The organism is uncultured Methanobrevibacter sp. (genome assembly GCF_900314695.1).
Lineage (GTDB): Archaea > Methanobacteriota > Methanobacteria > Methanobacteriales > Methanobacteriaceae > Methanocatella.
In genome coordinates this window covers 1-57,671 of sequence record NZ_OMWD01000007.1, presented here as the reverse complement: position 1 = coordinate 57,671, position 57,671 = coordinate 1, and the positions used below count along the sequence as shown (strand labels likewise).

57 protein-coding genes (1 of these 57 running past the window's edge) are annotated in these 57,671 nt (G+C 32.4%); 17 read left to right on the top strand and 40 right to left on the bottom strand.

Features of this window, described 5'->3' with window-relative positions; translation table 11 throughout:
* Positions 1–208 carry the 5' portion of a hydrogenase maturation nickel metallochaperone HypA gene (hypA, locus tag QZN45_RS03145; RefSeq protein ID WP_292607137.1) on the bottom strand. Its footprint begins 170 nt before the window's first position, so 208 of the gene's 378 nt are visible here — the first part of the coding sequence; it begins with the start codon at positions 206–208; its stop codon lies off the left edge, out of view.
* 181 nt (positions 209–389) lie between these two features.
* Here hypA and QZN45_RS03140 point away from each other — a divergent pair, with 181 nt between their 5' ends.
* Both QZN45_RS03140 and QZN45_RS03135 read left to right on the top strand, forming a co-directional pair.
* Positions 390–1,529: an aldo/keto reductase gene (locus QZN45_RS03140; protein ID WP_292880151.1), complete on the top strand. Its 1,140-nt coding sequence runs from the start codon at positions 390–392 to the stop codon at positions 1,527–1,529.
* Between the two features lie 74 nt (positions 1,530–1,603).
* A complete protein-coding gene (locus QZN45_RS03135) occupies positions 1,604–2,089 on the top strand; it encodes a DUF308 domain-containing protein (protein ID WP_342764024.1) in 486 nt (161 codons plus the stop codon).
* A gap of 31 nt (positions 2,090–2,120) precedes the next feature.
* Here the strand turns inward: QZN45_RS03135 and QZN45_RS03130 are convergent, their stop codons facing one another.
* Positions 2,121–5,009, bottom strand: coding sequence for a DEAD/DEAH box helicase (locus QZN45_RS03130; RefSeq protein ID WP_296811065.1), 2,889 nt, complete (start codon positions 5,007–5,009; stop codon positions 2,121–2,123).
* A 387-nt stretch (positions 5,010–5,396) separates the two neighbouring features.
* On the opposite strand from QZN45_RS03130, the gene QZN45_RS03125 reads away from it, so the two are divergent.
* From QZN45_RS03125 to QZN45_RS03115, 3 genes are read left to right on the top strand one after another with little or no spacing between them, the layout of a single operon-like run.
* Entirely contained in the window at positions 5,397–7,859 is a 2,463-nt protein-coding gene (locus QZN45_RS03125; RefSeq protein WP_296811062.1) for a DEAD/DEAH box helicase, read from the top strand.
* A gap of 10 nt (positions 7,860–7,869) precedes the next feature.
* Positions 7,870–9,096 carry a PD-(D/E)XK nuclease family protein gene (locus tag QZN45_RS03120; RefSeq protein ID WP_292880144.1) on the top strand — a complete coding sequence of 409 codons (1,227 nt, stop codon included), beginning with the start codon at positions 7,870–7,872 and terminating at the stop codon, positions 9,094–9,096.
* Positions 9,097–9,123: 27 nt separating this feature from the next.
* Positions 9,124–9,798 (top strand): DUF169 domain-containing protein, encoded by a 675-nt coding sequence (locus tag QZN45_RS03115; protein WP_296811058.1) that lies wholly within the window; start codon positions 9,124–9,126, stop codon positions 9,796–9,798.
* On the opposite strand, the gene QZN45_RS03110 is transcribed toward QZN45_RS03115, so the two are convergent.
* From QZN45_RS03110 to QZN45_RS03100, 3 genes are all read right to left on the bottom strand, one after another.
* Positions 9,790–10,443 carry an NTP transferase domain-containing protein gene (locus tag QZN45_RS03110; RefSeq protein WP_296811055.1) on the bottom strand — a complete coding sequence of 218 codons (654 nt, stop codon included), beginning with the start codon at positions 10,441–10,443 and terminating at the stop codon, positions 9,790–9,792. The two genes, QZN45_RS03115 and QZN45_RS03110, sit on opposite strands and share 9 nt — an antisense overlap.
* A gap of 24 nt (positions 10,444–10,467) precedes the next feature.
* The gene (locus QZN45_RS03105) at positions 10,468–11,658 is read right to left on the bottom strand and encodes a hypothetical protein (RefSeq protein WP_296811053.1); all 1,191 of its coding nucleotides are present in this window, start codon (positions 11,656–11,658) and stop codon (positions 10,468–10,470) included.
* 67 nt (positions 11,659–11,725) lie between these two features.
* Entirely contained in the window at positions 11,726–13,009 is a 1,284-nt protein-coding gene (locus QZN45_RS03100; protein WP_296811051.1) for a Mur ligase family protein, read from the bottom strand.
* A gap of 115 nt (positions 13,010–13,124) precedes the next feature.
* On the opposite strand from QZN45_RS03100, the gene QZN45_RS03095 reads away from it, so the two are divergent.
* Complete coding sequence (locus tag QZN45_RS03095; RefSeq protein WP_292607114.1) at positions 13,125–13,520, top strand: nuclease; 396 nt, start codon at positions 13,125–13,127, stop codon at positions 13,518–13,520.
* Positions 13,521–13,546: 26 nt separating this feature from the next.
* On the opposite strand, the gene QZN45_RS03090 is transcribed toward QZN45_RS03095, so the two are convergent.
* From QZN45_RS03090 to QZN45_RS03030, 13 genes are all read right to left on the bottom strand, one after another.
* A complete protein-coding gene (locus QZN45_RS03090) occupies positions 13,547–16,294 on the bottom strand; it encodes an AAA family ATPase (RefSeq protein ID WP_296811047.1) in 2,748 nt (915 codons plus the stop codon).
* A complete protein-coding gene (locus tag QZN45_RS03085; protein WP_292607109.1) occupies positions 16,291–17,526 on the bottom strand; it encodes a DNA repair exonuclease in 1,236 nt (411 codons plus the stop codon). The genes QZN45_RS03090 and QZN45_RS03085 overlap by 4 nt, the downstream gene beginning before the upstream one ends.
* Before the next feature lie 174 nt (positions 17,527–17,700).
* Positions 17,701–18,093: a hypothetical protein gene (locus QZN45_RS03080; protein WP_296811043.1), complete on the bottom strand. Its 393-nt coding sequence runs from the start codon at positions 18,091–18,093 to the stop codon at positions 17,701–17,703.
* Positions 18,094–18,102: 9 nt separating this feature from the next.
* A complete protein-coding gene (locus QZN45_RS03075) occupies positions 18,103–18,498 on the bottom strand; it encodes a hypothetical protein (protein ID WP_296811040.1) in 396 nt (131 codons plus the stop codon).
* A 191-nt stretch (positions 18,499–18,689) separates the two neighbouring features.
* A complete protein-coding gene (locus QZN45_RS03070) occupies positions 18,690–20,189 on the bottom strand; it encodes an ATP-binding protein (RefSeq protein WP_292608198.1) in 1,500 nt (499 codons plus the stop codon).
* A gap of 9 nt (positions 20,190–20,198) precedes the next feature.
* Positions 20,199–21,266, bottom strand: coding sequence for a DNA double-strand break repair nuclease NurA (locus QZN45_RS03065; protein WP_296811036.1), 1,068 nt, complete (start codon positions 21,264–21,266; stop codon positions 20,199–20,201).
* Positions 21,267–21,320: 54 nt separating this feature from the next.
* Positions 21,321–22,073 carry a geranylgeranylglyceryl/heptaprenylglyceryl phosphate synthase gene (locus tag QZN45_RS03060; RefSeq protein ID WP_296811034.1) on the bottom strand — a complete coding sequence of 251 codons (753 nt, stop codon included), beginning with the start codon at positions 22,071–22,073 and terminating at the stop codon, positions 21,321–21,323.
* 89 nt (positions 22,074–22,162) lie between these two features.
* Positions 22,163–22,309, bottom strand: coding sequence for a 50S ribosomal protein L40e (locus QZN45_RS03055; RefSeq protein ID WP_292608188.1), 147 nt, complete (start codon positions 22,307–22,309; stop codon positions 22,163–22,165).
* A gap of 187 nt (positions 22,310–22,496) precedes the next feature.
* Positions 22,497–24,860, bottom strand: coding sequence for a RyR domain-containing protein (locus QZN45_RS03050; RefSeq protein WP_296811031.1), 2,364 nt, complete (start codon positions 24,858–24,860; stop codon positions 22,497–22,499).
* 14 nt (positions 24,861–24,874) lie between these two features.
* A complete protein-coding gene (locus QZN45_RS03045) occupies positions 24,875–27,130 on the bottom strand; it encodes a RyR domain-containing protein (protein ID WP_292608183.1) in 2,256 nt (751 codons plus the stop codon).
* A 303-nt stretch (positions 27,131–27,433) separates the two neighbouring features.
* Positions 27,434–28,213 (bottom strand): hypothetical protein, encoded by a 780-nt coding sequence (locus QZN45_RS03040; RefSeq protein WP_296811029.1) that lies wholly within the window; start codon positions 28,211–28,213, stop codon positions 27,434–27,436.
* Between the two features lie 24 nt (positions 28,214–28,237).
* Entirely contained in the window at positions 28,238–29,113 is an 876-nt protein-coding gene (locus QZN45_RS03035) for a toll/interleukin-1 receptor domain-containing protein (RefSeq protein WP_296800514.1), read from the bottom strand.
* A gap of 11 nt (positions 29,114–29,124) precedes the next feature.
* Entirely contained in the window at positions 29,125–30,030 is a 906-nt protein-coding gene (locus QZN45_RS03030; protein ID WP_296811027.1) for a toll/interleukin-1 receptor domain-containing protein, read from the bottom strand.
* A gap of 148 nt (positions 30,031–30,178) precedes the next feature.
* Between QZN45_RS03030 and QZN45_RS03025 the strand changes: the two genes are divergently transcribed.
* The 3 genes from QZN45_RS03025 (at position 30,179) to QZN45_RS03015 (ending at position 34,357) form a co-directional block, all read left to right on the top strand.
* Complete coding sequence (locus QZN45_RS03025; RefSeq protein ID WP_296811023.1) at positions 30,179–31,861, top strand: hypothetical protein; 1,683 nt, start codon at positions 30,179–30,181, stop codon at positions 31,859–31,861.
* A gap of 12 nt (positions 31,862–31,873) precedes the next feature.
* Positions 31,874–32,446 carry a TIGR00645 family protein gene (locus QZN45_RS03020; protein ID WP_342764023.1) on the top strand — a complete coding sequence of 191 codons (573 nt, stop codon included), beginning with the start codon at positions 31,874–31,876 and terminating at the stop codon, positions 32,444–32,446.
* Between the two features lie 387 nt (positions 32,447–32,833).
* The gene (locus QZN45_RS03015) at positions 32,834–34,357 is read left to right on the top strand and encodes an MFS transporter (RefSeq protein WP_296811021.1); all 1,524 of its coding nucleotides are present in this window, start codon (positions 32,834–32,836) and stop codon (positions 34,355–34,357) included.
* Between the two features lie 105 nt (positions 34,358–34,462).
* On the opposite strand, the gene QZN45_RS03010 is transcribed toward QZN45_RS03015, so the two are convergent.
* The 3 genes from QZN45_RS03010 to QZN45_RS03000 all read right to left on the bottom strand — a co-directional run bounded on the left by QZN45_RS03010 (position 34,463) and on the right by QZN45_RS03000 (position 36,376).
* Positions 34,463–34,990 carry a hypothetical protein gene (locus tag QZN45_RS03010; RefSeq protein WP_292608165.1) on the bottom strand — a complete coding sequence of 176 codons (528 nt, stop codon included), beginning with the start codon at positions 34,988–34,990 and terminating at the stop codon, positions 34,463–34,465.
* 192 nt (positions 34,991–35,182) lie between these two features.
* The gene (locus tag QZN45_RS03005; protein ID WP_292608162.1) at positions 35,183–35,695 is read right to left on the bottom strand and encodes a DUF367 family protein; all 513 of its coding nucleotides are present in this window, start codon (positions 35,693–35,695) and stop codon (positions 35,183–35,185) included.
* Positions 35,696–35,710: 15 nt separating this feature from the next.
* Positions 35,711–36,376 carry a hypothetical protein gene (locus QZN45_RS03000; protein WP_296811018.1) on the bottom strand — a complete coding sequence of 222 codons (666 nt, stop codon included), beginning with the start codon at positions 36,374–36,376 and terminating at the stop codon, positions 35,711–35,713.
* Between the two features lie 123 nt (positions 36,377–36,499).
* On the opposite strand from QZN45_RS03000, the gene QZN45_RS02995 reads away from it, so the two are divergent.
* The 3 genes from QZN45_RS02995 to QZN45_RS02985 are packed head-to-tail and all read left to right on the top strand — an operon-like array spanning position 36,500 to position 38,238.
* The gene (locus QZN45_RS02995) at positions 36,500–37,207 is read left to right on the top strand and encodes a hypothetical protein (protein ID WP_296811014.1); all 708 of its coding nucleotides are present in this window, start codon (positions 36,500–36,502) and stop codon (positions 37,205–37,207) included.
* Positions 37,208–37,218: 11 nt separating this feature from the next.
* Positions 37,219–37,752 (top strand): nicotinamide-nucleotide adenylyltransferase, encoded by a 534-nt coding sequence (locus QZN45_RS02990; protein ID WP_296811011.1) that lies wholly within the window; start codon positions 37,219–37,221, stop codon positions 37,750–37,752.
* A 48-nt stretch (positions 37,753–37,800) separates the two neighbouring features.
* Positions 37,801–38,238: a molybdenum cofactor biosynthesis protein MoaE gene (locus QZN45_RS02985; protein WP_296811008.1), complete on the top strand. Its 438-nt coding sequence runs from the start codon at positions 37,801–37,803 to the stop codon at positions 38,236–38,238.
* Between the two features lie 152 nt (positions 38,239–38,390).
* Here QZN45_RS02985 and QZN45_RS02980 read toward each other — a convergent pair whose 3' ends face one another.
* Together QZN45_RS02980 and QZN45_RS02975 are read right to left on the bottom strand one after the other, a co-directional pair.
* Complete coding sequence (locus tag QZN45_RS02980; protein ID WP_296811005.1) at positions 38,391–38,597, bottom strand: molybdopterin-binding protein; 207 nt, start codon at positions 38,595–38,597, stop codon at positions 38,391–38,393.
* A gap of 27 nt (positions 38,598–38,624) precedes the next feature.
* On the bottom strand, positions 38,625–38,831 hold the full coding sequence (locus tag QZN45_RS02975; protein WP_296811002.1) for a molybdopterin-binding protein: 207 nt from the start codon (positions 38,829–38,831) through the stop codon (positions 38,625–38,627).
* Between the two features lie 334 nt (positions 38,832–39,165).
* Between QZN45_RS02975 and tsaA the strand changes: the two genes are divergently transcribed.
* Positions 39,166–39,651 carry a tRNA (N6-threonylcarbamoyladenosine(37)-N6)-methyltransferase TrmO gene (gene tsaA, locus QZN45_RS02970; RefSeq protein WP_292606488.1) on the top strand — a complete coding sequence of 162 codons (486 nt, stop codon included), beginning with the start codon at positions 39,166–39,168 and terminating at the stop codon, positions 39,649–39,651.
* A 43-nt stretch (positions 39,652–39,694) separates the two neighbouring features.
* Here the strand turns inward: tsaA and QZN45_RS02965 are convergent, their stop codons facing one another.
* On the bottom strand, positions 39,695–40,723 hold the full coding sequence (locus QZN45_RS02965; RefSeq protein ID WP_296810999.1) for a M42 family metallopeptidase: 1,029 nt from the start codon (positions 40,721–40,723) through the stop codon (positions 39,695–39,697).
* A gap of 103 nt (positions 40,724–40,826) precedes the next feature.
* On the opposite strand from QZN45_RS02965, the gene QZN45_RS02960 reads away from it, so the two are divergent.
* A complete protein-coding gene (locus tag QZN45_RS02960; RefSeq protein WP_296810996.1) occupies positions 40,827–41,585 on the top strand; it encodes a ferredoxin in 759 nt (252 codons plus the stop codon).
* Here the strand turns inward: QZN45_RS02960 and QZN45_RS02955 are convergent.
* A complete protein-coding gene (locus tag QZN45_RS02955; RefSeq protein ID WP_296810992.1) occupies positions 41,580–43,085 on the bottom strand; it encodes a HEAT repeat domain-containing protein in 1,506 nt (501 codons plus the stop codon). The two genes, QZN45_RS02960 and QZN45_RS02955, sit on opposite strands and share 6 nt — an antisense overlap.
* Position 43,086: 1 nt before the next feature.
* A complete protein-coding gene (locus tag QZN45_RS02950) occupies positions 43,087–44,130 on the bottom strand; it encodes a ribonuclease H-like domain-containing protein (RefSeq protein WP_296810989.1) in 1,044 nt (347 codons plus the stop codon).
* Positions 44,131–44,457: 327 nt separating this feature from the next.
* Here QZN45_RS02950 and QZN45_RS02945 point away from each other — a divergent pair, with 327 nt between their 5' ends.
* The 3 genes from QZN45_RS02945 to QZN45_RS02935 are packed head-to-tail and all read left to right on the top strand — an operon-like array spanning position 44,458 to position 46,121.
* Positions 44,458–44,841, top strand: a complete 384-nt coding sequence (locus QZN45_RS02945) for a hypothetical protein (protein WP_296810987.1) — start codon at positions 44,458–44,460, stop codon at positions 44,839–44,841.
* On the top strand, positions 44,838–45,575 hold the full coding sequence (locus QZN45_RS02940) for a 4-phosphopantoate--beta-alanine ligase (protein WP_292606499.1): 738 nt from the start codon (positions 44,838–44,840) through the stop codon (positions 45,573–45,575). Before QZN45_RS02945 ends, QZN45_RS02940 begins: the two co-directional genes overlap by 4 nt.
* A gap of 6 nt (positions 45,576–45,581) precedes the next feature.
* Positions 45,582–46,121, top strand: a complete 540-nt coding sequence (locus tag QZN45_RS02935; RefSeq protein ID WP_296810984.1) for a nucleoside monophosphate kinase — start codon at positions 45,582–45,584, stop codon at positions 46,119–46,121.
* Here QZN45_RS02935 and QZN45_RS02930 read toward each other — a convergent pair whose 3' ends face one another.
* The 14 genes from QZN45_RS02930 to gatC all read right to left on the bottom strand — a co-directional run bounded on the left by QZN45_RS02930 (position 46,122) and on the right by gatC (position 57,505).
* Positions 46,122–46,802, bottom strand: coding sequence for a TIGR00289 family protein (locus QZN45_RS02930; protein ID WP_296810981.1), 681 nt, complete (start codon positions 46,800–46,802; stop codon positions 46,122–46,124).
* A gap of 4 nt (positions 46,803–46,806) precedes the next feature.
* Positions 46,807–47,613 carry a hypothetical protein gene (locus QZN45_RS02925; RefSeq protein ID WP_296810978.1) on the bottom strand — a complete coding sequence of 269 codons (807 nt, stop codon included), beginning with the start codon at positions 47,611–47,613 and terminating at the stop codon, positions 46,807–46,809.
* A 78-nt stretch (positions 47,614–47,691) separates the two neighbouring features.
* Positions 47,692–48,117 (bottom strand): class III signal peptide-containing protein, encoded by a 426-nt coding sequence (locus tag QZN45_RS02920; protein ID WP_292606507.1) that lies wholly within the window; start codon positions 48,115–48,117, stop codon positions 47,692–47,694.
* A complete protein-coding gene (locus QZN45_RS02915; RefSeq protein WP_292606509.1) occupies positions 48,118–48,987 on the bottom strand; it encodes a prepilin peptidase in 870 nt (289 codons plus the stop codon).
* Between the two features lie 96 nt (positions 48,988–49,083).
* Positions 49,084–50,685 (bottom strand): CTP synthase, encoded by a 1,602-nt coding sequence (locus tag QZN45_RS02910; protein WP_296811111.1) that lies wholly within the window; start codon positions 50,683–50,685, stop codon positions 49,084–49,086.
* Positions 50,686–50,848: 163 nt separating this feature from the next.
* A complete protein-coding gene (locus tag QZN45_RS02905; protein ID WP_296810976.1) occupies positions 50,849–51,352 on the bottom strand; it encodes a hypothetical protein in 504 nt (167 codons plus the stop codon).
* A 20-nt stretch (positions 51,353–51,372) separates the two neighbouring features.
* Entirely contained in the window at positions 51,373–52,149 is a 777-nt protein-coding gene (locus tag QZN45_RS02900; protein ID WP_296810974.1) for an alpha/beta hydrolase family protein, read from the bottom strand.
* Positions 52,150–52,158: 9 nt separating this feature from the next.
* Positions 52,159–52,326 carry a hypothetical protein gene (locus QZN45_RS02895; RefSeq protein WP_292606515.1) on the bottom strand — a complete coding sequence of 56 codons (168 nt, stop codon included), beginning with the start codon at positions 52,324–52,326 and terminating at the stop codon, positions 52,159–52,161.
* Positions 52,327–52,527: 201 nt separating this feature from the next.
* Positions 52,528–53,883, bottom strand: a complete 1,356-nt coding sequence (locus QZN45_RS02890) for an MATE family efflux transporter (protein WP_296810971.1) — start codon at positions 53,881–53,883, stop codon at positions 52,528–52,530.
* A gap of 4 nt (positions 53,884–53,887) precedes the next feature.
* Positions 53,888–54,523: a flavodoxin family protein gene (locus QZN45_RS02885; protein WP_296810968.1), complete on the bottom strand. Its 636-nt coding sequence runs from the start codon at positions 54,521–54,523 to the stop codon at positions 53,888–53,890.
* 1 nt (position 54,524) lies between these two features.
* Entirely contained in the window at positions 54,525–55,736 is a 1,212-nt protein-coding gene (locus tag QZN45_RS02880) for a cofactor-independent phosphoglycerate mutase (protein WP_296810966.1), read from the bottom strand.
* Between the two features lie 28 nt (positions 55,737–55,764).
* The gene (locus QZN45_RS02875; RefSeq protein WP_296810963.1) at positions 55,765–56,784 is read right to left on the bottom strand and encodes a homoserine dehydrogenase; all 1,020 of its coding nucleotides are present in this window, start codon (positions 56,782–56,784) and stop codon (positions 55,765–55,767) included.
* Positions 56,785–56,792: 8 nt separating this feature from the next.
* The gene (locus tag QZN45_RS02870; protein ID WP_292606525.1) at positions 56,793–57,278 is read right to left on the bottom strand and encodes an amino acid-binding protein; all 486 of its coding nucleotides are present in this window, start codon (positions 57,276–57,278) and stop codon (positions 56,793–56,795) included.
* A gap of 11 nt (positions 57,279–57,289) precedes the next feature.
* Positions 57,290–57,505: an Asp-tRNA(Asn) amidotransferase subunit GatC gene (gene gatC / locus QZN45_RS02865; RefSeq protein ID WP_292606527.1), complete on the bottom strand. Its 216-nt coding sequence runs from the start codon at positions 57,503–57,505 to the stop codon at positions 57,290–57,292.
* Positions 57,506–57,671 lie beyond the last annotated feature (166 nt).

The following is a 57,671-nucleotide window of genomic DNA, read 5'->3' as shown; positions in this document are numbered from 1 at the left end:
CAACAGGAATCTCTTCAAAGTGAATTTCTGCATCTTCAACAATAGTATTCTCAATGAGAACTCCCAAAATAAATTTTAACTGTTCCGGATTTACCATAGCTAATCGACCAAGTTCGATAGTGACTTCATTAACCTCAGTTGCATTATTACTTTCAGCAGTATCTATAACTGCATTAATAATACCTTGAGCCATTGATAATTCATGCATTTTGTGTCTCCTATAATATAATATTAATTTATAAGTATAGTTTTGTTTATTAATAAACCTATTTAATATTTGAGTAATATCAAAGTAATAACACATTTCTAAAAAAATTGTTGTATTCAACAACATTTAAATATATTCCTATTTAAATTATTTAACATAGTATTACTTTGGAGATTATATTATGAACTACAAATCAAAATTTGGTTTCGGATGCATGAGATTGCCTCAAACCGATGAAACAGACGCTACAAAAATTGACCAGGAACTCTTCAACGAAATGGTTGACATTTATATGGAAAAAGGATTCAATTACTTTGATACATCTTATGCCTATCACGATGGAGCAAGCGAAATAGCCATTAGAAAGGCATTGGTTGAAAGATATCCTCGTGAATCATTCCAGATTTGTGACAAAATGCCTACATGGGCATTAACATCCCCTGAAGATAATGACAAATTTGTAAACGAAATGCTTGAAAGACTTGGAATAGATTACTTTGATGTGTTTTTCGTCCACAATATCAATGTGCCATGGTTAAAATTAGCTGAAGAAAACAATACCTTTGAATATGTTAAAAAAATGAAGGAATCAGGAATTGCTAAAAAAATTGGATTCAGTTTCCACGAAAAGGCAGATCTTCTTAAAAAAGTCCTTGACAAATACGGAGACTTTTTAGACATTGTTCAATTAGAACTTAACTATTTGGATTGGGAAGATTCATCCATCCAGGCTCATAAATGCTATGATATTTGTGTAGAACATGGTTTGGATGTTTATGTAATGGAACCATTGAAAGGAGGAGTTATTGTAAACACCACTGAAGAGATTGAAAATGATTTTAAGGAATTTAATCCGGATAAGTCAATTGCCAGCATGGCAATAAGATTCTGCGCATCACTTGAACACGTTAAAATGGTTTTATGCGGTATGAGTAAAATGAGTGACCTGGAGGACAACTGTGATACATTTGAAAACTTCAAGCCTATAACTGATGAAGAAAATGAATTTTTAGCAAAAATGGTGGAAAAACTTTATTCATCACTTGCAGTTCCATGCAGTGAATGTGAATACTGCGTAGATGCATGCGAATCTGAAATACCAATTCCAGATTACTTCCACCTATACAATGCAAGCAAAAACCAACCAGAATCAAATATTTACAGACTGTATTACGATAAGTTAGGTGATGAAGAAACCCCTGCTGATGAATGTACATATTGTGGAGATTGCATTGACCACTGTACCCAACTAATTAACATCCCTGAAGAGCTTGAAAAAGTTCGCGAACACTTCGAAAATGGTTTCAGCCCCTATTCATAACCATATAATAAATAAAATTAAATAATAGTTAACAACATAAATATTAATTAGTTTATTTAAATGGAGGTGTTAATATTAATATTTACAGAAGTGCAGGAATACTTTCAGTGATATTGGGTTTGATATTTATTATTTTCCCAATGTTTTCATCAGACCTAATCTCAATAATCGTTGGATTAAGTTTACTCTACTTTGGTATTTGCACAGCATTCATGGGATTCAACATGAAAAGGGATTTTGACAATACAATTCCAAATATTACAATTATTATTGGAATTATAGCAATCATATTTGGGTTCTTATTCCTTTTCTACATTAATGCACTATCATTTATTACAGGCATTCAATTCTATATTGTTGGATTCATAATGATTGTATTTGGAATAACCGGATTGATATCTAAAATGAATCGCATATCCACATTTACTTCAATACTTGTGTTGATAATGGGAATCGTTGCAATAGCTCTTGCAATATTTGCACTTAACCAACCAATATACATTGCAATAATTATAGGTGTCGTTTTAATCATTGAAGGAATTACAATGATTTTAGACTAAAACCTAAAAACCCATCACCAATTTAATTTTTTTAAGAAACTCTCATTTTTAATTCCCTAACCATTTCCCCATTCTTATTTATTTTATAAGCTTTTTTAAAGTATTCAACGGCTTTTGAAAATATTCCTGATTGATAATAAATTAAACCCATCAGTGCCAGTGCTTCCGCATTTTTACTATCAAATTCTATGAGCTTTTCTAAAATTTCACAGGCAGTATCCAAATCTCCCTGATTATACAGGTCATATGCTTCCTCATATAATATTTCTTCATCATCTATAGTATTGATTTCAACATCAATATCCTCATTGACAATAGGCTGTTTATTATTCAACAACACATCAAGCTCATTGGCCATTTCATTGGACTTATCAAGTGCCAACGCTCTTTTTACAAACATTTTTGAAATGTCCCTTTGATCTTGAAGATACAATATTTTGGCCATCAATGCTATTGAATCTACATGATTTTTATTTGAATTTAAAATAGAATTCAGAATATCTTTGGCTTGAGAATAATCATTTTTATTATATAGTTCCAATGCATCCTTATATCTGATGTCATCCTCATTATCTTGCTTTATTGTTATGACTTCCTCATTTACTTCTTCTTTTTTAGCTGAAGTTTCATTAGCTATCAAATTACACATATACTCCAGAATATATTTGGTAGCATTTTTATGAAGGGGCTTATTATCATTGCCGCATTTTGGAGAATATATGCATGCCGGACATCCGCTTTGGCAATTGCAATTATTCAATAAATCCAAAGTGGATTTAAGCAAGTCAACAAACACATCCACAGCCTTTTCACATATTCCAATTCCACCTTCATATCCATCATAGATGAAAATGGTAGCTTCTTGAGTGTCTTCATGATAATTTGTTGAAAGTCCACCAATATCAAACCGATCACACATAGTATGGAGTGGAAACAGTCCAATTAAAGCATGTTCCGCACCATGAAGACCTCCAGCAAAGACTTCCTCTTCGTTTGGAAACATATCTTCCAGAGTATCTTTAACCGATTTTGGAATTGTGAACCATAAACCCTTAGTGTTAAATTTTAAAGGAGGCAAATCCAAAGGATAAGTTCCAACAGACTTGGAAAACTGCATTTTCTTGTATTTGAAGTAATCTTCACTTACAGTCAACTCGCCAAAATGAATTCTAAGGTTGCCGTATTTTGTCTTGGACAATTTCTTTTTGATGTTGATGTCAGTCTGATTTAAAACCATCGTATGATAATCTACAGTTTTTTGACTGACATTAACAAATCCTCTTGACAGACTTACGCTGTCCACAACATAGGTATCCCCCTTGTTAATTAAAATTGCACCTTCATGCGCTTCCCTATACACTTGTGATTTTTCCATTGTTTCAAGCAACTGCCCATTATTCATAATTTTGAATTCCTGACCTGAAATTTGATCCAGTGAATGGTCTAAGGCAGGATTGTCATCATAGGGATACATATAATCGCCACGGGCATTGATATGCAAGTCTTTTTTTGAAAGCAAATCCTCCAAAATTTCATCGCTGATGCCAAAATATTTTTCCACTTCACCATATTTTAAAGGCAATTCCTTAGCTGCACATAATAAATGAGCCTCCTGTAAAATCGGATTGGTCAGGTCAATAATGGCATTTTCGTGGGGTTTGTCAAAGAAAAATGTTGGATTGTTCATGAAATACTGGTCAAGCTGATTTTCGAATGCAATCAATATGGCCAAAGACTTTTGACGGCTTCTGCCTGCACGTCCTGCCTGTTGCCAAGTGGATATCATTGTTCCAGGATAACCTGATATGATAACCGCATCAAGAGATCCTATATCAATGCCCAATTCCAATGCGTTGGTACATGTGACTCCCAAGTATTTCCCGCTTTTTAGGCCATCTTCTATTTCACGCCTTTCTTCAGGTCGATACCCTGCCCGATAAGCAGCAATTCTGTGAGCCAATTTTCCTTTTATTTGAGTCATGTCATTTTTAGCCCACATCGCAATTAATTCAGTTGTCTTTCTTGAAACAGTAAAGCACAATGTTTGAATCTGTTTCAACATCATATACATGAATATGTTTTCAGTTTCCATATGCACAGATGGAGCGTTTTTCATATTGACCTTATTTCTTTTGTAATTCTTAAAAGGATTATATAAGATAAAGTCCTTTTCACCGCTAGGGGATGTATCATTATCCACCAATTGGAATTCTTCTCCGGTCAATCTGTTGGCAAGTTCCAAAGGGTTGGCAAGAGTGGCGGATGACAATATGAACTGAGGATATGCGCCATAAAAATTAGCTATTCTTTTTAACCTTTTGATTAGAAACGCAACATTGGAGCCGAAAACACCCTTGTAGTAATGTGACTCGTCAATTACAATGTACCTTAAATTCCGATAAAATCTTGACCATTGATGATGCCATGACAAAATAAGATGCAGCTGATAAGGGTTTGTCAATACAATGCGTGATTTTTCGCGAATGCCCCTCTTATCTTCCCTTGGAGTGTCTCCGTCATATGTTCTGGGATTGATTTTTATATTCATTTCATCTTCAAGATTTTCGAGCACATGAAGCTGGTCATTTGACAATGCCTTTGCCGGATAAATGTATAATGCTGTTGCTTCCTTATCCTCAATCATTGTCTCCATTATAGGCAAATTAAAAGCCAATGTTTTTCCAGAAGCTGTTGGTGTGGTGATTATTACATGCTCACCTTCCTGAATCGCATTATATGTTTCTGCCTGATGGTTGTATAATTTCATGTCTTTTGATTCCAAATAATCAATTATCTTTTCATTTAAATTATCAACCCTTTTAAAATTGGCTTTTTTAGCGGGAATGGTTTCTATGTGAGCAATATTTTCCCTATATCTCACATCATTTTTAAATGCATCAATATTACTGGAATCAGACATAATTTCACGAATCAATTTAACAAATATAATTTAAATTAACATGATATATAAAATCTATTTTTTCAATACCAAACTCAATTAAATATTTCAAAATACTTATTATAAACAAAAGGCCCTAGAGCATCTGAAAAGTAATCAAAAACAAGAGAAATATCCAAATGAAAGTTAGGATTAAAAACCCTAACTTCATTATGCATATTATGGAATGTATAAACTTCCACATATACTATTTGAATATCATAACATAAAAATTTAATTATTGCAACATCATAATTCTGATTAAACACTACAATTTTATGACTAATGAATACTTTTCAAGCGCTCTCTCACTTATTATATTAATAAGATAATGACATAAATTAATAAATATATAAAGAGAGGGAAAACATGATATCATATGAGGAATTTGAAGACATCACAGCAAAAGTACTTAAAAGAGACATTTCTTCAAATAAACAGCAAAAGAAAGCTATTTTATCCGAGCCCAATAAATCCCTTTTTATAGTTGCAGGACCAGGATCCGGAAAGACAACAGTGATGGTATTGAAGATATTAAAATATATCTTCGTGGATGATATTGATCCATCAAAGATTTTGGCTACAACTTTTACAAAAAAAGCTGCAGATGAACTGTATTCAAGAATATTAGGATGGGGAGATGAAATAAAAAGGCATCTGGAAGACAAATACTGTGATGAGAGTTTTGAATCAATTGCAAAAATAGAAAGCATTGATTTTAACCAAATAATAATAGGGACTACAGACAGCATAGCCGAAGAGCTGCTTAGGGATAACAGAAAGCCCGGTGAAAATCAATCGATTGTAATTGAAGAATTTGTTGCAAACACAGCAATGATTAAGATTTTGATTAAAGATGAAAAATACCGAAACGAAAAGCTCGTTGAATACCTAAAGGAGTTAAGCGGAAAAACAAAACTTGAAGAACCGTCCAAGATGAGCGAAATATTAATGGAAATAAAAAACAGAATTTTTTATGACCAGATAAACTTTGATGAATTATATGAAAAAACACAGGAAAATAGCGGGCCAAGATTAGCGCTTGACTGTATTAAAGAATACGAAAATACACTTAAAAATAGAAATACGATTGATTTTGCAATGCTTGAATCCAATTTCCTTGAAAAGCTCAAGAACAATGAACTGGATTTATTTTTGGATGAAATAAAAATTGTCTTGATTGATGAATATCAGGACACCAATCTAATTCAGGAAGACATCTACTTTACCATTGCCAAATCCGCACTTGAAAACGACGGCAATATTACTGTAGTCGGTGATGATGACCAATCATTATATAGGTTTAGAGGAGCAACCGTAGACTTATTCACAAACTACCAAAAACGCGTAAAAGACAAACTGAGTATTGATGTTGAGGAAATTAACTTGACAACAAATTACAGGTCAACAGAAAATATCATCAACCATTGTAACCAGTTTGCAGAACTTGACAGGGAATATCAAAAGGCAAGAGTTGAAAACAAACCAAAAATTATCGCTCCTGACTTTGACAGAGATAAAATGCCAATTTTGGGAATGTTTAGAAATAATCCTGAAATGCTAGCTCGTGACTTATCACGATTGATAGATAATCTGGTGAATAAAGGCGAAAGCGAAATAAAAGTGCTGCAGGTTCTGGATGAAGAGTACTATAAAAAGGTAAACGGCAACATCAACATTGCAAATTTGCAGAAAATAAAACAGGAATCGATTAAAGCCGGTAAAAATGAAGAAAAAATTAAGATTAAACTAGATAGCGATTATGGATCAGCTTCAGATATAGCTATATTATCATATTCACCAAAAGAAATGCAATATGGAAACCGTTCATTTCTCCATCACTTAAGAAAAAATCTCAAAAGACTTAGAAAACCAATTGAAATGTTTAACCCAAGAGGAATTGACCTTCAGGAAATTGATGTCGTTGCAATATTTTGTGGCCTAATCCTTGAATGCATTGACCCTGAAGGAAGCATTCAAAATTCAGATAAAACAATTCCAAACTTGGCCAGAAGAAATATGATTCGTTGGAGGTTTAAGGCAAAAGATTACATTAAACTTAATCCGGAACCTCATGAACCTATTTCTTTAAATGATTTCGTAACCCGCTGGCAACTTCGAAGGCCATATCCCGAAAGCATTAATGGAATCGAACAGCACTGGCCCAAAAATGCAAGTCTGATGGAACTCGCATACAAATTGACAACATGGATTGAAGAGCTGCAGGATGATGTTGAAGGAATTGTATATCTTGAAGCTATTACCAAATCAATTACACAAACTGGATTTTTTAATGATTATCATTCAAATATTTCATTTAAAACACCAATTGATGAACGAGAATCTGTTCTGGAAGCCATATGGAATATTTTTATACCACTTTCAACTGGTGGAGTAAGTATTGATGAATCCCTTCTCGAAACATTACCTGATGACCGAATAAATGTCTTATCGATTCATCAATCGAAAGGACTGGAATTTCCACTTGTTATAGTGGATGTCGGTTCAAGATTTAAAACAAATGATATCAGAACCCAAAGATTAAGATTCCCTAAGACATTGCCGGATAAGAAAACTATTGAAGATACAATCAGACAACACAGCATACTTGGTGAAAGTGAAAGAAGTGAAAAAGACAGGTCATTTGATGACTTGACAAGACTTTACTTTGTTGCTTTTTCAAGAGCTGAAAGTGTTTTATTGTTGATTGGCCTTAACTCAGCAATTGAAGGTTATAATAAGAAAAATGACCATTTTGATATACCTAATATTGCATTGGGTTGGAGCAGAGATGAGAAATATGTTGGATTTAGAGAAATTTATCTAATTTAGGAGATTAAATATGAAATTGCCTTCAAGATCAAAAGCATATATGATTCCGGAATATAGCCTAACCGGAGATTTACTGTCCTTTTTAACATGCAATCTACAATACCGCTACCAAAATAAAGGTACGCTACCTCCATCAAAACCTGTTCAAAGATGGTTTGGTGAGTTTATTCACGGCGTAATGGAAGAAGCCTTTATTAGATGGAAACAGAACAAAACAGAATTTCCATGGGATTGGCTTGAAGATATTAGACCTATTGAAGAACAAATCGATTTAAGACTGCAAACAAGAGGATTGTATCCTCACGATGAAGATTTATTTTTCAGTTCAACAAATCATGACATTGAAAATCTGAATGAACATGACCATAAGAAATTAGCAAGCGCAAGAGCAGAAAAAGCCATAAATATCTGGGGCAAACACCTGTTCCCCCTGATTGACTCATCTGAACTTCTAATTAAAGGAATTAGAAATATGCCACAATATGATGAAAAAAGAAGCAGATCCAATTATTATGGTATCAATGGTGTGGTTGATGTATTGACATCTATGAAAATTAACAAAACTCTTGAACAAAGTAATTTGGACACTTATGACAACAAAATAATTGAAATACTAAAGAAAAATGAAGATTTCAGAAAAAGAATTGCAGAAAGTGTGGATGAAGAGGATTATGAAATAATTATTGACTATAAAGGAATGAAGAGACCTCCAATTGAAGTGTCCGACCCGAAATCTGAAAACAAATGGGAAAGTCATAAACAGCAGATATTAACATATTCCTGGCTTAGATCCCAACAGGAAGATTCCAAATCCATTTTTGCCGGAATAATATTTTATTTGAATGAACTTGTCCCATCAAAAGAAGATTTGGCCTTGATTAAAGAAGAAATGAAAAACGGTTTAATTGATGAAAGAACACTTGAAAAATACAAAAAGGATTTTGAATTGATTGACAAATGGCAGGATGATGACAAGGCTCCCGAACTAAGTAATGAATTTAAATTGGAAAGGTCTATTCGAATCATCAACATTGATTCAAAAGAAATAGACAAATCCCTTGAAAAATTTGATGAAGTTGTTTACAATATTGAAGAGTCATTGATTAATGAAATGAAAGGATGTAAAATTCAGGATGCCTGGAAAGCTGAAGCTGATGAGAGGACATGCACAGCATGTGATTTTAGGACATTCTGCAAAAACAATAAAAATAAAACAAAAGACTTTAAAATCCCTTAAACATAATATTTAAATGAGGTTATTACTATGACAAATTTAGAGAAAAATCAAAAATACTGTGAAGCAATTGAAAGCAAAATTAAACTAGATGCCAAACCAGTAGCAATGAAATTAATCAAAACAGAGGACGACCTTCCTGACGGTTATGATTTAATTGATGAAAAGGTAAGACACTGTGAAATGGTTAGAAAAGCATCTTTAGGAAATAAATTTTACTCCACTCTTGAGGAACAGATGTGTTTAGGAGGAGCAGGAGCAATAGGCCTTAGAGATATGCCTCCAAAATTGGCAAATGGTGAAAAATACTTCTCATTAGGAAGATTCCAAGATTTAGAAACTGCTAAAAAACTCACCAGTCAACTTTCAATTGTTGAAGACGAACATTGGGGAATTGTTTACGCTCCATTGGACGAAGCTGATTTTGAAGCTGACGTAATTGAAATCATAACAGAACCTGTTGGCGGAATGAAACTTGCCCAAAGTATCGTTTATAAGACTGGAGAAAAAATTACTCCATCATTTGCAGGCATTCAATCATTATGTGGAGATGCATTTGCAAACCCATACATTACAGATGGAATTAACTTTACATTAGGTTGTGACGGTTCTAGAAAAGCAGCAGACATTAAAGATAATGAAATGACTGTTGGAATCAGTGCAGCAAAAATAGATGAAGTTATTTCCGGCTTAGATTCAATCTAAAAGGTTTAAATAATCTTCATAATGATTAATATTTAATAATTCTTTTTCATTTTTTTCTTTTATTCCATAAAACACATAACCGTCAGCAAAAATTTTTCTAAGAATTGGATTTAAGTTATCATCTTCATTTTCCAGATAGCCCATTAAATTTTTTCTGTGAGCTACAAACGGCATTCCTAATCCTTCTGCAGTGCCAAGCAAACCTGTTTTTCTTCTTCTTAAAATAGAAATTGTTTTTTCAGGATTTTCAGAATTTTGAATCGTTTCAATCATCCTATTGAACGTTTCAGTAGAAACAGTTGGCTGGTCTCCAGTTATGCATAGAGCATAATCAGAATTCGAATTAGATAAACCATTAAATAAAGATGTTGATAAACCTACATCAACAGGGTTATTTTTAACAAATTTGACAGAACCATCATAATTATCAGAAATAGCATCCATTATTTCACTAGCATAATGACCAAGTACCACAATACATTCATCAGTATTTGCAGATAATGCATTGTCAATAGTTGTCTCCAAAACCGTTTTATTGTTAAATGGTAAAATAAGTTTATTTTTCAAAACGAGATTTCGAGAAATTTGATCTTTTCGCATCCGAGAATTTTTTCCCGCTGCAGTAATAATAGTTGAAATTGACATAAAATAAAAAAAAAGAAGATATATTTATTTCTCAGGAATATATCTTACAATTTGACAGTAAATACCCATACCGACTCCTTCACCTTCAGTCCACATTAAAATTTTGACTGGATAGTTATGGTTGTTTGTTACAGTAACACCGCTTGCAGGGTTATAACCGAACAGCACAGCACTTTCATCAGAAGTCAAACCTACAGGCATTTCAAATCCTTCAGCCAATGCTGCATCCCTTAATGCTCTTGCAGGAGGACATACACCGTGTGCTGCACTTCCACCAGGAGCTGAAGCATCACTTGCTGATTCGAAATATACATAATCTTTACCACTACTTGTGGAATTTGGTGGGATTACAGTTCCGTTCCATGCTTCTACAAACTGATTCGCATTAATTTCCCTAATTGAATCACCATATTCAGGGTGTGAATCAAATGAAGTTGAACCTTGTCCACCTTGTTGTTCTGTATAGTTACCAGAATATAATAAAATCGGTGAACCTGTTGGGTATTCAGCCGCATAATCTACAACATCCTGTCCGAAAATACGCGGAACATCAGAAGCATTAATGTTATTCCTACCGTCGGAAAATCCTACCATACCTTTATCAATAGTAAAATTGTCTCCTTCCTGAGCATCATAATTATACCAACTTACAATAGTATCATTATTGAAATACTGACTGGAGAAATTTAAATTTTTAATTTCATTAGCAGGAATAGATTTAATAAGTTTTCCATCTTCAACAAGATTAACACCAGAAGATGTCTTTGTTAAAACTTTAGATGGTGCACTATATCCCCATACATAGTTATCTGGTCCTTTAACTGCCAATTTATCTCCTTCAAAAGTCAAATATCCCGGTCCATCTATACCAACTGCATTTCCATAAGAATCAATTCCTTCACTTGACACAGTTGTAAAATCAAAAGGAACCACACCAGTTGAAACCGACATCAAAATCCCATGCAAATCAAAAGCCAAAAGCTGATGACCGATGAAACCAAGATTGGATAATAACGGGAGCTGAATAGTTTCATTCTCACCCACAATTGAATCTCCATTAAATACGGATTGCCCAACAGTTAAATTATAAGTTTCGGCAATGGATTGACCAGTGTAAGGAGTACTATTTACAAATGTGAAAGCAAATAAAAGAATACTAACTGAAAACAATACTAAAAATATTGTGATTGATTTACTTCTCCAACTTTTACTCATTATAATACACCATAAATTAAATAACATAACTATATCTTTTTAACATTATATAAAAAGATTATGTTTTTCATGACAATTTTTCAGAAATTAGTTTAATCCTTTCTTGAATATCAATAATAACATCTTGACCATTACCACCAATCAGTATAGCATCTTCATGAGAATACTCGGCAACAAGTTCAATTATTTCATCAAGAGAATTTACAGTGATGATGTTTCCTTCATATCTCAATGAGTTTAATCTATAAATTGCCAAATCTAAAGTATCATCAAGACCTGGGAACAATACGATAACTTCCGGATTATATTTAACAGCAACATCCAGTATATCAAGCCTATGCTCTTCATTATGTCTTGGAGTACCAATAAATATCGCATAAAAATCTTTTTCAGCCAATATTGAAGCTAAAGCATCAGAATTATCAGTTTTTCCTACATAAACAGATGCATCATTAATTTTATAAACGTCCAATCTTCCTTGAACTGCTTTAAAGTCAAAAAGAGTGTCTCGAATAATATCTTTAGGTATCTTTAATTCTTTTGAAATTGCAGTGGCCAATCCTGCATTAAGTAAGTTGAATTTACCAAAAACCTGCAATTCATCCTGATATTCAAAATAAGGAATGTGTTTACTTGCAGATTCCTTAAAATCACTATTAAAATCTTGATTAAATGCAGTAAATATTGTTTTTCCTTCAAAAAATCTAACTAATGAATTCTTATAGTTTGCAATGGTTTTATGAACATCCATATGATCATTGCCAATATTGGTAAGGCCTACGAAATCAAAATCAAATGAATAATTGCAAAAGTCCAATGTCATGTCGCATACTTCAACAAGCAATATGTCATAATCGCCTTCACTGGCTTCAAGCATCAAGTCATAATAACCTGAAAATCCTCCGCCACCATTTCCACCGACCAAAACTTTCTTTCCGGCATTTTCTAAAATATTTCTCAACATATGAACGGTTGTGGTTTTTCCATTGGTCCCCGTAATGCCTATAGTAAATATATCCTTGTGCTTTTGTAAAACATCACTTAACAAATCGCAATCTTCAAGCAAACGCTGTGCAAATGCTCCGCCAAACATGCTGGGACTAATAGCTATTGCATCACATTGTTCAATAGCATATGAATTTGTAAATCCCAAATCAACAGTTAAATTATCACCAACAATAGAAACTGTCTGTTCACTATCCAACATGTTCATAGATAAACGTGGTAAATTTAAACCGGACAAATCGACATTAATGTTTAAATCAGTAGCATAAACTTCCCATCCATGATTTAAAAGGGAAGTAACTGCTTTTTTTCCTTCTACACCCAATCCAATAACAGCAGCTTTCATAAAAATTTCCTTATATAACTAGTTCTATACAATTATACTACTTTAAAACTAATAAATATTTTGTAAAACAAATTATTTTATACAATAACAGTTAAAATAAAAGCAAGGTGATAAAATGTTTGAAGATGAAAAAGACGATAAAATTTACAACCTCATCATAAGTAACGGCATAGATAGAAACAACGAATATGGGCAATTTACAGAAAAGCTATTTTCAAAAGTGGATTTTTTATGGAAGGAATCCATATCAGGTGATTTTTCCCTCGCAGGTGAAGAATTCTACAAAAAAATTGATAGAATAATTTTATTAGCAGGATTATATAAAGACAATAAGGAACTTTTTGAAAGTCTTTTAAAGGCAAGTGAAAGCTATGACATTCCAATAATATTAGTAAGACCATACGGACTTGAAGAAGTTCCCGAAACACTTGAAGAAAAAGCAGCAACCATTGTCGGATGGAATGCGAATTGTATTGTTGATTCCATCAAAAACGCTTGCGAAACCATGTAAAAAAAAATAAAAAAAAAGTAATGATATTACATCATAACTTTTGAAATACCATTTTCTTTTTCAACTTTAATTATGTTATCAGCTGCATTTTCAAGCTGACTTTCATGAGTTACAATAATCATTTGAGGCAATAAAGACATGTCCTTTAATAAATTAATTAATTCATGTCTTCTGGAACTGTCCAAATGAATTGTAGGCTCATCCAATAATATTGTATCCAAATCTCCTTTGGAAATTGCTTGAGTGATACCAAGTCTTAAAGCTAGGGCAATAGCTATTTTTTCACCACCACTAACCATGCTCATTGAAGATTCACCTTCAGGACCATAGACTGTTACATTATACTCATCATCCAAAGTTAAATCAGAGTAATTGAAGTTAAACTCATTAAAGAATTCTTTGGTGTATTTTTGAATTAACGGTCTGGAAATATTCCTTAAATCTTTTTGAACACCATTTTTACCATATAATTCCCTAATGTTTTTCAACATGGAAATATAACTTTCCAAATTATCATATTCCCTTTTAAACTTGTCAGCCATTATTATTTTCTCATTTAACTCTTTAATGTAAGTTATTGATTCACGGGCTCTGCCTTTAATTTCAGAAAGTTCTGAATTAAATGTATTTTGACGTCTTTCATATAACTCTGAGCGATAAATGATTTGTTCATATTTCTCCTTATCATACAGAGAGGCGGCAATTTTATTTTGAATGATGTCAATCTGATTTTTAGATACGCCAATATCCTCCTTAATAGAATCATGTTGAGACAATAGGGATTTTTTATTTTGAACAAAACCCTTAAGTTGATTAAATTCTTCATTTTTCTGTTTTAAATCAGCTATTCTATCCTGAAGTTCACCAGGACTGATGTCTCCGCTTAGATGAGGGTCCTGATTAATGGCTAATTTAATATTAGTAACGTGATTGTCAATCTCATTTTTAATTTGATTTAATTTATATTGAGATTCAGTTTCACTACCTAAAACATCCAAAGCACCTTTAGCTTGAACATATGCATCATAAGACTCCTTATAACTTTCTTTAGCATCTCTTTCACGAGCAATAACAAGTATAAGTTCTCCTAATTTATTACTGATGTATTCTTTTGACTCAAGATTTTCATCTATTTCATTTAGTTTAACAACATCATCTTCCAAATGAACAAACTTCTGTTTATACTCGACAATATTTTTAGATAACTCCTGAAGTTTGGTTTGTTTATCTTCAAAGCTTTCCTTATTCTGATTAAATAAACGAACATCCTCTTCAGTTTCAGAAATTAATTTCTCATTTTCACTGATTGTTGATTCATAACTTTCGATTAAATCCTTCTTCTGATCTGAACTGATGTCTGATTGACAAACCGGACATTTATTATTAACTTCATTTAACTCTTCTAACGGTTTTTGAGCAGCTTTAATATTTTGCTTAAATTCTACAAGACTTTCCTTTTTAGAAAGGATATCACCGGATAATTTTTCAATGCTTTCTGCAACTTCAACAATATAATCATTAGTGACTTCTTCAATTTGATTAAAATGTTCAACCTCTGCCAAGGTATCTTGTGATAATCCGAAATCAGCCAATTTATCTTTTGTTCTTGAGAAAAAGTCTTCAATATCATTTCTTTCATTCTCAATGTGCAATAGCAATTCTTTTTTATCCTTTTCCATTTTAGCGGCTGTAGCCAATTGCTTTTCAAGATTGAGTTTTTGATTATTCAATTTGTTAATTTCTTCATCGGATGCTAAAAACTTATTATATTCCTCTTTTTTATCATTAACAATAGCTTTCTGATTGGATATTGAATCTAATTTATTATTGATTTCTTCCTCATCTTTTTTCAATCTTTGAATGCTGGTAACTGACTTTTCAAAGTCAAGATACACTTCCAATTTTGAAACATACTTGTCTAATCTGGTAATTTTTTCTTCAGCTTCACTGATTTTATCCAGATTCTCCTGAACAACATGTTTATCATTTTCTAATTTGGCCAAAGTTTTTTGTTCATTTTCAAGATTATTAACCTGAGTATCATAAATTTCTTTTTCTCTTTCCATATTTCTTTTACTTTCAGAAATATCCTTCAGGGAGGCAGTTACATCTTCTATTTGTTCTTCAAGTTCATGACCCCTATCCTTAAGAGATTCCAATTCTGCTTTTTTCTTAGAATATTCATCTTTCAACTCATCAGAATTGAATAGTTTCCCTTTAAGTTCTGCCAACTGATTTTCATATCCGCTGATGAATGGCAATAAATTTTTCCAGGCTTTTTCCAAGGAATCAATTCCAAGCAATTTAGCAATCAGCTCTTTTTTCTCAGCAGATGTTTTATCAACAAGCTCTGCAATTTCACCTTGTCTTATGTAAATTGCATTGAGGAACAAATCAGAATCAATGTCCAATATCTGGAGAATTTCATTTGCAACTTCCTTATCTCCAGTACAGATATGAACAAAACCACCATCATTGGAGGTTTTTTTGTAAATGGAGGATTTTAACATTGATTTTTTATTACGAACTATCTTATATTCACGATTATTGGAATTGAATTCCAATTCAACAGTCATTGAATCTGCATTATTTCTTACCAAATCATCGATTTTTTTAGCAGTATGCTGTTTGAATAAAGCAAAACTAATCGCTTCTAAAATTGTGGATTTTCCAGCACCATTTTCACCCACAATAACACTAATCCCTTTTTCAAAGTCAATAATAGTATTTTCATGGGATTTGAAATTAACCAGTTTTAATTTTGTGAAAATCATTCTAGAACCTCCTTAAATGTAACTTGAATATCCTTTTCATCAGCTGATTCTGCTTCTCCCTCTTCTTCAGTTTCAGTTTCTTCATCTTCGTCTTTATGATAATAATCATCGAAGAAGTGATTTAATATTTCATCAGCTTCATCAATCTTATCCTTTGATAGGAAAGTATAAACGTCAAGTCCCAATCGGGTAACAGATTCATCACCATAAGCATCCAATTGCTCTTTTAGAATTTCCAAAGGACCTAAAGAATCCTTTTGATTGATTATAACATCAATGTCATCTTCACCAAGCATGCTGAATGTAGGTCTTATCATTAAAGACAAATCACCAAGCTCTTCCTTAATCAGTTCATAAACTCTGTTGGTATCTGATTCGACATTGTTAATTTTCAAATCTAAAATCGGTTTTTTATCAAAGCCGACAATTGTTTCTTTTAAACCGGCAATTCCACTTTCAAGTTCATTGTAATCAAGTGACCTTTCAATGAATGTACGGGAAATATCAACTTTAACCCTTTTGACAAGAGGTTTTGGACCATCAAAGTCAACTATAACAAAACCTTTTCCGTTTTCCTTATAGTCCTTTAATTCATTAGTTTTCCATATTTCGCTAGAACCCGGATAGACCAATTTTCCATTTCCAAAATTATCATTGATATAATTGTGAATGTGTCCCAAAGCATAATAATTAAAATTATCAGGCAAATCTCCGATTTCAAGTTCATAATTTTGTCCAAAGTATTTATCAATGCCTTGGTGCAATACAAGAATTGATTTTTCATGTTTTGCAGCCTTTTTAGATAAATCAGCTAATTTAGACTTTAAATTCTTAACTTGAGAAGACGGATAAAATGGTAAGCCCGCTATAAAAATATCACCATGCATATAAGTAGTATTAATAGGACTGATTACTTTTAAACCCAACTTTTTAAAGATTACTTGAGGCGGGATTGAATCATTACGCATTACAATATCATGATTACCTGCTATTGCATACATAGGAATTCCAGCACCTTTTAATTTAAGCAATCCTTTCTGGAAGGTTAAAAGTGCAATAGGGGACGGTCTTGCGGTTTCAAATAGATCACCACTATGGATTACAAAATCCACTTTTTCTTCAATTATTTTATCTATAACCTTTTCAAACACTTCATAAAAGTCTTTTTCACGTTCAATTAAACCAAATTGACGATAACCTAAATGAGTGTCTGCTAAATGTGCAAATTTCATTATATTACCTTTTTTTGTCAATTGTATATAACCAATTTAAACACTTAAATCAAAGTATTTAATTGAATAATATTTTATCATATAGTATATTTAATAGTTTGGAAAGAGAGCAGTTGAAAAGTAAAATGAATTTAAAATTTAAAAAGAAAATGAAAATAAATGACTTAAATTTGATTAGCAATCATATAATGCAGGCCTTAAAGACAAATCAGACATTACACCTAATTTACGTCTTAATGGAATAAAATCAAAAGTAATCTTTTTTATATCTTCCATAACCCCATTATTAAATGTATAATCATCAACTTTAATATATAACAAAATATAAGACCAATCTGAATATTCATAATCAGTATAATGCACTAAATCAAATTTACCAGTAGGAAAATCTTCAGATAACCTAGATTTAAGTTTATTTAATAATACAATAAGGCCCTTATGTTTAACAAAGTAATCATGAATTTTTTCATAATGACGAACATTATAAAATTCTCCCAATTTATCATATTCTCTGTTGAATAACTCCGCATTACTTTCTAATTTTTTAACGAAATCCAAATCATCCACAATAACACCTCAAAAATTATATGGCGGATTATTCATTAACACATTTAATGAATTAAATGCATCATTTGTTGTATCAACAAACTTATCAGAATTATTTTTAAAAAAAGTATTACATTCATTTAATCTATCATAATCAGCACGGTTTCTAACTTCCCTTAAAAATTTTAAACATTCAGCCAAATTTACCTCATTTGGATCATTAGACTTAATTAACTCGTCAGATACTCTTTTATGAATATCTTTTCCGTTACAAAATTGATGTTTATTCATAATATCGATTAAATATTCTCTTGTTGAACCGAAAATAGAATAATAATATCTGCTTGTAGCACATCTTATATATGCTCCCTGCGAATTAGCCATCAATTCATCGCCGACCGTTTTGAAATCTTTCCATTGAAACATGATTGTACCCATTATTGATTTAATATTGAAAAATTGCTATTAATATGTAAAATTGCTTTTAAACAAATAATAAATTCCAATATTTAATTTTAAGTAATTATATAAGCAATTTAATATAAATAAGTTTCTAAATAAGTCCATACAATATTATAAGGAAAAATTAATATTAAAATTAAAAAAAAGAAATAGGATTAATAATTATAACCCATTTCCATGCTTTCTTTTTCCAACTCTTCAATTTCTTCTTGTTCTTTCTGCCTGATATCAGCAAAATAGGAAACAATATCCATGTCATCCCCATGAAGACGACCTTTAAATTCATCAATTTTGACAAGAGTTGGTACTTTGCTCATCAAACCTAAAACAACAGCTTCACCAACATTTAAGGATGGAAGCTGATTAACCAAATCCTGTGATAAACTTTCACTTGCAGACTGAACATGCCTTTGGTCTTCAGGTTCAACAAGCCTCAAAATAATCATATTATTCATTTGGGACAATGCATCATGGTCAACTGTTTTTGGAGACTGACTTACCAAACATAATCCCAATCCGAATTTACGTCCTTCTCTAGCAACCCTTTGAATCCAACGTTTTGAATCTGAATCACGTTTATTAGGAGCCAATATATGTGCCTCCTCCAATATGAAAAATACTGGAAAATCCAATGCTCTTTCATCTTTTCCATGAACTGCATTTTTTCTCATTTGCAAAGCATTTCTCATAATATGACTTACCAATACATTTGCAATTGATTCGTCAGACTGGCTTAAGTCCAAAACATTAACATGACCTATTTTAATGTTTGTCAATATATTTCCAATGTTATTGTCAAAGATATTGGCATACTTATCCATCGAATCGTCAATCTTATTCATTACATCAACAATTTGCTTGTCTGAGCCCTCTTCTTGAGAATCGCTTAATAGAATATCATAAATAATTTGTAAAAAGTTATTTGTATGTGCTGTTCCACTGCGAACCATTTCCTTAGCTGTCTTAAATGCTCTTCTGAAATGTCTTTCCTGAATATAACCATTACTCGGAATGTTAACCAATCTTTTTATCTCATGAAAAGACATGTAAACAGGATTTATTTTAGGTTTAATAACATTAACTTCACCATTTGGGAAATTGGCTCCAACATACTCACCATGCATATCAAATACGAATACCGGAACAAAATAACTTAACATTTCATTTATTAAAACAGATACAGTATTTGATTTTCCAGCTCCAGTCATTGCTAAAATTGCAAGGTGTCTTGACAAAATTGGGTTTGCTTCAACATTAACGTCCACATCACTCTGATTTACAAGACATCCTAATTTAATGGGATTGTTAACCTTGAATATTTCATTTAAAGTATCCCTGTCAGCCAGCTTTATTTCAGTTCCAGGAAGCACAGGGGTTCTCGGCAATTTCAGATTATCATTGACATCTCCAAGAATCTTTACTTTACCTCGAATATAGTTATCCTCAGCACCTATTTGTGAAATCTTTCGAATGGCTTTGAAATCGTTGATATCAACATTTAAAGCATCATTACCTCTAATTAGATTTTCAATCATTCCCAATACTTTTTTTCCATCGTATTCAATAGTCACATATTCTCCAACTTTCGGCATCTTATCTGAAATGAAAGTAACTTCTGAAAGTGATGTTTCGCCAACACAAATTCCAACTACCATCTAAACCACCTATAACATTTCCCTGTTTGTTGTTTCATAAATTTTAGCAAGTTTTAATAATTCTTTAATATTCCTGTCAGTAATGACTACATCATTATGTGCCTTACTCAGCAAATAAGGATAACCTTGAACTGACAATACATTTATCTTCTCTACAACATCTACAACTTCACTTATCGATGCTTTGTAAGGCAATTCAACTTTCAATACATTTTTATTGTCCTGAAGCCTTACATAAAATACCGTAAATTTCAATTGTTTGAAAAAATCATTGAAATACTGGAAAGATGCATTCTTATAGACTCGCCTATACTCAATTCTTGATATTCCCTGCTTTTTATCTGTCAAATTATCTAAAATTGAAATGTCCGGAATGTTCCATCCAAACAAATCATTGTCTGAAGATGTTTTGGATATTGAAATGATTTTTTTCTTGTTTTCCAAAATTTCTTTTAACAATATTATTTTCTCGATTGAAGACAAATGAAGGTCAAAATCTTCCTTTTGCTCAAATTCCTCATTTACACTTACATCAGCCAATATTCTTTCTTTAATTTGAGGAAATACGAATCCAAATGGTGTTATTTCCAATCTTCTCTTAAATTCATTCAAAATGGTTTCATCCAAGTTATCTCTGATTTTGGATGGAAGTTCAGCACCTCTTGGATATGCATTTTCCAAATCTCCTAAAATGGATCCATCGAATAAGTAATAATCTACATCATATTCCTTGATAGCCCTAGACGCACATTTAAGTTCCAATATTGACATATAACTGCTTAAAAGCTCATCCAAAAAAGAGATATGATTTACTTCCAAAATATCAGCATCATCGATTTTTTTTATTTCACCATCGTAAATTATGGATTCGGCACCTACAGCACAGAAGTTGCTTTTTAAAAACTTCTTTTTGTTGAAGCTCCCATCTCCCGCAGCGATGGAAAAATCATCAGAACTCTCACTGAATTCTCTTGAAAACCAGTTTACTTCAAGTTGAGCATCCAAATTATTGTCTGACTCAATATCTTGTATAAATCCTCTTTTAGCGATGGCTTTTTCATATAGTGAATTTAACATAATATATCTTATGTTAATAAATAAATAAAAAAGTATGGTAAGAGCAGCTGAAAACTACTCCATTGAAGCTTTTTTGATAGCCCCAGTTAATTCTTGAATTTTAGCTAAAACATTATCTGTATCTTCTACAACAGTACCTGTTACAATGATGTCTCCGCCAGCTTTAGCTGCAGTATATGCTGCTTTGGCATCACGAATTCCACCACCAACAACCACAATCATGTTTTCAGTGGCTTTTTTAGTGTATGCAACCATTTCAGGAGGAATTGGTTCTGATGCACCTGATCCAGCTTCAATATAAAAGAATTTCATTCCAAACATCTCTGCAGACATTGCATAGACTGCAGGTATTTTTGGCTTATTTCTAGGTACCAATTTTGCATCCCCGACCCATCCAACGGTTCCACCAGGTTCTGCGACCATATATGCCATGGACAATATTTCCATTCCTGATGCTTTAACGGCAGGTGCTGCTAATGCCTGAGCACCATTAATCCAGTAAGGATTGGTTGAGTTTACATAACTCATATAGAATATTGCATCTGCGTATTTACTTACACTACTGGTATTGCCCGGGAAAATAATAATTGGAACTGCAATGTTTTCAGACAATATCTTACAGGTATTGTCGACGTCATCACCATTAACAGTAGACCCTCCAATCATAATTCCATCAGTACCACCTTCTATTGCAGCTGTAGCAATTTCTAAAGCTTCCTCCGGTGTCTGTTCATCAGGATCAATTAAAGTGAAATGTATTTTCCTTGTTTTTAATATATCTCTAATGTAATTTTCAACGTCTTTCATAAGAATACCTAAAATAAGTTTTATAAAAAATAATATATTAAATTAATTGTTTTAAAAAAATAATAAAAAAAAAGTAAAAGAGAATGAATCTATCCTCTCGGTTCTTTAGCTTTGAATCTTAAACCTTTGTAACCACATTTTCTGCAAGTAGTTGCAGCAGCAGGGTTACGAGCATTACATTTTAAGCAGATTTTTACATTAAACATTCTATTTTCTGCTTCTTCAAATCTTGCCATTAATAACTCCTCCTATAATCATGAAAATTCAATAATAATAAAAATGCTATGAAATAAAAAACAATATGTCCGTTTTCATAACTATTAATAAATTATATTAACTTAATAGTATTTAAAGGTTTAGTAATAAAGCATCAAAAGAACAAAAATTTTTCATAATGAAAAATAATTATTATTTCCCAACTAATTACTGCCTTCTGACAATTTTTAAAGCTACATTCGGGTCTTCACATAATTTCGGAAGATTGATGAAAGTATCCTTATTTGCCTTTTTAACATTTATATCAAGGTCTTTCCAGGAAACAAGATTTGGATTATGGGACTCTCGAATACCTTCTTCTATTTTTTGAATATCTGATTCGTCAATCGGAAGATGTGCATAACCTAAATTAAGTTTAAGTTTTAACCACCCTTCATGTTCCCTTTTGGCGAAATATTCAATATCCTCTTCATCAAATCTATGAATTTTATCCCTTGAATCATTTAGAGAAACCAATTCAAATCCTTTTTCCTTTAAAATTTTAACCAGATAATCGGCTTGCTTATAATTGGAATACTGAACATGCTTCGGCAATTCCTTAAATCTTTTTTCACCATCTGACTTATCATCCAAACTGCCTGTTTCATAAAACTGATGCATTTTAAAGGTAAGCAATCTGATTTTATTTCTAACGACTTTCAGACCAATTGAATTTAAAAGATTTGGAATATTTTCAGTTGCTTTTCGATCCATATCCTTTATATCATCAGGAAGCTTTTCCCATGAGACAAGATAAGGTGTTCTGCGCTCTTCAGGATTTTTTACATCACCATAAGACCATCCGGTACCTTTTCTTTCCCTGCACCAGTCAACATGCTCAAATATCGCCAAATCCTCAATCTCCTTTTCATCAAATTTGGTGATTTCGTCCCTTTCATCATCAATGTGTGCAATTTCGCATCCTATCATGCTCAATTTCTTTGGAATTGATTTTGCCTGACGAATATTGGAAATTTTATAATCGGCACTTAAATCTTCAAAATCACATAAATATGAACATTTTTCTTTATATTCTTCAATTTCCTTTTCATCACCTTTTTTAATGGCTTCATCCAGTTTGGCTTTCAATTCCTCATTGTACTCATCATTGATTTGCCTGGCCAATTTTTCAACATTTCTTAGTAAAATATTGGGAGTTTGAATTTCAGCAATGGAAATGTCCCTTATAACATTATCCAATTCAATTTTTGTTCTGATGGATAATTTACCAAGGAAAATATCCTGAATCTCCAAGACATTATCAATCACATCATCCTTCTTTTTGGAAAATCCAAAACCCATAGGCCCATTATTTAAAATATAGATAACCTTCATGTATTCATCATCAATGACAACATCCAAATCGTTTACATGGTTTTCCTTTACATCCAAAACGCCATATGGCTGTCTGTTCCATTCCTGAAGCTCATCGCATAAAATTAACAAATAAGAAATTGGAGACTGTTTAGGCCTTAGCTTGCCAAAATTAAAGGGTGGCTTTTGTAGGGCATTACTGTAATAATTATGAAGCAGGATTGCAGTAGCACTATCTACAATAGGATAGAAAAAGAAATCCTTATCCTTTTTTGCATATTTCTGTATCAGTTTTCCATAGGAATTCAAAACCAAGATAGCTGAGAAAAATCCATGGTCAACAAAATCCCTTTCAGTCATGAATCTGGGAAAACCGTTGAGATGTTTGATTAACTTTTTATATACTTCATTGTCAAATCCAAAGTCCAATTTGAGCTTATGAGCCATAATATCTGTAGGCTTAAATAAGTCTAGAACTTTAGAATCTGAATATCTTTCACGGTATTGGTCTGCATAATCAAACGGATCCAGCTTGGCAATTACATTAAATTCATCGAAATCCCTAAAATCAAGACCCATCTTGACATTGTCATAGCTATGGGAAATGTTTTTTATCCCATCTTCGATTAACTTATCCAGCTGTTTTCCTATTATTTCAAATGGATAGCCTATATCATGAAACAGCGCTGCTACACCCCATCGATATAGGAATTCCTCATGAGAAAAATTGCCATCAATCCGATAATATTTTTTATAATGCTTATTTTTAAGAATATAATTTTGAAATATGGCTCTGTAAGATTGATTTTGAGCATATACTGCTAAACCCAATATGAAAACATTGACTGAGTGGATGAAATGGTCCCTTTGCCAGTTTATCAATTCACCAGTATTTTCCTCATACTTTCTCATTATGTCTACCAAATCAAGAAGATAATTGGGTTCACTAATCAAAACGTCAGGGCTTTTTTCATCGATTTCACTTTTGTCTTCAGGAGTGATTTGATACATCATGAAAAAAGTTTGATAGACCTCATAAGCAGTATAGTTGGATTGATGGTTTAAAAATACATCAATTGCTGCTTTTAGAAGGCCTTTATAGTCATGATTGCTTTTTGTACCGTCCTTAAATACCAGATTATCATCGTATAAAACCAGCATGTCAAAGAACTTATCAACATACTTGCCGATATTAGTAGAACTTCCCCCATTATCCATAATTTCCACCGACACTAATTTTTAACAATTTTCAAGCCAACATTTCCACATAATTGAGGGAGGTTTCTGAATGTGCGTCTGTTCAGCTCCTTGGTTTCATGGTCAAGCTGATCCCATTCCACTAAATTAGGGTTGGTTTTTGCCACATCATCTTTGACTGCATCATATGTCCATCCCAAGTTAACTTTAAGTTTATACCACTCATTATGTTCCCTTTTAGCTAAATATTCAATTGAATCCTCATCAAATGACATTACTGTCTCACCAGCATCTTCAATATCAATTACATCATAACCCAACTCAGACAAGATTCTTAAAAGGAAATCAGTCTGTTTATAGTTGGAATATTTAATATAGCTTGGCAAATCATCGAAATGACCGGCACTCTTGTTATATTCTGAGTAAAAATTATGCATTTCAAATGTTAAAAGCCTCTCTTTAGTTCTTACAACCTTCAACCCTAAAGAATCCATAAGCGGAATAATGTTCTTAATAGGGTCAATATCATACTGTTGAATATCCTCTGTCAACTCATCCCATGGAACAAGATAAGGAGTAACGAGATTCTCAACATCTTTTTCACCCAAAGTCCAACCAGTACCTATTTTTTCATCACACCATTCCTGATGCTCCAGAATAGCCAAATCCAAAATTTCATCTTTAGAGAATCTTAAAATTGCATCTCTTTCATCATCATTAGATGCAATTTCACAGCCGATGATATCCAATTTATTTGGGATTGACCTTGCCTGTCTAATGTTTGCTATTTTAAGCTGTGGAGTTAACTCATCAAATGTAGTCAGGTTATTGTATTTTTCCATGAATTCATCATCAATTTCTTCACCCAGTGCAAGCTTTTCTTCATATTGCTGTTTGGTGGTTTCCACATACTGATTGTGAATTTGAATAGCAATGGTTTCAACATTTCTAAGCAGGATATCCGGCGCTTGAGCTTCTGAGTGAACATTTTCCCTAATAATGTTATCCTGTGAAACATCGGTGATTATTCTCAAACCAAATTTGAAAATGCTTCTTAATGATAAGACTGTTTTAAGGAATTCCTCTTTATCTTCAGAAAAGCCGAGTCCCATTGCACCTTCCCTAACAATATATTCCACATCCATTCCCCTGTCATCAATATTTATAACCAATTCATTTACATGGCTTCTTTGCTTGTCTTTAACACCAAAAGGCTGTCTGTTCCATTCCTGAAGCTCATCACATAAAATCAGCAGGAACGCCAATGGAGATTGAGACGGATGCAAAGTTTTTAAATCAAAAGGCTTTTTTTGCAAAACATTTCTATAATAGTTGTGCAACAGAATAGCTGTAGCACTGTCAACTATCGGATAAAAGAAGAAATCATTGTTTTTAGCATATTTTTGAATCAGATACCCGTAGGAATTTAAAACCAAAATTGATGAAAAGAACCCGTGGTCGATAAAACCGCTGTCCCCCATGATGTCAACAAAGGAGTCAAGGTGTTTGATTACCTGATTAACATCAATTCCCTTAAAATCAGTAGAAATCTTATGGGCCATGATGTCAGTAGGTTTAAATAAGTTTAAAAATTTTGCTTCAGGATAAACGGAAGTGTATTTGTCTGCAAAATTAGGATCCTTTTTAACGATTGTGTTAAATTCATTGAAATCTTTAAAATCAATTGCAGTATCGGCATTGTAGCTACTTGAAATAGATTTAATTCCATCATTGATAAATTTTTTTAATTGTTTTCCAATAATTTCAACAGGATAACCTATGTCATGGAAAAGGGCTGCTACACCCCAACGGTATAAAAATTCCTCATGAGAAAATTCGCCGTCAATCCTATAATATTTTTTATAAGGACTATTAAGAACATACTGTTTGAATTTATCCCTATAACTTTTATTTTGAGAATAAATTGCCAATCCTAATAGAAAAACATTTACAGAGTGAATAAAATGGTCCCTTTGCTTTTCAATCAAATCTCCAGTATTTTCTTCATAATCTTTCATTGTCTTAACCAAATCCAAAAGGATATTTTTCTCTTTAACGATTTTTATTTCGTTAGGAGAATGTTTTTCAGATTTGTTTTCATGTGAGATCTGATAAATCATGAAAAATGTCCTATAAATTTCATAGGCAGTATATGAATTCTCATTATCTAGAAAAACATCAATTCCTGTTTTTAACAGCATTTTATAGTAATGGCCATTGTAATAATCATCATAGAGGATTAATTCATCAAAAAAATCATCAATATATTGTCTTAAATTACTTTCACCCATGCTAACACCTAATCATATCAATTTTCTAGTTACCCATTGATTTAATTTTTATATGTTTAAATATGGAATCAATTAGTATATATAAATATTTTAAATTCTAATGTAAAGCAAATGCTTTAATTAAGAAAAACGATATTCAGTGCCACTTGAAAAGTCAAATATTTGTAAAGAAGTCATTAATTAAAATGAAAAAAAGCACAAAACCATCAGTTTAATTGACCATTACTTACTGAAAAAACATGATGAACCATAAAAAGAAAAATTGTTAAAATACCCATGTACATGAAAATAGAAAAAAAGAGATTAAAGGATAAATCCTAAATCTCTATAGTAACCAAAGTATCCGAAACCAAAGTCACTGTAACCCCCGCCGCTGGATCCACTAGAACTGGAACCTGAACTGGATGAACCAGTGTCAAAACCAAAGTCACTGTAACCTCCACTACCAGAACCTGAATAATCATAAGATGAATCGGATGAGGAACTGGAAGATGATGACTCACTGTAAGAACTAGAAGAAGATTCACTAGCCTGAACAGCACTTTGAGTTTGCTCGATAGCATTAACTACAGAACCAGATCCATTATCGCCTGCAGTACCGTTAAACTTAATTTTATCGGTTGGATCGTGGTATTTAACACTATTCCAACATGCCAATAAAACGTTTTTATCAGATGATTGTATCAATAAGGTATCATTATACTGAGTATTTTTAGCGAATACTGAGTATATACCATCCTTTTCATACACAACCACATCGTTTTCAACCATTTTCTTGGCTCCGGTTGAAACTGAATTCTTAAGTTTCTTCATTTCCTTAACACTTGATGAAGCGGACAAATTGGAACAACTAGTAATGTTTATATTATCATCTTTATCCTTATAATAGAAAATTCCCTTTTTATCAGCATTGGATGTAGCATTTGAATCTTTAGGAACTTCCATATATGCTGATTTACTTAAAACAATTGTAGTTTGTTCGCCGGATACAGTTTGAATATTGTTTCCATTCAATAGGAAATAACCTCCAACCACGGCAATCACTGCAATCAAAAGAATTATTAGAATATATTTTTTATCCATAATAATCATCACCCTTAACAAAAATCATAATTGCGCTTCATCCTGAGCAATAATAATATTCTCCTTATTAACCAATTGGGCATCTGCAAGTTTAATATTGTTCTTATCAGATGTTGCAGATCCTAGTAAAAATCCAGAACTAACCTTTTGAGCATCTTTAAATGGAGTTTCTGTTGTTTCAACCAGTTTACCTGATTCATCATAGAAATCAACGACAATCACGCACCCATCCTGATCACCAGGTGCTGGAGAAATTTTTCCACCCACATAATAAGAGTAGTTCCAGTTAGTTTTTTCCTTTCTGACATCATCCACATGGAAATCTGTGATATTGAGCTTAATATCACCTGCTTTTATTTGAGTGGCATTCGTTGTGCCACTTCCTCCATTATACATCATATATCCTAAAACACCTACAACAAGCAAAATAACTACAATTCCAATAATTACTGGAACTTTATGATTTTTAATAACATTACCAATGTTCCTGTCGATTGCTGACTGTTCTTTTACAAGTTTTGAAGTGTTTTGAACCAAACGGTCAAATCTATCTTCAGGATTTGGATAAGCTTGAATCCTAGGTTTATTCCTCAAGAAGAATTCTAAACTGCCGTCCAATTTTGAATCATCAATTTGAAAGACCAAAATTGATCTTTTTTCTGCGAATGCAATATCCACCTCATTGTTAACAAAATTGGAATCCTTGGAGTTTTGTGAATATAACAAAACCATAACTTTGGATTTTTTGATTGCATTCATGATTTCATCAACCATGTGTTTTGCGCCGGTGTCACGGTTTTTCAACCAGCAATCCAATCCATTGTCCTCTAAAGTGTCACAAACCTTTTTTGCCATTTCCAAGTCCCGTTCATCATAACAGATATATACCTCATCAGCCATAATAAACCCCACTACTGTTCTATAATATTATCACTTTCTACACTATACAATACCTTTTTGTCCTTATTCTGCAATTGTGCTGAAACTTTAACTATATCCTTTTTGTTTACGTCAACAGAACCTAAAATATTACCGTCAACATCACCAATTTTAGTATTGCTGCTTTTGACAACTTTTCCAGAATTGTCATAATAATCAATATGAATCACATCACTAGATGAGTTGCTGAATCCTTCAGCAATATCTCCAAATACAAAATAAGTGTAGGCATCACCATATTTTTCCAAACCAATATACCCTATAGACATTCCAGTTTCATTTGACCCGTTGCCTGATTGACCGTTCATATTACTATAAGCCAAAAACCCTCCAACAGCAATCAAAAGAATAACCGCAATTACAATAGGCCATTTATATTTATCAAAAAATCCTTTTTCCTTGCCAGGTATAACAATGTTTCCAACACCGCCAGAATCTGAAACTGGAGTTTTTCCATCCAATATGCGTTGAACATCACCAACTAATTGGTCATAACAACTGTCAAGTGTTTTGTTTTCTTTTTTAAGTGCAGTAGGAGATGCATCCAACCATTGGGAATTTTTCAAAAAGAATTCCATTTGTTTTTCAGGAAATGAATCATCAACTTTCAATGCAACAATAGGTTGACCGTTTTTCGAAAAAGCAGTATCGATTTCATTGTTGACATATTCAGATTCCTGCGCGTCTTTAGAAAAAATCAAAACAACCAGTTTGGATAATTTCAAACCGTCCATAATCTCTTTGGCATAATTGGTACCAGTTTTAATATTCCTCGGTGCAATCCAACATTCAATACCATTATCTTCTAGTTTTTTACAGACCGCATCTGCATATTCTGTATTTTTTGTTGAATAACTAATAAAAACATCATGCGCCATGACTTCACCAATTAAAACATGTTTTATAATATAGAACTATTTTTATTGAATATTTAATATAAGTCATATAAAGCAAAAGCTTTCATTAAGAACCGTTAAAAAACCATTTATATTTAATAAATAATATATTATTAAACAAGGTGTAGCCATGGGTTTTAAAGACAGAATTACAAAGGTTATTTCTTCCCCAGAAATTGATGAAAATGACATTGAGTCCTTAATCAATAAAGGTTTAAAGGAAATCACTTTAAAAAAGGACATTGATTTAACCAAAACCGTCAATATCAACACAGACAACATCACAATTGACGGGAAAAACTATGCAATCACCTCAAACAGGGAACAAATCTTCAATATCACTGGAGACAACATTACCCTAAAAAACATTACCTTTAAAAATGCACATCCAGATCAGGCCGGAGGCGCCATCTACAACAGGAATGGGAAATTGAGAATTATTGAATGCAATTTCATCAACAACCATTCCGCCCGAGACAATGGTGGAGCTATTTACAATGAAAACGGCTCTGTAATTATTGATAGCTGTGATTTTAGAAGCAATACTGCTCGCTTTGGAGGTGCAATATACAACAAAAAGACCATGACCGTGATGTTTTCCAATTTTTCAAACAACAATTCGTCAAAGGGACCGTCAATATTCAATGCATCGGATTTGACTTTGGAAACCTGCAACTTTAAAATGGGCCGCAAAGCACAGGACATTGAAGTTTATAATGTTGGAATCATTAACATCAAAAGCTTTCAAAAGGATTTCATTAATGGGATAACCCACGGTGGATTCATACACATCAATTCAAATGATGCAAAATCACCAAAATACCTGAATGATTTGATTCAAAGCGGAAAAAGTGAAATCAAACTTGATTGCGATATTGAATTTAAAGGAAAAAATGAGATTGTTATTGACATCGACAATTTAAGGATTGATGGGGCCGGCCACAGGATTGATGCCATGGGAATGTCAAATATCTTCAAAATCACTGCGGACAATGTTTCTTTATCAAACATCAACTTCAGGAATGGCACATCCAAAGAAGGCGGAGCGATAATCAACAAAGGAAAATCTCTGAGCTTATTCAACTGCGATTTCGATTGCAACATTTCATCTTACGGAGGAGCCCTCAAAAACGAAGGCACCCTTGAGGCGAAAAAGTGCAATTTCAACAAGAACATTGCAAATTCCGATAATGGAGGTGCAATAGGCAATTGTGGAAATTTGAAACTGACTGACTGCAATTTTTTATACAATTCAGCCATTGGAAATGGCGGTGCAATCGACAACAAAAAGATTTTAGATTTGAACAATTGTTGTTTTAAATCAAACGTCGCTAAAAATGGAGGAGTCCTCAATAATGAGGGAAATGTTTCACTTGATGAATGCAGGTTTAAAGAAAACAAAGCGTTTAAACAGGGAAGCGTTCTATTCAATGCCTCAATTGTTTGGATGAAAAATTGCAAATCCATTAATAACATTTCAAACAAGTATTCCAACATAATATTTCAAAATGATAATGAAAGCAGCGAATTGATAATTGAAAAATCCAGATTTACAAGAGACAGCTTTAACAACAATTTGATATTCCTTGAAAACGGCAAATCACATATCAAATCATCACAATTCATAATCAAAAGAGAGCATGAAGATTCATTTATCATATATAATGAAAATGCAGTTGTTAAAGTTGAAAATCTAAAATTTGAAAATCTTTCAAACAACTTGATATACAACAACAATATTCTGGAAATTGAAAAGGAACTTAAAGATTATGTAAAATCAGGTAATGAGAGCCTGAATATAAAATACCTATAGGAGGAGGAAACTATTTCACTGAAAGACAACAGACACTGGCTAGAAGACAAAGCTGAAAAACTGCTGTTTGCAAGCAGATGGATTTTATCCCCAATGTATATAATATTAATTTTAGTACTGTTTTTAATATTATGGAAATTCATAGGGGACGTAATCCACTTTATCCAGATAATGAACACATTGACTGATGACGAATGGATTGTTCATGTTTTAGAATTGCTGGACTTGACTCTGGTCGCAAATTTAGTGGTCATTGTAGCATTTTCAGGCTATGAAAATTTCATATCAAAGATAGATGTTGCAGAAAAGCACAGAGACCGCCCTTCATGGATGGGACGTTTGGATTTTTCAGGTCTTAAACTTAAGATTATCGGTTCCGTAGTGGCAATATCCCTAATTGAATTGCTTCAGGACTTTTTAAATGCAACAACAACAGTCGATCCAAATGTTGAATTCTGGAGAATAGCGCTTCATTTGACATTTGTTTTAACCGGTTTGGTATTTGCAGGAATGGAAATATTAGCCGAAAAAAGACATGAAATGAAAAACAAAGACCATCTGGCTGAAATGAAAAACAAGTTTTAATATTGTAGATTCAATCTACAATCATCTATTTTTTTATCAAATACGTGATTTAATATAATCACCTGTAAAAATTCAATAATTGGATAAATGTTTTTATATTCTCTTTCAATTGCCATTTCAAAACTTTTAATTCAGCAATTTAATGATTTAAAGGATTGTTTATGGTAACTTTCTCCATTACCTTAAGGATTTGTATTTGCATATAATTAGCAATTGATTGATTTTTTCGAAAATTCTTGCTTTTTTAAGGATATCTTCATCTAATTTTTTTTATGAAAATTATATAAAACAACAAAAAGAAAAATAACACACAATGAGATATAAATTGATTGAAGGTATCTCTATACATATAATTATATTACAGACAATATATTGGAGGATTAATAAATGAATGAAACTATTAGGGAGCACTCTTGGATTCCATTGATATTAGTGGCCTGTGCTTCATTTATTATAACATTGGATTCTACATTCATGAACGTTAGTATTTCCCAGGTTGTTGCTGATTTGAATACTAATGTGAGTACCATCCAAATGACCATGGCATTTTATACCCTCATAACTGCAGCATTCATGCTGTTAAGTACCAAACTTCAAGATATAGTTGGTAAAAAGAGACTGTTTTTAATCGGTGCTGTACTTTATGGTATCGGTACATTCATTGCAGCAATAAGTCAAAGTGATACAATGTTATTTATCGGATGGGCAGTGATAGAAGGTCTTGCAGGGGCATTAATGACACCTGCAACCGTTTCCATAATAAGTGGAACATATTCCGGAGAAAGACGCACATTTGCTTTGGCAATTGAGAGTGTAATGGCCGCACTTTCAGCCGCTGTCGGCCCACTTTTCGGAGGAATAATGACAACATTTCTCAGTTGGAGATATGGGTTTGCAAGTGAACTACTAATCGTTATCATTATTTTAGCAATGCGAAATAAAATACCTGATTTCGAACCTACAGAATCCAAAAGAGATTTGGATATTACCGGCGCCATAATTTCATTTATAGGCCTTATTTTATTTGTTCTTGGTATTTTGATGTTGAGTGAGGATGCCACCACCAGCATAGTTGTAATTATTTTAGGCGTAATTGCCTTAGCAGTATTTGCATTGTTTGAAATCAAAAGAAAAAGAAAAGGTGAAGTACCATTACTTGATATGGACCTATTTAAAGACAAAAATTTACGCGTTGGCTCAATCATTATATTATTGAGTTATATTGTAATGGGAGGAGGATTATTTGTAGTTTCCCTGTTTATGCAAACTGTATTAAATTTAAATGCATTCAATACCGGTTTGACCACACTTCCTTTGACTGTAGGTTTGCTTATTTTTGCAGCGATAGCTCCAAGTTTAACTGAAAAATTGAATCACAAGTCACTTATGGCAATTGGAAGCATAATAGCAATCATCGGATGTGTGATTTTAAGTTATCAATTTAAAATAAATACAACAATGCTGAATTTAATGCCTGGAATGTTCATATTGGGATCTGGAATTGGTTTCATAATGGCTTTAAGTACTGATATTGCATTAATCAATATTCCGGATGAAAATCAAAATAACGCATCAGGCATTACTACAACCGGTCAGACATTAGGTGAATCAATGGGTACGGCAATTATCGGAGTAATTCTAATTCTCGGAGTAATGGGAGGCATTGCTAATGGAGTCGATACCTACGCACCGGAATATTCAGGAAATGAACAAGTACATCAAGACATCTTTGATTACTTCAAAAAAGTAGGAAATGTAGATGAAATTAAATCAGAGAACAGTACTGTCATTAATATTGCAGATACTGTTATTCAAGATTCAATGGCATTCGTAATGCTGGTAACGGCTGCCCTGATGGCTATTGTTTTTGTCCTGACGTTCAGGTTAAAGGATAAAAAAATTAAAAAATGAGAGTTTATCTCTCATTAACCTTTTTTTAAAAAAATCATTGATGTGAAACAATAGTTATGCTTCATAACATCTTTACAACATCTACACCAAATTTTACAGACTTTTTTAATTGAATTTTTCAAAAACAATACCTGCTCCAGCGTAGGACAAATCAAATAAAATAAAGCAAACAAAGACCCAAATATCAAATACGCCACAAACAGCAAGCAATAATACTACAATCTTCATCAAAAAACGGTATTCAAAAAATAAATTTAAAAACCTGTTTTCAGTCCTTTTTGGAATTATTTCATGACATACTTCATCAGCCAAAATGGTTAAAATACATATCAGCAAAATAACTAAACTCAAATCAGGAATTCCTACAACCAACAGCACTGCTAAAAAAACAATCAAAGTAATAATATGATGGATTCCATCTACTTTTAAAGCTATGAGATTGCCTATTAGGATAGAAATAAAAATATATGCTGCCCCAGTATTGTATACTGTAGCTGCAACAGATGCAATAGCACATAAAATGCCGAAAAATGTTGAAAAAACCAAATCATGTTTCTCATCATATAAGTCATCGGAATATTTCATGAAAAAACCAGATAGAATAAAAAGAACTGCAAGAACAACATAATTCATTTAATCACTATAATTTAGATTTATTAAGTAATACTATTATATCATGACATATAAATATTTTAAGTTTTTTATTTAAAAGAGGCTCAAAATTAATTATTTTTTAAAAAAAATAAGTATTTTGTTTGATTCTTGAGGAATGACTCATTTTGTATAAAAAATATAAAAAAGTATGAAAAAAATAGGTGATATTTATCAGGATTCCGAAAGGAATTCATTTTGAATTTTTACAACTTCAGCACTGCTGTCAACTTCACTATATGCTTCAAGCAAATCATGATTGAGTTCCAAAAATGTATGACCCCATTTAAAACCATCCATCAATTCACGAGCTTCATCCTTAAAGCGAGTAATGTACAGTGTAGCTGAAATAGCTTCAACAGTTGATAAAATGCATGGTTTCCCATAATTAACAGGATTGGTTGCTATCAAAAAAGGTAATGACCGATGATATTTTGAAAGAGAAAAGAATTTTTTAGAGCTTGAAACTTCGTTCCATGAACAGTCAAGCCCCACAATTCCTCTTCTTTGAACATATCTATAGTCTTCATAGGATACAGCTTTTTCAGCATATGGATTCAATACGATGGCTCCGGAAGGTATTTTATTTATGTTATAAACCAACCTGCATTTACCCATTTTCTCCATTTTGATGGATGTGCATTTTTTTCTGTCGCATTCATCTGCATGAAAAACTGTAATTTTCATTTAACCTGACGCCTCTTAAGATTGTTGGTTCAATGCGGAAGTATTTCCAGCCTTATACTGTTTTACAAGTTCCATCTGTTGAGCGAACTCACTAGATGATAGGCCGAATTCTTCGTTAATAGTCGGAACGTTTTTGCTTTCTTTCAAGGTTAAAGATTTGAGTAACGGTTCGACATATCCTTTGTAAACATCTCCGTAAACATTTAGTGAAGATGTATTTACATCTGTTTTAGATCCGACAATCATATAGACCAGATAACCCTGTTTATCTTTTTGACATTGACAGATTACGATTGATAATGTGTTGTTTGAGTTATTTCCTTCAATAGCTTGGGAGAAGTAAATATTCCAATCATTTCCATTGTATGAACGGTGTTCAGGATTCATAACTCCCTGAAGATAATAAATATCCATCAAAGCAGTTGAATTATCAACAGTTGAGATATTGTATGTGATATTGTGTTTTTTATCTTCATATGACTGCATGTATTTTGAAGAGTTATTTGCTAATTTAACGTCTCCTGAAAAAGAACCTTCCATGAATGAATTTTTAAATTGAGTAGATTCCCCAATTATGCTTTTTCCAGATCCACCAGTAAAATTAGTAGAAAATATAGCTGCCGCAACTGCAACTATTGCTATAATAACTACTGCAATTAAAATAATATTTTTCTTTTCCATTATGTAAACTCCATAATTTATATTATTATTTAGTAAATACTGTTTTATAAAGTTTGGTTTACTAAAAAAGTATTTTTATTAAAAAGAATAAAAAGTAATGTAAAAATATTCTTAGGTTAAAATATGAACAAGAAACTTCAATATGAACTATTATTGATAGTTCTAATCACTATTGTTATATTTAATCTTGCTATTGTCTTTACTTCCCATGAGGAAACAAATGTAAACTATTATAATGTTACTGAAGTTGGACATAATGTAAATGGAACGGTATATAAGATTGTTGCAGGCAATGCATCGTCCAATGATACTGTAGGAATTATTCTAGGAGTTCATTCAAGAGAACATGAAATCCATGAAGCAATCAATAAAACCATTCACAATATAACACATAGTGAGGATAAAAATCTTACAAAAAAATTCGTAATCTATTATGTAAAAGTTAATGGTAATTTGACTTCACGTGATGATACACGTCCTGCAGGAGAACTTCTAGCAAATAAATTTGTTGTAAACAATATTGCAAAAGACAATCCTTTCCTAGTTGTTGACGTTCATGAAATCAATCCTGATTACGAGTATTCTAATTTCATATTCTCATTATCCAATAAGACTGATAAGATGAATTCTTATATTTCAAAATTATCAAAAGACGTCAATTTGGTGGATTATGAATTTAGTGAAGGAACAAGCCCTGAAAAGGTAACAAAACCAATTGCCAAAAAAGGCATTCCAACAGCATTAATGGAAACATCAATTACAGATTCACTAACACAAAAACAGCAAACAGCAACAAATTTCATAAACTGTTTAGATTCAATGGAGCCTTAACGGAGGATATCATGGATAATATTCGAGGAATTTTAATTGGAAGAATGCAACCTGTCCATAACGGACATCTTCAAGTTATTGACAAGATTCTGGAAGAAGTGGATGAAATCATTATTGGAATCGGAAGCGCTCAATTAAGCCATGAACTTAAAGATCCCTTTACTGCAGGTGAAAGAATTGTCATGATGAGTCAGGCACTGGCCGAAATGAATATTGATCCGAAAAGATATTATATCATACCTATGGAAGATATCAATTTCAATGCAATCTGGCCATCCCATGTTAAAATGATGACTCCACCATTTTCAATTGTTTATTCTGGAAATCCTTTGGTAAAACAATTGTTTGCTGAAGAAGGATTTGAAGTCAGACAACCCCCACTCTATGACAGATTACACCTTTCAGGAACTGAGGTTAGGCGCAGAATTTTAAAAGATGAAAATTGGCAAGAGTTAGTTCCAAAAGCAACTGCCGATGTACTTTCAGAAATAAACGGCATTGAAAGGTTGAAAAACTTATCTGAAAAGGAAATCAGTGAGATATAACAATAGTTATTTATATTATAAAATCCTATTAACTAATGGAGAGATAAAATGGTTGTACGTGTAATCGAAGCAAAAGAAGACAAAGTAACAACAGCAGATTTAATAGACGAATTGAAAAAAAGTAGCAAAATAGATTATTCCGGTGCAATTTTCACATTTGAAGGAATTGTACGTGGAAAAGAAGAGAACATGAACTTAAAAAAGCTTATTCTAACAACACCTGATAAAGAAAAAACAAAATCAGAAATTGAAAAGATTGTAGATAATGCTAAAATTAAATATAATGTTCACGAAATTTCAGTCGTTCACTACATTGGTGAATTCTATACTGGAGACATGTTATTCCTTGTTGCGGTTTTAGGTGCACACAGGGGAGAAACCCTTGATGCATTAAAAGAAGTTATTGAAACCGTAAAATATGAAGTTGAATTTAAAAAAGAGGAAATTTCCGAAGAAGGAACTAAAACAATCCTCGCAGGAGGTTAAAAATGGTAATGAATATTATTAGAATATTAATACTATTTCTAATAATTTATGCAGTGGTAAAAGGCTTTAAAACATTGTTTAAAGCCGCAATAATTATATTTATTATTTCTATATTATTAGGATTATTAGGAATTTAATCCTAATTCCTAAACTTATTTTCCTATAATAACTTCAGTAGATTTGATGATTGCAGTTACATCATCACCTTCAGATAAACCTAATTTTTCAGCAGACTCTTTAGTAATCACAGCAGTAATAACATTAGGATCAGCAATTTCAATTTTAATATTAGCCATAACAGCTCCTTTTTCAACATTAGTAATTTTTCCTTCTAATTGATTTCTAGCACTTAATTGCATAACTATTCACATCCAAATATAATAATTTTATTTTCCTATAATAACTTCAGTAGATTTGATGATTGCAGTTACATCATCACCTTCAGATAAACCTAATTTCTCAGCAGACTCTTTAGTAATCACAGCAGTAATAACACCAGGTTCACTGATTTCAATTTTAACATTAGACATAACAGCTCCTTTTTCAACATTAGTAATTTTTCCATTTAATTGATTTCTAGCACTTAATTTCATAATTTCACATCAATATGTTTTTGACAATACTAAGTTGTATCGAATTGTATATAAATGTTTCGTTTTTTCTATGAAATAAGACATTTAAAATCGATTACCGAAAATACTTCATATCGATATAAAATTATATTAACTCATTTATAAAACAAATTAAAAAGTTTAATTTATTATAATTAGAATTATTAAAGAATAAAAAATAAAAATAAAAATTTATAAGTAAATTTATTAAAAATAGAAATCATATAATTTGTTAAAAGTTATTTTATCGAAATTCATAAAATTAATAAAATTCAACCAGAAAATTATATTACAAATCAAAACGAAAATAATAATTATGAATATCGAAATGGAATCAATCGGTACAATCCATACCGAATTTAGTGAAATTGAAGGAATGCCCATTCAACCTACTGGGGCAAAAGGAATAAAAGGAACAATAGAAATTAAAGACAAATATGCTGATGGTCTAAAAGACCTTGAAGATTTTTCACACATCCATTTGATTTACCTGCTTCATAAAGTAGAAGGTTACATGCTTGAAGTAAAACCGTTTATGGATAATGATACACATGGAGTATTCGCTACAAGATCTCCCAAAAGGCCAAATCGTATTGGAATGAGTGTTGTTAAAGTCAATGCAGTTGAAGGAAACACGATACATGTTGAAAATGTTGACATTTTGGATGGAACACCACTGCTTGACATCAAACCCTATGTACCCCAATTATATGAAGACACTATTGATGAGCTAAAGATAGGCTGGTTTGAAACCAAACACAAAAAAGCAAAATCACAAAAATCAGACGACAGATTTAAATAAAACAATATATGTTTAATTTAATCAAAAAAAAGAAAAAAAATAGCTATAATTTATTTATAGCTTCAGTAATCAATTGAATAGTTGATTCAATATCATCCATACTACATACACTTACTGGAGTGTGGATATAACGAGTAGGAACAGATAAAACACCAGTAGGAATTCCTTCACGAGTTAAGTGAATTGCAGTTCCATCAGTAGTTCCACCATCACTCACTTCAAGTTGATATGGAATATCATTATCATCCCCAGCTTCGATTAACATGCCCTTAATTGATTGTTGGGTTAAAATTCCCCTTCCGCTTGCATCTGCTAAAATAATAGCCGGACCTTTACCCATCACTACAGGTGCCTCTTCAGGTTTGATTCCAGGGTGGTCACCTGATAATGTAACATCAAGTGCAATAGCCAAATCAGGGTTTAATCTAAATGCAGAAGTTTTAGCTCCTTTAAGACCTACTTCTTCCTGTACGGTTCCAACACCATAAACAGTAGCTCTGGTTTCAACCCTTTTTAAAACTTCCATCATTACATAACATCCTACACGGTTATCTAATGCCTTACCCATGATTAAGTTGTTTGGATACTCTTCGAATAATGCGTTGAAGGTCATTTTATCTCCTATTCTGACCATTTTTTCTGCATCTTCCTTATCTTTAGCACCAATATCAATAAACATGTCGTCAGATTTAACAACTTTGTTTCTTTCTTCAGGTTTGGTAACGTGAGGTGGTTTGGATCCAATTACTCCGACAATCGGTTCGCCAACTGATGAATGAACTGTTACGGTTTGGTTCATTAGCATTTGATCGTTTATTCCACCAATATTTGAAAATTTAATAAATCCGTTATCATCAATATATCTTACCATTAGACCAATTTCGTCCATGTGTGCTGCTAACATAATACTAGGAGCCTTTTTTTCACCTTTTTTAGTGGCAATTAAGTTTCCCATACTGTCAGTTTCGATTTTATCAGCAACATCTTTTAATTCACGTGTAATTATATTAGCTATTTCCTCTTCAGAACCTGATACACCAGGTGCTAAAGAAAGCTCTCTCATTAATTCCATCGTATCACCAAATTATTTTTTAAATTTAATATTATTAAATAGTTTCTATTGATTTAAAAATCATTAAGTTGTATGAAAAATATAATTAATGTCAGGTGAGAGTATGTCAAAAATTGTTAAAGTTTATTTTAGTCCATCCAATACAACTAAAAAAGTAGTCGAACAGATTGCAAGTAATTTTGATGATGGTAGTGAAACTTATGACTTGTTGAATTTCAATGGCGAAAAAGAATTTCCGCAAGATACCATTGCTATTGTAGGAATGCCCGTTTTTGCAGGCAGAATCCCAAAAAGCGGTCGTGAAAGATTAGAAAAATTAAAAGGGAATAACACTAAAGCAATTGCTATAGCAAACTACGGAAACGCTCATGTTACTGATGCATTACTTGAATTAATTGATTTGTTAAAAGAAAATAATTTTGATGTGATTGCAGCTGCAACAACCATCAGCCACCATTCCATTTTTGATGGAGTTGCATTGGGAAGACCTGACAGTGCCGACATTGAAAAAATCGATGAATTTTCAAAAAAATGCATTGAAAAAATAAAAAGCGGAAAAAGTCTTGAAAGTGAAATTCCAGGAAACAGGCCTTATGTCGATTACAAACAGCTGCCGTTTGAAATCAGCTGCGATGAAACAATCTGTGCATTCTGTTATGATTGCGTTTCAATTTGTCCTGAAAAGGCAATTCCAGATGATGATCCTATTTCAACAAATTTAGATCTTTGCAGCAGATGTACTGCATGCATCAGCATTTGTGGTGAAAATGCACGTTCATTTTCAGGAGATGCATTTGAAGCTAAAAAACCTGAATTTGAAAATGCAAACAGCGAAAGAAAAGAAGTTGAATTCTACTTATAGATTCATCCTCTTTTTTGCCACATTTCTTACATATTCGTTTTCATCATTGATTGAAACTTCTTTTAAAACCTTTTTACTTACAATATGTTTTACAGCGGCTTCACGAACTCTCCATTGAGGCTCCTTTTTAACTATTTTTGTTAAAAATTTCTGGTTTCTGACTTTGGAAACTGCTCTGACTGAGATGTTTTCAGAAATCCCCTGTTCATATATCTTTATCAGACAGCTTTCAACATTGATTTTATTTAAGGCCTTAAGTGAAAATTCCTCATCTTTATTGGCTAAAACAATTTTTATCAATGTTTCCAAATCATCAATATTATCCAATGTGTCCTTTCTGATATTTTCCAATTTTGCTTCGTTCAGGATTTTAATAAATGATTTTTCATCATGAATGTGTTTCATGGCTTCACTGGCCACATCTTCATGAGTCGAATTGATTACTATTTCCAAATAATCGTTTTCATCAACTAAATTTGGATTTTTAATTGCATGATTTCTTACAAATTGGTCATCGTCGTTTAATGCTATGTTTATTAATATTTGAGGATTTTTAATATTGTTTACTGCAATTTGGCGAACGAACCTGTCATCATCATTTTTAATAATCTTCAACAAATCATCTTCATTACTAATTTTCTTAACAGCTTCGCTTCTGACAATTTTATCAGGATCATTTAAGGCTATTTGTGTAAGCAATTCTTCATCATCCAATTTTGGAACCAAATCCAGACGTACATCAGATTTGTCGGAGTTTAAAACTATGTCCTTTAATATTTCGGGATTATCTATCTTTTCAAAAATAAGTGAACGGATTTTTGCATTGTCTTCATTTTTAGCTATATTTGCTAATTTTTCACCGTCAGTGATTTTGTTAATTGCTGCAGTTTTGACACCTTCATCTTTTTGAGAAATTGCAATTTCTTCAAGGACATTTTCATCATCAAATTTATCTTTATTGATTGCTGCTTTTTTAATATCATTATCATTAGCCTTAAAGATCAAATCCTGCAGAACTTCTCGGGACTCTATTTTACTTACTGCTTCATTCCTATATCGTTTGTCGTCAGCTTCAATAGCAATCCATTTAAGGGTTTCCTCATCAACGACCTTTTCAAATATTTCATCCACATGTTGATTTTTCTTTGTATTTATTACAATTTCGGCAATTGACTTGTTGTTTTCGCCCAGTCTTTCGTATGCAAAACTCCTTACGTCAAAGAATTTTGAGTTTTCAGCAGCATCCCACAGTAAATTTTCATCTGTGAGCTTATTTGCTGCAATTAATCTGATTGCCCTATCCTTTACATTTTTAGCCATGTCCAATGCAACATACTGATTAGTTATTTGATCTGCAGCTGCCGCCCGTTCGTACCTGTCCTTGTTTGTTGTGGCTATTTTTTGCAATAACAGTTGATCTTCTTCAATTTCCACATCATCTTTTGAAATGGCTTTGCGTTCTTTTTTATCATTTTTCTTAAATCTATCAAAAAGTCCCATTTTAATTTACATCCTTATACATTTTCTCCAAAAAAGATGCTAGTGAAACAATATCCTGCCTGTTGTGTTCTATAATGGGCACAATAGGACCAATATTGTTTTTGGATAAATAAGTATCATAATATCCTGGAATATATTGGCCAGGAACATCGTCTTCCCGTTCAATGCCAAAAAACTCCCTTTCAATTGTTTGAAGTTTGCAATTTGGCAATTCATCTTTCCATAAATTTTTTGCAAAATACATCAAATCTATATGAGCCAAATCAAGGTTGGCATTAATTCTATTATATATGCATCTATTATTAATAAATGGTACATCAAAACTTTTTCCATTGAAAGTCACATGAACAGAATCTTCATCCAAATGTGACAGATAAGCTTCCAGAATTACAGGTTCCTCGCCATAATCTCTTAAAAAATATTGTGAAGTTATAATGTTATCATTTTTTATTTCAGCAACCCCTATTAGGATTACAGGCACATTTGAAAGACCTTTTGTTTCTATGTCCATGAATTTGAAGTTCTCGCAATCTGTAAGACTGACGCATTTTATCAGATTATCTCTGCATTTACGGGAGTACTTATTGCGGTCAAGCAAATTCATCACATCCTGGAATGACATATCTTCGATGCTATCCAAAAATTTAGATGCTACATTACAGTATGTATCATGTTTTTTAAGTGATTCTATTGTGTCATAACCTTGATTTTTGAGGTTTTGTTCTTTTTTAATGCCAATTTTTGGAAGCAATTTCAGATTATGGTTCATCTGATTTTTAAAATCATTATCAACAATATTGAAATTAATCTTTTCTTTTGTTGTTATCTTCAAAGTCTCCCCATAATCTGTGGAAATTATTTCTGAATTTTTAATATCAGTTACTTTTTTTCCACCATATTTTACTAATAATTTTTCTTTTAAATCATCAAAATAAAGTGGGGATTTTCTTCTAGCTCTTTTTTTAGCTTCTTCTGACGGATACATTGAAGAAATGGAGTTAGATAACATTCTTTGATAATAATTTTCTTGTTCCTCATTATACATGGTCAATTTAATTTTAGTAAATCAAAGAATATATAGGTTATTAGTAAAGTATACTTGAATTTTAATAAAATTCAAATAAGTTTATATACTTGAATGTATAAAGTATTACTTGGCTACAATGTAGCCGAGAGATAGATTAAACAGCCAAATTTTAAAATTCATTTCTCTAAAAGCTTGTAAAAAACAAGTAGTTAGGTGGATAATTACATAATTATCTACCTAACCATCCCAACACTTTTTTTAAATAGACTTTAGATTAACTTAGAAAAGTATTTAATATTTCTAAATCAAAGATACTATTGATAGTTATTTTAAGGTTTAATTAATATGAAATTAAAATTAGCGATAATATTTGGAGCATTAATATGGTTTTTAACATATTTTTTAACAAATATTTTCAATCCAATTTTTAATAATAACCTCCCATATGTCAATATTATGGTTCCAATACTCATAATTATCATAACCGGATTTTTCGGAATACTCTACATTCGAAATATTAACGAAAATGAGGTTGTTGAAGGTTTACTTGCAGGAATAGCATTTATAATAGTGAATATGATTCTAGATTACATATTTTTTATTATACCTAATGTAAATAATCCAATAATTGGAGATTATCCATTTCATATTACTTCAATGATTATAATAACTTTACTGATAACAACATTTTTAGGATATCTTGCCCAAATGAGGATTGATTTAAAATGATACCAAAATCTCACCCCCGTTATGAGTCATTGCTTTTAAGAGACAAAATAGTTAAAGCTTCACAGAAAGGCTACCTTGCAGATTCTGGAATGATTGCACATGGAAGAGGAGAAGCTTTTGATTATTTGATTGGAGAAAAAACTACATACCCTGCAAAAAGGGCAATGTATGTTGCCGTAGCTGCCCTACTTTTATCAAATAATCCTGTTATTTCCGTCAATGGTAATGCATCTGCTCTTGCCTGTGATGAACTAATTGAATTGGCGCAAAGCATTGATGCTAAAATTGAAATTAACTTATTTTACAGAACTGATGAACGTATAAGATTATTGACAAAACTATACAAGGACCATGGATATAATGATATTTTAGGCACCTTAGATGATGATATCGAATATATTGATGATATCAAAAACAATAGGGCTTCAGCAAGCAAGACAGGAATATATTCATCAGACACCGTTTTGGTTCCTCTTGAAGATGGTGACAGAGCAGAAATACTAAAAAAATCAGGTAAGAATATCATTACAATCGATTTAAATCCACTTTCAAGAACATCAAAGATGTCAGACGTGTCAATTATGGACAATATCGTTAGGGCTATACCATATATGACAAAAATTGCTGAAGACTTAAAAACTCAGGATAAACAAGTCCTGATAAACATAGTTAATGAATTTGACAATGAAGAAAACCTTAAAGAATCATTACAACAAATAAAAATTAAAGAGTGAATAAGAATGCAAGTTATGGGAATTTCAGGGTTACCTGGATCTGGAAAGGGTTTAGTTTCTGATATGGCTACTGAAAGAGGAGCCATTATTGTAAGTATGGGAGACATAATAAGAGAAGAAGCAAAAAAAAGAGGTGAAAGCACTAAAGAAACTGCCAAAAATCTTAGAAAAGAAAAGGGCGAATATATAGTTTCAGAACTTACCATCAAAAAAATTAAACAACTTGAAAAAGAAGGAATTGAAAATGCCATTGTTGTCGATGGAATTAGAAGCCATCATGAAGTGGAAATGTTTAAGGAAAACTTTGATGATTTCATTATTCTTTCAATCTTTGCAAATCCTACCTTACGTTTTAAAAGATTGCAAAACAGGATGAGAGAAGATGATTCTAAAGACTACAATGAATTTGCAAAAAGAGACCAAATGGAATTGGACTTTGGAATCGGCAATGTGATTGCACTTTCAGATAAACTAATTATCAATGAAAGCGATTTGGAAAGCTACAGCGAAGAAATTAATGAATTTTTAAAAGAGATTAACTTGTAATCACTTTTCTTCAAGAATCGCATCTTCAATAATATAAACACCACTGTCAAGATGCCATTCTTTTTTATCTTTTAATATTTTAACTCTTTTTTTAAAAATAGGACCGTCTATAGCTAATGTTTCGGCCTCACCACCTTCAAAAGCAATGTTGACCTGATATTTTTCATTGAGTTTAACCAACTCATCAATGACTTTATCGTCAATGATTCGTCCCAGCCAAGATTCATCCAAACCCCAAGCAGCTACGCCTGAAATGATAATCTTAAAGCCCAGAGAAACAATTTCTCTCATATATTCAAGTTCATTTACATGCCAATATGGTGAAATAATCTTTAGGCCAACTTCATCCCCCAGTCTTTCGATTCTGGATTTTTGATAAACAGAATAAAGTGCCCCGGTGTATATGGCTTCAACACCCAAACTTTTAAGATTTTCAAATTCTCTTTTTAAATCTTCAAGTTCTTCTTCTTTAACACCTTGAGTCACCGCAGAAATGATAGGAATATCAAGCGCTTCTGCAAGCAAATCAGTGATGTGAATGTTTGGGACATGAAACATGTAAGATTCATCATTAACGGATTTCATGGAAAGAAGATATTTAACATCTTCTTCCTCCTTTAATGCATAATACAATGCCATCGTACTATCTTTTCCACCAGAAAATAGAATAGCAACTTTCATAAAATTACCGTTTTTGTTTAGTCCTTAAGAATTTTCTAAGTCTTCTATAATATACAACAAACGAATCGAAATAAATTCCAAGTACCGCAACGAAAATTCCTATTGCTCCAGTGAATAATACGAAACTGGTATCTGAAACCATTGATGCATTTGCATTGTCAATACTACTCTGAATTGGACCTTCCATCTTACTTGCAACAATACCTCGAGCAAGCAAGTTTTTCTCAAATTCATCCAAATGTGATGCATCAATTACCAATTTTGAATGTACTTGTGCATAAGATAATGTATCCCCATATACTAACTTATACCAATCTGAAAAAGATTTCAAAGCATTGGATGCAGAATAATTATCTGCAAGATAAATAGTAATCTTTCCAGAAGAGTTTACAGTATAATTCTTATAGTGATCATCAATGTTTCCAACTATCTCTTCAAAATATGACTTTTCAGTATCACTAAAACTCCACAGAGATATCGAAACACTTTCCTCATTATATGATTTAAAACCGTCAGTATGAGACAGATTATTTTCTAGTTCAGCCAAATCATTTGAAGAAGATAAATCCAAATATAATGTCTCTTCATTATTAGGCATATTCCTTTCAACAGCAGTCATGACCGAAGGCACTTCCTGATAAATAGGTTCCAGGAAAAATGCACCTCCAATTGATCCGATTAAAAAAGCTACAAGAATAACTAAAAGAATTTCCTTTTTTGGCATGTATTTCCTAATCATACCAATAGAAAAGACAAATATCATCATTATAATGAATAAAATGATATAAATAATTGAAGTTATAATATCCATAATTCACACGCCATTTAACATTATAGATTATATTTTAAATAACGCTATTAAAATAACTTTTGATAGAATCATGCAAAATCATACACTAACAAACATGTTTTCACTACCTGCAGGCCATTCTACAACAACAGAATTTTTACCCTTTTTAAGAGTTAATGAAGAAGATTCAAGATTTGACTTATAAGGAACCTTAATATATTTATTCGATTTATCCTTAAGCTTTAAATTGCAAGACAGATATTTACTTTCAAAATTTACCTTAACTGATTGTGGTACATAAACATTGACCGTTTGTTTTGATCCTTGACCCTCTCCATAGACCGTTTTGATAGCTGAAGCGATTTTTGACAAATCAGATTTGATTTTTAGAGAATCAGAAACATCCAATGTTGTTTCCATACTTTTATTTACTAAGGGCATAGTAAATGCAATCAAAATAATTAAAGAAATTGTAAAAATCAACAAATACTCTAAAGAGACCTGACCATGATTTTCCCCAATCATTCAAACCACCAAAAAAATATTTTTTGTAAATAACATTATTATATCTCCGTAAATAACTGCAACCATCAGACCAAAAAGAATTGCCGGCGCAAATGGAAATGAAATCTTAACTGAAATTTCATCAGAAATAAACCCCTGAGCATTCATAATTTTTAGCAGATACATTTCCTTTTCAGTTATTCCACCTGCACTTTGTGATTTAAAATAATATTTATAATACGAATCATGTTCATTTTTATAGACCTTCAAGTTACCCCCAATTTCATTTATTAAATGACAAATATGCTCATTATTGAAATAATATTCATTAACAATTGCGCCTTCACATATATCCTTTACAGGAATCATTTTATTGAGGGTGGATTCAATCAGATATTTTACACTGTTAATATTAAGTAAATTGAATAGAAAATCCTTATTTTCTTTGAAAATATTGTTTTTAAATATCAAATAGGTTACAAAGATTATTAGAAATGGAAATGATACCAAGATACTGTTTAAGACAACACTAAACGAAAACGGATATATGGACAATTGGGGAAAAATATCCAAAAAGTCAACATTGGTACCGAATGGTATTACTGAAGATATTCCAGTGAATAATTTTACATCACCACCACCCCATATATTCAATTGCCACATCATATAAGTGATGAAGTAAGTTATAACTACTGAAATAATTGAAGCTAAAATGTATTTAATGTTAGATGAAAACAGCGACAAAATTAAATTAGATATAAATCCAAAAATCAAAAGAAATCTTGTCAACCAGTTGGGAATAATACCATCTTTTACATCAAAAATTGCAGCCATAATGCAAAATAGCACTGTAATTGATATTTGAAATAAGCATATTAGACTAAAATTCATAATTATAGTATTATACGAACTATAATATTAATTAGATAGAAAATAAGCTTGCAAAATTGATTTTAGTTCATTAAATTGATAAAAAAATAAAAAAAATTAATTTTTAGAATGCTCATAAATAGCTTCTAAAAATGATTTGAATAATGGGTGTGGCCTATTAGGTCTTGATTTGAATTCAGGATGGAATTGGCAACCAATAGCCCATGGATGATTTGGAAGTTCAACAATCTCTACTAAAAAATCATCAGGACTGGTTCCAGAAATTATTAAACCTTTTTCTTGTAGGTCATCTCTGAAATCATTGTTAAACTCATATCTGTGTCTGTGACGTTCCTCAATATCGATTTCACCATATGCCTCATGAGTTTTAGTTCCTTCAATGATTTTACAATCATAAGATCCTAAACGCATTGTTCCACCCATGTTTTTGATTTTCTTTTGCTCTTCCATCATATCAATAACTGGGAATTCCAAATTTTCATCAAATTCAGAACTGTTGGCATTAGGATAACCGTTCCTTCTTGCAAATTGAGTTACAATGGATTGCATACCAAGACATATTCCAAATAATGGAACATTATTTTCAATTGCATAATCAACGGCATCTAATTTTCCTTCAAATCCACGTTCCCCGAATCCTCCAGGAATTAAAATACCATCAAATTCATTTAAAGCTTTTTGATCCAATTCTTCAACATCAGAACTTAAGTATTTGATATTGGCTTTTACACCAATGCTTGCAGCTGCATGAAGCAATGATTCGCGAATACTGATGTATGAATCTTCAAGTTCAACATATTTTCCAACAATACCTATGGTAACTTCAGGTTCAGTGGTTCTAAGGGATTTGACTATTTCTCTCCATTCATCCAATTTGGATGAATCAGGGTCAATATCTAAACCAATTCTATTTACAATTAACTCACCGATGTTTTTATCTTCCAAGACCAAAGGCACTTCATAGATTGTACCAGCATCAGGAGTATTTACAACAGCACTTGCATCCACATCACAAAAGTGAGCAACTTTTCCAAGCAATGCATCATCAATATGCACTTGTGATCTGCAGACAATAACATCAGGATTTATACCGACACTTCTCAATTCTTTAGTGGAATGTTGGGTTGGTTTTGTTTTGAATTCTCCAGCTGCATTTAGGTAGGGAATAAATGTAACATGGACAAACATAACATTTTGTCTGCCTTCCTCATTTCTTAGTTGTCTTAAAGCTTCAAGGAAAGGTTGACTTTCAATATCTCCAACAGTACCTCCAAGTTCAACTAGCACTACATCATAATCAGAGCTTTCAGAATTTTCTCTAATCATTTCTTTAATTCTGTTGGTAATATGTGGAATTACTTGGACACATTCTCCCAAGTATCCTCCTTCTCTTTCTTTAGCAATAACAGATTCATAAACTTTACCAGTTGTAATATTAGCCATTCCATCAAGTTCAACATCCAAAAATCTTTCATAGTGACCCAAATCCAGGTCGGTTTCCATACCATCATGAGTTACAAAGACTTCACCGTGTTGATATGGATTGAGTGTTCCTGAATCCCAGTTTAAATAAGGGTCTATCTTAATAGCAGAAACTTTTAAACCATATGATCTTAAAATTCTACCCATAGATGCTGAAGTTATACCTTTACCTATGGAACTAACTACCCCACCAGTTATAATAATGTACTTTGTCAGTTAAATCCTCTCCATTAATTATACTATAATTTTAGTTTTTCATGATATATAAAAATTTAATAAAATTCATATTCACTTATAAACAAGCAAAATTAACCTGAAATATATAAAAATTTCAATATCCTAAAAAAACAATCAGAAATTAAACAGTCAATAACTCTTTTTACCTGCTGTTTCGCCAACTATATAATTTATTTGAAATATCTCTATCCGTTTCATTAAACTGATATTGACCTTCATTACCATAGCTTGCAAAGGAAGTTGATTGTACGAAATCATAGCAGGAATCAGTCGGTTCAGTCTGACCGTTGCCTCGTCTGCAATACATCCCATGAGCACGCCCGTAAGGACTTACACTCCAATATGTGCAGTTTAGACAAATTTCATCACCATTGTTCACCATTGAATCATAGTCATGCTCCCCATAATCATGATTATCGTCGAATGTAATGCTTTTACCACATTCTGCATTATCCTTGCTGACTGATCTGCCACAATTATAGCAATAATACTCATCGGCCAAATCTCCCAATTCACTACCGCAAGTTGGGCACTTAACACATATGACCTCATCTTCGCTAAACATTCCTCCACCACATTCATGGCACAAATAGCCACCAATCACTTCAGTTAATTCAGCTCCACACTTAGGACACAACTTTACCATTTTATCACCACCTGAAAACATTACAGCAATGTTTTAATAAATTCTTTAAGATATTTGTCACAGAACTCCCAGGTATGTTCCCCTTCAGCTTCAACAAATGTGGCATCAATTTCCCTAGACTTTAAAAATTCATGAAAATCAACATTTTTTCCATATAAAAAGTCATCAACACCACATGCCATATAGATATCCGGAATGTCCCTGCAGTTATCAATCAAATGTTTTGGATTCATATCTGAACTTTTAATTTTATTCAAATCCCCAAAAATTGATTCATAGAAATCTTTTGAACGCAATACATTATCGTCATCAGTGTAATTTACAATATCATCTGTAATAAGAGCAGCAGAAATCATTCCAATTTTTGAGAAGTTTTCGAAATATTTTAAACCATTGCGGATAGCTCCATAACCTCCCATTGAAAAACCTGCTATGAAAGTATCTTTACGCCTGTGAGACAATGGAAAAATGTTTCGAGTAATATCCAAAAGTTCCTGACCAACATATTCACCATAATATGCATGAGATTTCTCATGATCGACATAAAAGCTATTTTCTCCACAGGGAATTACAATAGCTATCCCATTATCCTCTGCAAATTTCTGAATGGAAGTGTTTGCAAGGACTATATCATCACTGCCATACAATCCATGAAGGAAGTATAATGTTTTGTATGGCTGCGGAACGATTTCTTCAGCATCATTTAAGAAATGTATATTGTCAGAGGGAAGAATAACGCTAATGGATGTGCGCCTTTGTAAGCTCTTACACTTGACATCTCCTCTAAATAAAACCAATTGAAACACCTATTCCATAATCTTATCCAATTTTTCATTTATTTCCTTAAGCTGCTTTGACAATATTTCCTGATTTTTTAAAAGCAAATTTTGATTGTCTACAATCACTTTAAAGTGTGCGTCATTCAAATTTACCAAACTCACTACCTTATTGAATATGTCTTCATTATCAATCATCTAATCACCTATGCCCACAATTCGGTTATGAACATTGCATTTGCATTATCTGGCTTTTCAAATCCGAATATTCATGGAATTTTAATTCATATTACCAACTTTCGGGAAAAATGACCCTAAGACCATCACCTACAAGAACAAATCTTGAAGTTGTTTTTTACTAATTATATGTGTATTTTTATATAAGATTTTAGATTTCATTTAAACCACCCGGTATTCCATCCATTTATTTGAGAAATATCGGTAAATGTAAATTCCTGCCCTCACATACCAATCAATAAACATCGCTATCCATGTTCCAAATACTCCAATGCCCATCCAATCTGCTATAACATAAGATAAGGCAATTCTACATGTAAACATTACTGCCAAACTTATATACATTACTGATTTTGAATCTCCAGCTCCCCTGAATGTTGCAGGCAGTGTAAATGACAATGGCCATATTATAATCGCAAAAATTCCATGCCAAATAACCATTTCAGTTACCATTGCTGTAGTATGGGCTGACAGATTATAAATCCCCAAAATCAAAGGCAACATTGCAAATATCACCAAATTAATTACAATATGAGATATGACAACCAAAATCAAGCATTTCCTATTATAATATTTTGCCTGCTGATAATCATCTGCCCCAACGCAATTTGATATTACTGCAGTAAGTCCCAAATTAATTGCAAAACCGGGCAGTACCGAAAATATTCCTATTGCATAACCGACAGAGTTTGCAGCTATCGCCATTGTTCCAAAAGTTGAAACCAAACTTAAAACCAACACCCTGCCCAGTTGAAACAAACCATTTTCAATACCATATGGAACACCTACCATCAATACTTTTTTAAGTATTTTAGTATCGAATTTATGTCTGAATGTCCTTTTAATATGCAATCTGTAATTTTCATCAAGGACAAAGTACAATATTAAAAGCGCTGCCAGGACACGTGCCATTACTGTTGGAATAGCTACACCACGTACATCCCACCCAAGATAATAAATGCAAAAGGCATTACCCAAAACATTTAAAACATCACAGATAATCATGACCTTCATTGGAAAAACTGCATTATTGGTTGTTCTAAAAATAGCTGCTCCGGCATTATATATTGCGATGAATGGAATTGACAATGCAACGATATACAGATACATGTCAGCATTATTCCATACATCCGCTTCAATTTGACCAAACAATAACCCTATTAGAAAATGCCTTAGAATCATTACTAAAATCATTAAAACGAAAGATAAAATTGTTGAAAACCAGACAAGTTGAGTTGCAGAATTTTGCGCCTTATCTATCTGTTTGTCGCCAAGATATTGTCCCGCTACAACAGCTCCACCGGTTGCAAGAGCTGAAAATGAAAAAATAAGAAGTTGAATTAAAAAGTCAACAAGAGAAACTCCTGAAATAGCTGCTTCACCAAGTGAAGCCACCATTATTGAATCTGCCAAGCCTACAAAAAACTCTAAAGCATATTCTACCAACAAAGGCAGAAACAAGTAGAGTAATGCCTTATTTGTATACAGATAACCTTCAGGAGTTTTAAAAATGTTCATAATTTTATCGGATAAAGTTTGTACGAGGTTTTTCTTCTTCAGTTATGGCTAAACCTTTCTCCTCACCCGCTTCAATACACTTTAAGAAAAATGCCATATTATGGGCCAATTGCCTCATTGTTCCTAAACCTTCCTCATCCTGCATGACCTCTTCAGGAGTGTTTCCATGCACCATATTCCAATAAAATGAAGAGATTATCGGCATTTGGCTAATTCCCAGATATTTTATTAACTGATCATAGGTTGCAGTTGTACCCGCACGTCTTGCAGAACATACTACTGCACCAGGTTTGTGTTTGAACGCTTCTCCTCCTGCACCGTGAGAGTTTGAATAAAATGCTCTGTCTAAAAATGAAGTCATAGATCCATTGGCACCCGCATAATAAACAGGTGAACCAAATACGAATGCATCTGCATCATATGCTTTTTTGACAAATTCATTTACAACATCATTGTCAAAAGTACATTCTCCTTTTTCACCACATTTCATACAGGCAATGCAACCTGTTATAGGTTTTGTTTTAATCCAAAATATTTCTGTTTCAATATCATAGGTTTTTAAGATTTTCTCAATTTCTGTTAAAGCTGTATAAGTACAACCATTTTTATTAGGACTACCATTGACTAACAATACTTTCATTTTAATAGTCTCCATCAATTAATCTTTGAACTAAGAAATGACCTTTCTTAAATTCCAATGAACCTTTTTTAACACCTTCTTCATCAAATGATTCACATTCATCACCATCTCTTTCAGAATCAAAGATGATGATAGGCACATTATCACGAGTGTGAGTTCCGACACTGATTGGAGTCGGATGGTCAGGTAAAATTGCTCCCCTAAATTCTCCGTCTTTTAAGCTTTCGATAATAGGGCCGACAATAAACTCATCAATTCTTTCTATTGCTTTGACTTTTTCTTCGGTATTTTGAGCATGCCCTGCTTCATCAGGAGCTTCTATATGAATCAACAATAAATCTGTTTGCTTTAAAGCTTCGATTCCGTACTCACCTTTTGCCTTATAATCCGTATCAAAGTATCCAGTAGCTCCAGGCACATCAACAATGTTCATACCTGCAAAGTTTCCTATACCTTTCAACAAGTCCACACCTGTAATAACTGAAGCTGTGATTCCATAAGTCTCTTCAAAATTAGGTAGGCTTGGAGTTACGCCTTGTCCCCACAACCATATCATATTGGCTGGAATTTCTCTTTGTTGGTTAATTTCATGGTTTTCAAGATATTGTCTTGCTTCAAACATTATTGATTGAATTTCCTGAGCAAGTTCACAGTCCCCAAATAGATTATCAGCTAAGTTTTCACCTGAAATATCATGAGGAGGCATTGTTTTAATGCCGGACAATATTTCTGCATCTTCTATGCTGTCACAGGAATATATAAACAAATGTCTGTAACTTACGCCAGTGTAAAATTTGCCTTTGAAATCAGGGTATTTTTCAGTGAAATACTCATTTAAACCTTTCATCAACACATCTGCTTCTTCAGTTGTGATATGACCTGCATTAAAGTCATCCATAGCATCATTTTCACTGAATATTGTATTGCATCTGAATATTACGTCTTCAGGTGTTGTCGGAATGCCTTCACTGCCTGCTTCAAGAGGTCCACGACCTGTATAGTAGTCTGCAGGATTATACCCGAAAATGCTCATATTGGCCACATCAGAACCTGGAGTATATTGTTCAGGAACATTATTTGTAAATCCACCATAGCCCATTTGAGCTAATTTATCAATGTTTGGAGTATTTGCCACTTGCAAAGGAGTTTTACCATCTAATTCATCTACAGGATAATCACTTGACCCATCTGGAATAAAAATTACATATTTCATATTATCAAAAAAAGTAAAAAAATTTTAATTAGTTTTTATTTTTTAAAATACTAATTAAATCAGTCAACATCGCAGAAGCAGTTTCTAGAGAACCTGCTCCAAGTCCAATTACTGATACTTCATCAGCCAAATCAGTTGTGATTGTAGCCATGTTTAAAGTACCACTTACATCATAAGAGCTTCCTCTTTTAACTAAACGTGGAGATACTTGTAAATTATCTTTAGATACCTCAGCTATCAGTTTAATTAAATAATCATCCTTTTTAGCCAAATCAATAGCTTGTGAATTGATGCTTGAAATACCTATGACTTTAACATCACTATATGTGGCGTCAATTCCTAAAAGGGAATTTGCCAAAATTACTGTTTTACAAGCTGCATCAATACCTTCAACATCCTGTGTAGGATCTGTTTCAGCTATTCCTAATTCCTGAGATTCTTTTAGGATAACTTCATAATCTGAACCTTCTGCAGTCATCCTTGATAAGATATAATTTGTCGTACCATTCAAAATACCTTTAATTGATTTGATACCACATGAAGAAATTGTTTCCTTTGCCAGATTGATAATTGGCATTGCACCGCCAACACTGGCCTCATATCTGAATTGGACACCTGCTTTTTCAGCAGCGCCAATTACTTCCTTAAATTTGAGTGCTAAATGTCCTTTATTTGATGTTACTACATCTTTTCCTTGTTCAAAAGCCTTAAGTGTTAGTGAAAATGCAGGTTCTGCATCAACGATATTTGTAGGAGTTGCTTCAATAAGACAATCATATTCAACAGCGTCCAACACATCTGCACCATTCAAATCAGACCCGAATTCAGGATATGCTGATAACTTTCCATTTTCTTTTTTAGTTTGCACAAGTAATTCTTCATCCAGTCCATCTTGTGAAATTGCAGATGAAGATGAATCAGCTGCAGCAACCACTTTAACAGTTACTCCAGTTTTTTCTTTAATTAAATCTTTTTTCATGGAAAGTGCATTGGCCACACCCTGACCAACTGATCCAAATCCCATTATAATAACTTTACATTCATCCATAATAATCACTAAACCTCATTAATAACAAGTATCTCTTTTTCTTCTGCAATTTCTGCAATTTTATCAAATACTATCTGTTTAAGACCAATGTCTGCTTCAATATTCAATAATGCAGTAGATTTATCTTCACCATCCAATTTAATTTCGCATCCTACAATTAAAACACCATCTAAAGCATTGATTTTATCCATTGTGTCTCTTAAATCATTGTCAATAATATGTCCGAAAAAGATTGTACTTATTTTTTCTTTTAAAACAACATCATCCATTTCAGTAATTGTGATACCCAAGTCTTCAAATCTTTTGACGACATTTTTAAGATCTTCAAATTCACCTTCCAATGTGAGTTGAACAGGAACCTTACCATTTTCAGTTTTATAGTCCCTTTTATGAATTACAGTTACCAAATTTGCACCAAGACTGCCAATCGGTTCCAACACTTTAACTAACTGCCCTGGAACATCCAGAAGTTCTAGAACTAAGTTCATTCTCATATAAATCACTCTTAATTAGTCCAATCTGCTCTTTTAACTACAAGATTTCCTTCCTTATCTATTCTTGCATTCCTTAATATTTTTTCAGGATTTTTTTCATGAGATTCATCTTTACGTGTTAAATTTAAATTATCGGTAATATACCATGTTTCATCAGAATCAGGAATATCTTCTAAAATCTTTGAGAATTTTTCTATAATATCTTCTGCATCTTTTTCGATTGTCATAAATAAAAACTCCTAATAATTAATAATATATTTATTATGTTTTTTAATATTAATAAAGTTAAAGATTAAGGCACTTTCAATAACTTAAGTGATTTTTAGTAAATCGCATTGTCCTCATCCCAATACTTTAGTTTTAGATTGAATCTTTTTAAAATTCCTTTATCTG

What these genes read in the sequence shown, in the direction of transcription:
- QZN45_RS03140 (WP_292880151.1), top strand. Translation starts at nt 390, where the DNA reads ATGAACTACAAATCAAAATTTGGTTTCGGATGCATGAGATTGCCTCAA.
- QZN45_RS03130 (WP_296811065.1), bottom strand. Translation starts at nt 5,009, where the DNA reads ATGTCTGATTCCAGTAATATTGATGCATTTAAAAATGATGTGAGATAT.
- QZN45_RS03125 (WP_296811062.1), top strand. Translation starts at nt 5,397, where the DNA reads ATGATATCATATGAGGAATTTGAAGACATCACAGCAAAAGTACTTAAA.
- QZN45_RS03120 (WP_292880144.1), top strand. Translation starts at nt 7,870, where the DNA reads ATGAAATTGCCTTCAAGATCAAAAGCATATATGATTCCGGAATATAGC.
- QZN45_RS03115 (WP_296811058.1), top strand. Translation starts at nt 9,124, where the DNA reads ATGACAAATTTAGAGAAAAATCAAAAATACTGTGAAGCAATTGAAAGC.
- QZN45_RS03110 (WP_296811055.1), bottom strand. Translation starts at nt 10,443, where the DNA reads ATGTCAATTTCAACTATTATTACTGCAGCGGGAAAAAATTCTCGGATG.
- QZN45_RS03105 (WP_296811053.1), bottom strand. Translation starts at nt 11,658, where the DNA reads ATGAGTAAAAGTTGGAGAAGTAAATCAATCACAATATTTTTAGTATTG.
- QZN45_RS03100 (WP_296811051.1), bottom strand. Translation starts at nt 13,009, where the DNA reads ATGAAAGCTGCTGTTATTGGATTGGGTGTAGAAGGAAAAAAAGCAGTT.
- QZN45_RS03095 (WP_292607114.1), top strand. Translation starts at nt 13,125, where the DNA reads ATGTTTGAAGATGAAAAAGACGATAAAATTTACAACCTCATCATAAGT.
- QZN45_RS03090 (WP_296811047.1), bottom strand. Translation starts at nt 16,294, where the DNA reads ATGATTTTCACAAAATTAAAACTGGTTAATTTCAAATCCCATGAAAAT.
- QZN45_RS03085 (WP_292607109.1), bottom strand. Translation starts at nt 17,526, where the DNA reads ATGAAATTTGCACATTTAGCAGACACTCATTTAGGTTATCGTCAATTT.
- QZN45_RS03075 (WP_296811040.1), bottom strand. Translation starts at nt 18,498, where the DNA reads ATGTTTCAATGGAAAGATTTCAAAACGGTCGGCGATGAATTGATGGCT.
- QZN45_RS03070 (WP_292608198.1), bottom strand. Translation starts at nt 20,189, where the DNA reads ATGGTAGTTGGAATTTGTGTTGGCGAAACATCACTTTCAGAAGTTACT.
- QZN45_RS03065 (WP_296811036.1), bottom strand. Translation starts at nt 21,266, where the DNA reads ATGTTAAATTCACTATATGAAAAAGCCATCGCTAAAAGAGGATTTATA.
- QZN45_RS03060 (WP_296811034.1), bottom strand. Translation starts at nt 22,073, where the DNA reads ATGAAAGACGTTGAAAATTACATTAGAGATATATTAAAAACAAGGAAA.
- QZN45_RS03055 (WP_292608188.1), bottom strand. Translation starts at nt 22,309, where the DNA reads ATGGCAAGATTTGAAGAAGCAGAAAATAGAATGTTTAATGTAAAAATC.
- QZN45_RS03050 (WP_296811031.1), bottom strand. Translation starts at nt 24,860, where the DNA reads ATGGATAATGGGGGAAGTTCTACTAATATCGGCAAGTATGTTGATAAG.
- QZN45_RS03045 (WP_292608183.1), bottom strand. Translation starts at nt 27,130, where the DNA reads ATGGGTGAAAGTAATTTAAGACAATATATTGATGATTTTTTTGATGAA.
- QZN45_RS03040 (WP_296811029.1), bottom strand. Translation starts at nt 28,213, where the DNA reads ATGGATAAAAAATATATTCTAATAATTCTTTTGATTGCAGTGATTGCC.
- QZN45_RS03035 (WP_296800514.1), bottom strand. Translation starts at nt 29,113, where the DNA reads ATGGCTGATGAGGTATATATCTGTTATGATGAACGGGACTTGGAAATG.
- QZN45_RS03030 (WP_296811027.1), bottom strand. Translation starts at nt 30,030, where the DNA reads ATGGCGCATGATGTTTTTATTAGTTATTCAACAAAAAATACAGAATAT.
- QZN45_RS03025 (WP_296811023.1), top strand. Translation starts at nt 30,179, where the DNA reads ATGGGTTTTAAAGACAGAATTACAAAGGTTATTTCTTCCCCAGAAATT.
- QZN45_RS03015 (WP_296811021.1), top strand. Translation starts at nt 32,834, where the DNA reads ATGAATGAAACTATTAGGGAGCACTCTTGGATTCCATTGATATTAGTG.
- QZN45_RS03010 (WP_292608165.1), bottom strand. Translation starts at nt 34,990, where the DNA reads ATGAATTATGTTGTTCTTGCAGTTCTTTTTATTCTATCTGGTTTTTTC.
- QZN45_RS03005 (WP_292608162.1), bottom strand. Translation starts at nt 35,695, where the DNA reads ATGAAAATTACAGTTTTTCATGCAGATGAATGCGACAGAAAAAAATGC.
- QZN45_RS03000 (WP_296811018.1), bottom strand. Translation starts at nt 36,376, where the DNA reads ATGGAAAAGAAAAATATTATTTTAATTGCAGTAGTTATTATAGCAATA.
- QZN45_RS02995 (WP_296811014.1), top strand. Translation starts at nt 36,500, where the DNA reads ATGAACAAGAAACTTCAATATGAACTATTATTGATAGTTCTAATCACT.
- QZN45_RS02990 (WP_296811011.1), top strand. Translation starts at nt 37,219, where the DNA reads ATGGATAATATTCGAGGAATTTTAATTGGAAGAATGCAACCTGTCCAT.
- QZN45_RS02985 (WP_296811008.1), top strand. Translation starts at nt 37,801, where the DNA reads ATGGTTGTACGTGTAATCGAAGCAAAAGAAGACAAAGTAACAACAGCA.
- QZN45_RS02980 (WP_296811005.1), bottom strand. Translation starts at nt 38,597, where the DNA reads ATGCAATTAAGTGCTAGAAATCAATTAGAAGGAAAAATTACTAATGTT.
- QZN45_RS02975 (WP_296811002.1), bottom strand. Translation starts at nt 38,831, where the DNA reads ATGAAATTAAGTGCTAGAAATCAATTAAATGGAAAAATTACTAATGTT.
- tsaA (WP_292606488.1), top strand. Translation starts at nt 39,166, where the DNA reads ATGAATATCGAAATGGAATCAATCGGTACAATCCATACCGAATTTAGT.
- QZN45_RS02965 (WP_296810999.1), bottom strand. Translation starts at nt 40,723, where the DNA reads ATGGAATTAATGAGAGAGCTTTCTTTAGCACCTGGTGTATCAGGTTCT.
- QZN45_RS02960 (WP_296810996.1), top strand. Translation starts at nt 40,827, where the DNA reads ATGTCAAAAATTGTTAAAGTTTATTTTAGTCCATCCAATACAACTAAA.
- QZN45_RS02955 (WP_296810992.1), bottom strand. Translation starts at nt 43,085, where the DNA reads ATGGGACTTTTTGATAGATTTAAGAAAAATGATAAAAAAGAACGCAAA.
- QZN45_RS02950 (WP_296810989.1), bottom strand. Translation starts at nt 44,130, where the DNA reads ATGTATAATGAGGAACAAGAAAATTATTATCAAAGAATGTTATCTAAC.
- QZN45_RS02945 (WP_296810987.1), top strand. Translation starts at nt 44,458, where the DNA reads ATGAAATTAAAATTAGCGATAATATTTGGAGCATTAATATGGTTTTTA.
- QZN45_RS02940 (WP_292606499.1), top strand. Translation starts at nt 44,838, where the DNA reads ATGATACCAAAATCTCACCCCCGTTATGAGTCATTGCTTTTAAGAGAC.
- QZN45_RS02935 (WP_296810984.1), top strand. Translation starts at nt 45,582, where the DNA reads ATGCAAGTTATGGGAATTTCAGGGTTACCTGGATCTGGAAAGGGTTTA.
- QZN45_RS02930 (WP_296810981.1), bottom strand. Translation starts at nt 46,802, where the DNA reads ATGAAAGTTGCTATTCTATTTTCTGGTGGAAAAGATAGTACGATGGCA.
- QZN45_RS02925 (WP_296810978.1), bottom strand. Translation starts at nt 47,613, where the DNA reads ATGGATATTATAACTTCAATTATTTATATCATTTTATTCATTATAATG.
- QZN45_RS02920 (WP_292606507.1), bottom strand. Translation starts at nt 48,117, where the DNA reads ATGATTGGGGAAAATCATGGTCAGGTCTCTTTAGAGTATTTGTTGATT.
- QZN45_RS02915 (WP_292606509.1), bottom strand. Translation starts at nt 48,987, where the DNA reads ATGAATTTTAGTCTAATATGCTTATTTCAAATATCAATTACAGTGCTA.
- QZN45_RS02905 (WP_296810976.1), bottom strand. Translation starts at nt 51,352, where the DNA reads ATGGTAAAGTTGTGTCCTAAGTGTGGAGCTGAATTAACTGAAGTGATT.
- QZN45_RS02895 (WP_292606515.1), bottom strand. Translation starts at nt 52,326, where the DNA reads ATGATTGATAATGAAGACATATTCAATAAGGTAGTGAGTTTGGTAAAT.
- QZN45_RS02890 (WP_296810971.1), bottom strand. Translation starts at nt 53,883, where the DNA reads ATGAACATTTTTAAAACTCCTGAAGGTTATCTGTATACAAATAAGGCA.
- QZN45_RS02885 (WP_296810968.1), bottom strand. Translation starts at nt 54,523, where the DNA reads ATGAAAGTATTGTTAGTCAATGGTAGTCCTAATAAAAATGGTTGTACT.
- QZN45_RS02880 (WP_296810966.1), bottom strand. Translation starts at nt 55,736, where the DNA reads ATGAAATATGTAATTTTTATTCCAGATGGGTCAAGTGATTATCCTGTA.
- QZN45_RS02875 (WP_296810963.1), bottom strand. Translation starts at nt 56,784, where the DNA reads ATGGATGAATGTAAAGTTATTATAATGGGATTTGGATCAGTTGGTCAG.
- QZN45_RS02870 (WP_292606525.1), bottom strand. Translation starts at nt 57,278, where the DNA reads ATGAGAATGAACTTAGTTCTAGAACTTCTGGATGTTCCAGGGCAGTTA.
- gatC (WP_292606527.1), bottom strand. Translation starts at nt 57,505, where the DNA reads ATGACAATCGAAAAAGATGCAGAAGATATTATAGAAAAATTCTCAAAG.